Below are 57,671 nucleotides of genomic sequence, written 5' to 3'. Positions count from 1 at the left end.
TTTTGAATATACCTCCAGGCATATGCCGAAGTTCAACAGTATTTCGATCTCAGGCTATCACATGCAGGAAGCGGGGGCGCCAGCGGATATTGAACTTGCCTATACACTTGCAAATGGGCTGGAATATGTCAAAACCGGAATGGACGCAGGGATTGACATTGATACATTTGCACCCAGGCTTTCTTTCTTCTGGGCCATTGGCATGAACTATTTTATGGAGGTTGCCAAACTAAGGGCAGCGCGGTTTATCTGGTCTAAACTAATGAAACAATTTAAGCCGAAAAATCCTAAATCTCTGGCACTAAGAACTCATTGCCAGACCTCAGGGTGGAGCCTGGCAGAACAAGATCCTTTCAATAATGTAACTAGAACGTTAATCGAAGCACATGCGGCAGCGATGGGTCATACTCAATCTCTTCATACGAATGCACTCGATGAAGCTATCGCTCTACCAACTGAATTTTCAGCAAGAATAGCGAGAAATACCCAGCTCTATCTTCAGGAGGAAACAGGAATCACCTCTGTAATTGATCCATGGGGAGGATCCTTCTATGTTGAAGCATTAACAGACGGCCTAATCAAGCGGGCATGGTCGCATCTTGAGGAAATAGAAAGCTTAGGCGGCATGTCTAAGGCTAATGAGACAGGGCTTCCTAAGATGAGGATTGAAGAAGCTGCTGCCAAAAGGCAGGCTCATATTGATTCTGGAAAAGAAATGATTGTAGGTGTGAATGCCTTCCGCCTTGAAAAAGAAGATGAACTTGAAATATTGGAAGTAGATAATACGGCCGTTCGTCAAAGCCAGCTTGAAAAATTAAGAACTTTAAAAAAAGAAAGAAACGAAGAGAGGGTAAAGAAGGCTGTTCAGGCTATAACAGAAGCTGCCCGGACCCGCCACGGCAACCTTCTTGAACTTGCCGTAGAGGCTGCAAGAGAAAGAGCAACTGTTGGGGAAATCTCGGATGCTATTGAATCTGTTTCCGGCAGGCATAAAGCCATAATCCGATCAATAAGCGGTATTTACAGCCATTCGTATTCGAATGAAGACGAGATTAAGGAAGTGCAGAATCTCACCCAGGAATTCTCGCAAAATGAGGGGCGCCGGCCAAGAATTCTCGTAGCCAAAATGGGGCAGGATGGACATGACAGAGGTGCAAAAGTAGTAGCCACGGCCTTCGCTGACCTTGGGTTTGATGTAGATATCGGGCCTTTATTCCAGACTCCGGAAGAAACTGCACTTCAGGCAGTAGAGAATGATGTACATGTAATTGGAATGAGTTCTCTTGCCGGCGGGCATAAAACATTATTGCCAGAGTTGAAGAGAGAGCTTAAGAAGCTGGGGAGAGAGGATATTCTTATAATTGCCGGAGGAGTTATACCAGCTCAGGATTATCAATTTTTAAAGGACCATGGTGCATCGTTAATCTTTGGACCGGGAACTATTATCCCGAGGGCTGCCGCGCTGCTTATTAAAGAAATTTATACCTGCCTCGGCTATGAGGAAGTGTCTGAATAATGCCTTTGAATGATTTTCTAAACAATGACAGCAGGGCTGGGAATCCCGACAAAAGAAAAAGAGTATTTAAAAAGAATACAGGGTCGATTCCTGATATTGATGATTTATATAAAGGCATTATTGAGAGAGACCGGGCTAAGCTTGCAAGGGCCATTACTCTTATAGAGAGTAATGCAAGCCGTCACTTTGAGAGTGCTCAAATGCTCCTGGAAAAACTGCAGTCTATAAAAGCAGATTCCATTAGAATTGGAATCTCCGGAGTGCCGGGGGCAGGGAAGAGTACTTTTATAGAAGCGCTTGGCACCTATTTGTGCAGTAAGGGGCACAGAGTCGCTGTGCTCGCTGTAGATCCCAGCTCTTCTTTAAGCGGGGGCAGTATTCTCGGAGATAAAACCAGGATGGAAGCTCTAGCCAAAAATCCAAGGGCCTTTATCAGGCCGTCTCCCACAAGTGGAACGCTCGGCGGAGTACATCGAAAAACCAGGGAAAGCATTACCTTATGTGAAGCAGCTGGTTTTGACGTCATCCTAGTGGAAACAGTAGGAGTAGGACAAAGTGAAGCTATGGTAAGAGAAATGGTCGATTTCTTTTTACTTTTAGTATTAACAGGTGCTGGCGATGAACTCCAGGGGATGAAGAAAGGGATTATGGAGCTTGCAGACGCTATCATTGTGAATAAAGCAGACGGAAGCAACCTCCCTTATGCCCAAAAAACAAAAAACGAGTATAACGGGATCCTCCACTTTATTCAGCCGGCAACAGCGGGCTGGGAAACGAAAGCGTACACTTGCTCATCTCTTACCTTAGACGGAATAGAAGAATTCTGGCAGGTAATCGGGAAGTTCAGAGAAGTCTGCGGAAATTCGGGGGTGCTTCAGCAAAGGCGCAAGGATCAATTAAAAGATTGGATGAGTTCACTAATTACGGAACAGCTTACGAATCTATTTTATCAAAGTCATGTAGTTCAAAAATTTCTCCCTGAGGCCCAGAAAGAGGTAATGGCCGGTAATAAACCAGCGGTGAAAGCTGTTCAGGAATTATTCGATCATTTTCGGGATGCAATGAAAGAGTAAGGATAAAGAAAAATGGATAGCGCATCTGCGCTATCCAATCTAGGGAGTTTAGGGGTATGGTTCTAGATGTACTTATATCTTTCCCCTGCTGCGTAATATTAAACTGAAATAAAAAAATTTTATCAACATGCTGAGGGCGCCTTCATTGTGATTATCTATTTGAATTGATATATTATTAAGGACAGATTTTTTAAAGGAGGAAAACACATTGAATATGGATTTTAACTTATTCATGAATGATATAGTACGCCAGGCCAGACAGGAAATTACGGCTGCGGGTTATTCGGAGCTCAAAACCCCAGAAGAAGTGGAAGCGGCTTTTAATGAAAAAGGAACAACTCTTGTAATGGTTAACTCAGTATGCGGCTGTGCCGGTGGAATCGCCCGCCCGGCTGCTGCCCACTCCATTCATTTCGATAAGCGCCCGGACCATCTTGTCACCGTATTTGCAGGCCAGGATAAAGAAGCCACAGAAAAAGCGAGAAGCTTTTTTACAGGGTATCCTCCATCTTCACCATCGTTTGCTTTACTAAAGGATGGAAAATTATTAACGATGGTAGAACGCCATGAAATTGAAGGACATGAACCAATGTCTGTTGTAAACAAACTTCAGTCTTATTTTGAACAATATTGTGAAGAACTATAAGAAGTAAGTTAAAACCCGTCCTAGGACGGGTTTTTTTATGCTGATTTTCTATAAATGGCTTTTGATTTGAGAAAACTATCGTATAAAAATTTTTAACCCATTCAGTTTTATGTATAATTATGAATAACTATATTCTGGAATAATTAAGTAATGATGACTTTTAATCATAAAAAAGCTATTTTCAATTATAACAAACTGTGTTAAAATACAAATTGTCGTATATATATAACATTTGTTTTGGAACTTGAAAATTATGGTGATATAGTTCATAATGAATTAAACTGACTTATAATAATTTTCAGATTACTATTCTTTAGGGGGATATTTTACATGAAAAAGTGGCTATCAGTTGTTTTTGCAGCCGTTTTATTGATGGGATTGCTTTCAGCGTGCGGCACTTCCGAAAAAACTAACGGAGGCAAGGAAGAAGGAGAGGATACTAAAGTATTAAAGATGGGTACCTCGGCAGATTATCGTCCATTTGAGTATATAGACACAGCAAAAGGCGATGAAATCATCGGTTTTGATGTAGATATTGCTAAAGCTATTACAAAGAATCTGGGATACAAAATGGAAATTCAGGATATGGAGTTTAATGGATTGGTAACAGCCTTACAAAACAAACAGATCGATTTTGTATTAGCTGGCATGACGCCAAATGAAGAGCGCAAAAAGAGCGTTGATTTCAGTGATATCTACTATTCTGCGAAACATTTAATTGTAACAAAAAAAGACAGCGGCATTAAATCCAAGCAGGACCTTAATGGAAAAACTGTCGGAGTGCAGCTGGGATCTATCCAGGAAGGAATTGCAGCTGATCTAAAGAAAAAAGAGAAAATTGAACTGAAAGCTGATAGCAGAAACAAAATTCCTGAGCTGATTCAGGAGATTTCTGCAGGCCGCTTAGATGCAGCAATCATTGAAGATACAGTAGCAAAAGGCTACCTTGAGGATAACAAGGATCTTGTCAGCTACGAAATCCCAGTTGAAGGTGAAGCGGGTTCTGCTATTGCATTCCAAAAGGATAGCAAGCTTACAAAAGAGTTTAACGCTGAGCTGAATAAAATGAAAGAAAACGGCGAATTAGAAAAGCTGATTATTAAATGGTTTGGCAGTGACGCGAAATAAATCAGTTTGAATGACTAGAGAGATAGTTTATAAAAGGAATGACTTTTCTAATAGAGTCATTCCTTTTTACCGAAATCAATGAATGGGAAGGACGAAAAATATTGAACTTAGATTTCAGCCGGGTTACGCCTTCTCTTCCTTATATTCTAGAAGGCATATATATTACATTACAAGTAGTCGCTTTGGCCGCCCTTTTAGGATTTGCGCTTGGCATAATCCTATCACTATTCAAAATCAGCTCTATTAAGCCTCTTAACTGGCTGGCTGACTTTTATACGTCTATTTTTAGAGGAACGCCTCTGGTCCTGCAGCTCATGCTGATTTACTTCGGTTCTCCGCAAGTATTCGGAATTCAGATTGAACCGTTTACGGCAGCCTTTCTTTCATTTGGGCTGAATTCAGCTGCCTATATTTCTGAAATTATAAGAGCAGGAATTCTGGCTGTGGATAAGGGACAAAAGGAGGCGGCAGTTGCTCTGGGTGTACCTTATAGAAAGATGATGACAGATATCATTCTCCCACAGGCCATGAAAAATATTTTGCCTGCCTTGATGAACGAAATGATCACTTTAACAAAGGAATCTGCGGTTGTTACAATTATCGGCTTGAATGATATTATGAGAAGGGCATACATCGTTGGAGGACAAAGCTATCGATTCTTTGAGCCAATCCTGATTGCCGGTCTCGTTTATTATGTGCTTGTCATGATTTTGACTATTGCCGGAAAGCTGGTAGAAAGGAGAATGAGACGCAGTGATTAAAATAGATAATCTTCATAAGAATTTTGAGAAGCTTGAGGTCCTAAAAGGTATAAACACCGGTATTAAAGAAGGTGAAGTGGTCGCTATTATTGGCCCGTCGGGTTCCGGTAAATCCACTTTGCTGCGCTGCATCAATCTGCTTGAACAGCCGACAGAAGGAAGCATCTGGATCAATGGTGAAGAAATCACCAGCAAGAAAACTAATATTTTAAAAGTTCGGGCAAAGGTTGGAATGGTGTTTCAGCATTTTCATCTTTTTCCACATAAAACGGTTCTTCAAAACCTCACATATGCTCCTATTAAGGTAAAAGGACTTACGAAGAAGGAAGCAGAGGGAAAAGGCAGAGACCTTCTGCAAAGAGTAGGGCTGGCAGAAAAGGCTGATGAATATCCGAGCCGTTTATCCGGGGGGCAAAAGCAGCGGGTGGCGATCGCGAGAGCACTTGCTATGGACCCTGAAGTAATGCTTTTTGATGAGCCGACTTCAGCTCTTGATCCAGAGATGGTGAAAGAGGTGCTTGAAGTCATGAAATCACTGGCACATACAGGTATGACTATGGCCATTGTCACCCATGAAATGGGCTTTGCTAGAGAAGTAGCGGACCGCGTATTATTTTTAGATGGAGGACAGCTAGTGGAGGATGCGAAGCCTTCAGAATTCTTCAGCAGCCCCAAAACACAGCGTGCTAAGGATTTCTTGGAGAAAATTCTTTAATCCATATTCAGCAGTAAGTTTTCATCTCTATCAATTTGCTATACAGTAAGCGGGCCTGCCGGATTTGTCAGGTCCGCTTATTTTTGTATATAAAATCTCTTCAGCTGCTTTTGCAGTCTTCTAATTTTACGGATCATAAGATAACTGGTACAGTATTGCTAAATACTTAATCCTGCAAGGAATTTGTTGGAATTTGAGTAAACAAATATTAAACAATTAATTGGAGCTGGAGTATGTTTAGAATAGGATACCGGACTTTAAAGACAGCGATAGGTACTGCAATGGCCATATCATTGGCCCAGGTTGCCGGATTGAATAACTTTGCTTCTGCAGGAATCTTAACCATTCTGTGCATTCAAGTTACGAAAAAGCGGTCGCTTAGAACCTCTTGGGACAGGCTGCTGGCATGCTTGATTGCGATGGGATTTTCAGCATTCTTTTTCGAGATGCTGGGATATAATCCGCTTGTCATCGGCATCATGCTCCTCTTGTTTATCCCGGTTACCGTTGCACTCCATGTGCAGGGAGGGATCGTAACCAGCAGTGTTATCATTCTGCATTTCTATTCATCGGCACATGTTACATGGAGTCTCTTTTACAATGAAGTGTTATTGATAGTCATAGGGATAGGCGTTGCCTTAGTCATGAACTTATACATGCCGAGTGTAGACAATAAATTAATGAGCTATCAGGAACAAGTCGAAAACAACTTTCATGTAATTTTTAAAGAAATTGTTCACTATTTACGAACAAATGAAACCGTGTGGACAGGAAAAGAAATCACTGAGACCTCGAAACTGCTCAATGATGCTAAATCTCTGGCCTCTAAAGAAATTGAAAACCGAGTGCTCCGGAATGAAGATATTTTTTATGTTTATTTTAGTATGCGCCAAAAGCAATTTGAAATTATAGAACGGCTGCTGCCGCTGGTATCATCCATACCGGCAACGATTGAACAGGGGAAAAAAATAGCGATTTTTATTGAAGAGCTTAGTGAGCATATCCATCCTTATAATACCGCATATGTCTACCTTGATAAGCTTGCAGCTCTGCGAAGGGAGTTCAGGGATATGGAACTGCCGAAGACAAGAGAAGAATTCGAAATTAGAGCGTCTTTATTGCAGCTCATTAATGAACTTGAGCAATATTTAGTTATCAAGGATGCCTTTAGGGGCTTCCCAAAAAATAAAACAAGAATTAAACCGAAATTACAGGTAAAAACTAAGGAAAAAGCATAGGTGGCGATTATGTGAAGCTCCTTATTTTAACCTTTGCCTTCATGATGTCTTTTATTATGCCCGCTGCTCCTCCGGCTCCGGACCTGCCTTTTATCATTGTAAATAAAAAGGTTCATCAGCTTGCCCTTGTCCAAGACAATAAGATACAAAAAGTCTATAAAGCGGCAACAGGAAAAACCGAGGAACTGACACCAGAAGGGTTGTTTAAAGTCACAGTAAAAGCAAAAAATCCATATTACCGCAAAAAAAATATCCCTGGAGGCGATCCGAGAAATCCGCTTGGATCTAGATGGATCGGCTTTAATGCAAAAGGCACAGACGGCCGCATTTACGGAGTTCACGGCACCAACAGGCCAGGACTTATTGGCACTAGCGTTTCGCAGGGTTGCATCAGATTAACAAACAAAGATGTCGAACAATTATATGAGAAAGTCCCACTTGGAACACAGATTCTAGTTGTTAATTCAACCAAAAGTTTTCTGCAGATAGCCAAACAATACAAAGCCATAAAATAGTAAAAGGCCGGGTCAGAATTATCTGATCCGGCCTTTGTTATGTCGCTGAAGCATGTAAGAATGATTATTGCGTATTAATCATAAAACAAGCGTTATTCCTGCTAGCAATGTAGTAACAAGCATGGTTATAAGCATGAGATACACTACTAATTTCTGTAACTTCTTTCTTCGCATAAACCATCTCTCCCTAAGGAAATTCTCTCTCTATTTTATCGTGAATGATAGTATATGACAACCGTTTAATAATGCCTGAAGGATGCAGGAAATCGTAAATTAATATAGAATATTTAGTAAAGTTCGACAAAAAGCGTTTTCATTTTTAAAAATGAAAGTGCTGTCTTTAGTGGAGGTATATATGATTCAAGACATTAACCATATTGGTATAGCCGTAAAATCTATAAAAGAATCACTTCCTTTTTATCAACAGGTGCTTGGCCTAAAGCTTGAGGGAATAGAGGAAGTGGAAAGCCAGCAGGTGAAGGTTGCTTTCCTTCTTGCTGGAAATACCCGTCTGGAATTGCTTGAAGGGACTTCAGACACAAGTCCCATTTCACGATTTATCGACAAAAAAGGTGAAGGAATCCATCATATAGCTTTAAGTGTCCATAATATTGAAGATAGAATAGCAGAATTACATATAAAAGGAATTAATATGATTGACAATCAGCCAAGAATTGGTGCACACGGTGCAAGCATTGCTTTTATGCATCCCAAATCCACTGGGGGCGTCTTGTATGAGTTGTGTGAAAGAGATTTCGAGGGGGATAAGGGTTAATGGACATCTACGAAAAAATCAATGAATTATACGACCGCAGGCGGGAGATAGAATTAGGCGGCGGAGATGAGCGGACAGCTAAACAGCATGAGAAGGGAAAGCTGACTGCAAGGGAGAGAATCGATCTGCTTGTTGACTCAGGGTCATTTGTAGAGTTGAATCCCTTTATTCAGCATCGATCCAGGGATTTTGGGCTGGATAAGATGAAAGGGCCCGGAGACGGAGTGGTCACTGGATATGGAAAGGTTGATGGTCGGCCCATATATTTATTTTCGCAGGACTTTACCGTTTTTGGCGGTGCCCTTGGAGAAATGCACGCAAAAAAAATCGCCAATGTAATGGACCTGGCCGCAAAGAATGGAGCTCCTTTTATAGGATTGAACGATTCCGGCGGAGCCAGGATACAAGAAGGCGTAGTATCTTTGGATGGATATGTACAAATCTTTTATAGAAACGCTATTTATTCAGGAGTAATTCCTCAAATTTCTGTGATAATGGGACCTTGTGCGGGAGGAGCTGTTTATTCACCTGCCATCACTGATTTTGTTTTCATGGTTGAAAAAACAAGCCAGATGTTTATAACGGGTCCTAAAGTAATTGAAACAGTAACGGGTGAAAAGATAACCTCCGAAGATCTTGGAGGGGCAAAGGTACATAACAGCATCAGCGGCAATGCGCATTTTGGCGGTGAGACCGAGGAGGAAGTCCTCTTGATGGTACGAAAGCTTTTAGGGTATCTTCCGCTTAATAATCATGAACAGCCTCCTGCTCTCGAATCAGATGATCTAGATGATTACCGGCCGGATATTACGGATAAGATTCCTTTTGATGCAGTCAGGCCCTATGATGTTAGAACAATCATTGACGAACTTATGGATAAGGACTCTTTTATGGAAGTGCAAAAAGACTTTGCCAGAAATATTGTCATTGGGCTTGCCCGCATAAAGGGCCAGGCTGTTGGTCTTGTATGTAATCAGCCTAAATTTATGGCAGGAGGACTTGACATTGATTCTTCTGATAAGGCAGCAAGATTCATACGTTTTTGCGATTCATTTAATATTCCGATTATTACGTTTGAAGATGTGACAGGCTTCTTCCCGGGTATTAAGCAGGAGCATGGCGGAATTATTAGGCATGGTGCAAAAATTCTGTATGCCTATTCAGAAGCTACTGTTCCCAAGATTACAGTTATTTTAAGGAAAGCATATGGCGGGGCCTATGTGGCGCTGAACAGCAAATCAATAGGAGCAGATCTGGTATATGCCTGGCCAAATGCCGAAATAGCAGTCATGGGGCCGCAGGGTGCAGCCAATGTTATTTTTTCAAGGGAAATTCAAAACAGTCCAAATCCTGAAGAGACCAGGATGAAAAAGATAGAGGAATACAGAGAGAAATTTGCGAATCCTTATGTTGCGGCAAGCCAGGGCATGGTTGATGATGTGATTGATCCGAGAGACACTAGAATGGTGCTGATAAGATCCCTTGAGATGATGAAGAACAAGCAGGAAGACAGGCCAAAGAAAAAACATGGAAATATCCCTTTGTAGCCTGAATTAGGATATTTGCCCCTGAAATCCTTTTACAGGTATACTATACAATGAACTTACATATTGGAGGTTAGCCTAATGGTGAATCAGGAACGATTATTAAATGAATTTCTGGAGCTGGTCCAGGTTGATTCTGAAACAAAATTCGAGACCGAAATCGCTAAAGTATTAACAGAGAAATTCAGTGCATTAGGTGTAGAAGTTTTTGAAGATGATACAACAGCTCAGACAGGTCACGGGGCAGGAAACTTAATCTGCACTCTGGAGGGTACGAAAGAGGGAGTAGATCCCATTTATTTCACATCCCATATGGATACAGTTGTACCGGGCAGAGGGATTAAACCTTCAGTAAAAGACGGCTATGTAGTGACCGACGGAACTACGATTCTTGGAGCAGATGATAAAGCTGGTCTTGCTGCAATGTTTGAAGCTATCCGTGTACTAAAGGAAAATAATATCCCGCATGGCACTATTCAATTTATCATTACCGTTGGTGAAGAATCAGGGCTTCTTGGCGCGAAAGCTATGGATCCTTCCCTTGTTACCGCAAAGTACGGTTTTGCACTGGATAGTGACGGCAAGGTTGGTAACATAGTAGTAGCTGCCCCTACTCAAGCGAGAATTACAGCTGTTATCCACGGCAAAACGGCTCATGCTGGTGTTGCCCCGGAAAAAGGGGTTTCAGCGATAACAATTGCTTCAAAAGCCATTTCAAGAATGCCTTTAGGCAGAATTGATGAAGAAACAACGGCTAATATTGGAAGCTTTGCGGGAGGCACTCAGACAAATATTGTTGCCGACCGAGTTGATATCCTTGCAGAAGCAAGATCATTAATTCCAGAAAAAATGGAAGCACAGACTGCAAAAATGAAGTCTGCTTTTGAAGAGGCTGCTGCTGAAATGGGCGGAAGTGCTGATGTGAGTATAGAAGTGATGTATCCAGGCTTTAAGTTCGGCCATGGAGACCATGTGGTAGAAGTAGCCAAAAAGGCTGCCAGCAAAATTGGCCGTCCTTCCGAGCTGCAAAAAAGCGGAGGCGGAAGTGATGCGAACGTAATTGCGGGCTTCGGCATTCCTACTGTGAACCTCGCTGTCGGATATGAAGAGATTCATACAACAAATGAAAAAATTCCTGTAGAAGAGCTGAGCAAGCTGGCCGAAATGGTAGTGGCGATTGTTCAGGAAACAGCGGGCGAATAAGATCATTCAGAAGAGAGAAAGATCATTACTTTCTCTTTTCTTTTTCTTTTTTTAAAATACTTTCTAAGGAGAAAGCATATGATTATGAGCGATAAAGCGGTTGTTTTTTTAGCAGGGAAGGAAGAATATGCACTGCCGATTGAATATGTCCATTCTATAGAGAAGCCGGGCGGTATCACGTTAATTCCCCATATGCCTGCCTATGTGCTTGGGCTTTCTGATATTCGCGGCGAATTGATTCCTTTAATAGATTTAGAGAATGTCCTGTTTCAATCCGAAGCCTCCGGAAATCCGGCTGAAATGAAATGGATATTAGTTAAAATAGATGGGCTGACAGCAGGGCTCGCTGTAAGGGATGCGAAAGAAATAGTGGAAATTCCACAAGAGAGCATTAAACAAATCGGCCTCGCAGCCTACGAGAAAACTAGCTTTATAAGCGGTGTGGCAAGCTTGCCCGAGAGCCGCCTTATAGCTATTATTAATCCTGACCAATTAATGAACTCGTTAGAAGGTATAAGGGAATTAAAAGCATATATGGATGAAATGAAATAAACCGGACAGCTGTTTTGACCTTATCCCTAAAGAAATGGACATAATAAGGTCTATCATTCCGGAAAGCAGGTGGTTTTTTGCAGGAAATGTACCCCAAAAAGGGACGAGTCATATTACATGTAGATATGAATAGTTTTTATGCTTCAGTAGAGATGGCCTACGATTCCTCGTTAAAGGGAAAACCGCTTGCGATTGCCGGCAATGTAGAAGAACGGCGCGGAATCATCGTAACCTGCAGCTATGAGGCGAGGCGTTTCGGTGTGAAAACTACCATGCCGCTTTGGGAAGCTAAAAAGCTATGCCCGCAGCTGATTGTTAAAAGTCCTGACTTTGATAAATATAGAACAGCTTCAGTTGCTATGTTTGATCTGTTAAGACAGTATACCTCCCTGGTTGAGCCTGTTTCGATTGATGAAGGCTATATGGATATTACCGAGTGCCATGAAATGGGTTCTCCAATAGAAATTGCAAAGAGCATTCAGCAGAGAATTTTCCAGACGCTGGATCTTCCATGCAGTATAGGCATTGCCCCGAATAAATTTCTGGCAAAAACAGCATCTGATATGAAGAAACCGATGGGAATTACTATTTTACGCAAAAGAGATGTTCCAGACAAGCTATGGCCGCTCGGGGTCACTGAGATGCACGGAATTGGAGAAAAAACTGCGGAGAAATTGGAATCTATAGGTGTCAGGACAATAGGTGATCTGTCTCAGGCGAACGAGATGCAGTTAAGGCATGCTCTGGGAATCAACGGATTAAAACTTAAAAACAGGGCTAACGGAGAAGATAACAGAGGCGTGGACCCGGATTCAATTTATGAACATAAAAGTGTCGGGAACTCCACTACTCTTCCTTATGATTCAACTAACGAAAAAGAATTACTGACTGTTATTCATACATTATCTGAAAAAGTAGCTTTCAGGTTAAAAAGAAAAAATCTCGCGGGCCAAAAAATAGGTATAACTATAAGATTTAAAAATAGAAAGACCATCACAAGAAGCAAAACCCTTTTAAACCCGATAACGTCTCACAAAAACATTTCAGAAGAAGCAAAAGCTTTATTTAAAATTCATTGGAATGGAGATGCTGTCCGGCTTCTCGGTGTAACAGCCTTTGAGGTGATAGAGAAACAAGAAGCATTTAAGCAGCTTGACATCTTTTCATATCAGCAGGACGCAAAAAAAGAACCGCTGTTCTCGGCCATAGAAAAACTTCAAGCCAAATACGGGAAAAAGGCTTTGCAAAAAGGAACGGATTACACCGGTGGCACCAGTGCAAATATGGGAGCCGAAACCAGCTTCAGCAAAGATTTTTTAGACCGTCAGCGTTAAAAAAATTACCCAGGCGTTCTTAAACCGAATCGACGGGATAAATCCTTTTATTACATGAAACTCAGTTTGAATCTCTGATTTATGTGTAAAATAAAAGAGACTAACTGACGATTGCTAGAATCATTTATTGAATCTTGGATTTTGGCTGATTTAGATCCGGATGTAAACTCAAAAAAACATTATTATACGAAAAAAGACTTATACACAAGAAGGGATGTTATATGATGACAAAGCAGCAAATCGGAGTAATCGGCATGGCCGTTATGGGGAAAAACCTGGCTTTTAATATTGAGAGCAGAGGATATTCCGTTTCCATCTTCAATCGCTCTAGAGAAAAAACGGATGAAGTAATGAAGGAAGCAGAAGGTAAAAATTTAGTCCCTTCCTATAGTATTGAGGAATTTGTTGATTCATTGGAGTCGCCCCGGAAAATTTTATTAATGGTTAAAGCCGGAGCTGCAACCGATGCAACCATTGAACAGCTGAAGCCTCTTCTTAATAAAGGAGATATTGTGATTGATGGAGGAAATACCTTCTTTGTCGATACACAGCGCCGCAACAAGGAGCTGAGCGAGCTTGGCATCAACTTCATCGGAACCGGGGTTTCAGGCGGTGAAGAAGGAGCCCTAAAAGGACCTTCCATCATGCCGGGAGGACAAAGAGAAGCCTATGACCTTGTGGAACCTATCTTGAAAGAAATTTCCGCTAAGGTAAACGGTGAGCCATGCTGTACATATATTGGACCGAACGGAGCAGGGCATTATGTAAAAATGGTCCACAATGGGATTGAGTATGGCGATATGCAGCTGATTGCTGAATCATACTTCCTGCTGAAAAATATTCTTGGCTTATCAGCTGACGAACTTCATGAAGTATTTGCCGAATGGAATAAAGGCGAGCTGGACAGCTACCTGATTGAAATTACGGCAGATGTATTTAAGAAATATGATGATGAAACAGGCAAGCCGCTGGTAGATGTAATTCTCGACAAAGCAGGCCAGAAGGGTACTGGAAAATGGACCAGCCAGAGTGCCCTTGACCTGGGTGTTCCATTGCCAATCATTACGGAATCAGTATTCGCCCGTTTCATATCCGCCTTGAAAGATGAGCGCACAGCAGCCAGCAAGATATTAAGAGGACCGCAAAAGAAAGAGTTTACCGGTGATAAGCAAAGTTTTATTGAATCAATCCGTAAAGCCCTGTATATGAGCAAAATTGTTTCATATGCTCAGGGGTTTGCTCAAATGAAAGCTGCCTCTGAAGAGTATAACTGGGACCTTCGCTATGGCGAGATCGCGATGATTTTTAGAGGAGGATGTATCATCCGGGCACAATTCCTTCAGAAAATCAAAGAAGCATATGACCGTGAAGCGAACCTGAATAATCTTTTATTAGATCCATATTTCCAGGAAATTGCTGAAAGCTACCAAGATGCACTGCGTGATGTAATTGGAACAGCTGTAATGCAAGGTATTCCTGTACCTTGCTTCTCTGCTGCGCTGGCTTACTTTGACAGCTACCGCACAGAAACTCTTCCAGCGAACCTGATTCAGGCACAGCGTGACTATTTTGGAGCTCACACCTATGAGCGTGTAGACAAAGAAGGAATTTTCCATACTGAATGGATGGAGAAGTAAACAAAAGGGGACTGGAACTATAATGTTTCAGTCCTTTATATTTATGTGAAAATGATTTTTGGGGTTAAGTTTGAACATTTCAGAAAATACTTTTATTTTATAGATTTTTTAATTCTCTACTATAATAAAACTTAACAACCTAGTTTCGAAGTGGAGGATGAAATGTCTAGAATTTTTCTTATCATATTAGGATCTGTCATTATTGGATTTGCTTACAATTTATTTTTGATTCCACACGAAATTTTAAGCAGCGGGTTAGCTGGAGTTGCCATTATGCTTGGCATTATCACTCCGTTTGGTACAGGTATCATTAACTTTCTGTTGAATCTTCCGCTTTTAATATTGGGTGTAATGAAATTAGGAAAGAAGTTCATCAGCTATACGATTATATCCGTCATTGTGCTGACAGTTAGTCTATATATTATTCCTGTGAAACCTATCTCCTCCGAGCCTATTTTATCTTCCGTATTTGGGGGGGCATTAACGGGACTCGGAATCGGTATCATTTTCCGCGCCTCTGGTTCTTCTGGCGGCTTCGATATAATTGCCATGCTTCTCACGAGGAAGAAAGATTTTCCTCTGGGAGCCTTAATCTCAGCGATGAATGGCGTGGTTGTCATCGCATCCGGTTTTGTTTTCAACTGGGATGCTGCCCTTAATACACTGGTAGGAATCTTTGTAACCGGAAAAGTGATAGATGCCATTCATACCAATCATATTAAGCTGACCGTAACCATTGTTACCTCTCAAGGTATTGAGATGAAAGACAAGCTTCTAAAGAATCTTTACCGCGGCGTTACTCTTATGGATGGCCAAGGGGCCTACTCTGGTGAAGGTAAAAAGGTACTCATGACCGTTATCACCAGATATCAGCTTACAGATGTGAAGCAGATTATCAGCGAAACAGATCCACAGGCATTTGTGAATGTGACTGAAACAAAAGAAGTGATGGGCTCCTTTCACAGGGGCTGATAAGAAATATGTTTATTCAGGATCTTTGCTTCTATGGCAAAGGTCTTTTTCTTTATATTCAGAAGGTTATATCCATCGTTTCACGAATTAGTACAGAAGAAGGGGGAGAAGTATGGAAGCAGTCATTCAAAAACGCAAAAAGAGAGAAAAAAGATGGGGAAAACGGCTTGCCATATCGATGGCCGTTATTTTAGCGCTTTTGCTGATCGCATTAGCTTTCTTAAATTATTATGTCAGCCGCTCCCTGCCTCAGATCGAGGGAGAGTTACATGTAAAGGGTCTGAATAAATCTGTGACCGTTAGCCGAGATTCAGCAGGTGTCCCGCATGTGACAGCTGCTAATGAGCATGATCTGTACCTGGCTCAAGGCTTTGTACAAGCTCAGGACAGGCTTTTTCAAATGGATCTCAGCAGGAGGCAGGCTTCAGGTACTCTGAGTGAAGTGATAGGAAGCGCCACCCTCGACCGTGATAAATTTTTTCGTACCTTAGGGCTTAGACGTGCTGCCGAAAAATCCTGGGCAGCTTATTCTGATGACGCAAAACAAGTATTAACTTGGTATGCCGAAGGAGTAAATCAATATATTGGCAGCCTGAGGAAAAGTGGGAAATGGCCGGTAGAGTTTAAGCTGGCGGGGTATACACCCGAGGACTGGAGTCCGGCTGACTCACTGACAATAGGTAAATATATGGCCTTTGATCTTGGAGGACACTGGCAGGGACAGGCTTTCCGCCAGCATCTTCTCCAAACGTTTTCAAAAGAGAAAGCCTATGATTTGTTTCCTTCTTACCCAAAAGCCGCTCCATACATCATCTCAAAGAATGAAATGAATATTGAAAAGACACTGTCAGCTGCCGTCATTCCGCATGAACTGAACGGAAGCAATAACTGGGTAGCTGCCGGGAGTAAAACCAAATCCGGAAAGCCCATTTTGGCGGACGATCCGCATCTTTCTCTTGCTACGCCATCGATCTGGTACCAGATGCATTTAAAAACTAAAAATATAAATGTAAGCGGTGTTATTTTCGCCGGAATTCCTGGTATTATCCTGGGCCATAATGACCGGATTGCATGGGGTGTAACGAACACAGGGCCTGATGTTCAAGACTTGTATATAGAAAAGAGAAATCCGAAAGACAAACAAAAGTTTTTGTATAATGGCAAATGGGAACAGGCGGCTATAATCAACGAACCTATTAAAATTAAAGATGGCAAAACCATTCCTTATAAGGTCACAATCACAACGCACGGCCCCGTTATCTCCGAGTTTGCAGCAGAGTCAGGTGAAAACACACAATTATCTCTGAAATGGACTGCTTTAGAGCCTTCTGTAGAGCTTGAAGCTATATTGCAAATGAACAAAGCAGGGAATTGGGATGAGTTCGAAAAAGCATTGGAAAAATTTCAGGTGCCTGCCCAAAATTTCGTATTTGCCTCTGGAGATGGAACAATCGCCTATAAAGCAAATGGAAATATTCCCATCCGAAAGAAAGGGAATGCATTACTGCCTGTACCGGGCTGGACCGATGAATATGAATGGGAAGGATTTATTCCTTTTAATAAGCTTCCAAAAGTGATTAACCCGGCCGAAGGCTTTATATCCACGGCCAATAATAAAGTAACCAGTGATGACTATCCTTACCATATTTCAAATGTGTGGGCACAGCCATATAGACAAATGAGAATTCAGGAATTTCTAAAATCCAAAAACAACATGTCAATCAAAGATATGCAAAATCTGCAGATGGATCAGCTGAACCTGCAGGCGGAGGAGTTTGTCCCACAATTTTTAGAGCAGCTGAAGACAGAAAAATTGAGTAAGAAACAAAAAGACGCCATTACGATTCTTAAAAAATGGAATTTTAAAGATGATAAAGATTCGGCGGCTCCTCTTATCTTTAACCTCTGGATGGATAACATCAATAACAAGATGTTTGAAGGGCAGATTTCTGAAGAAATGATGGAACTTTTTGAGGGAAGAAAGTCAGTTGTGGATGCATTGCTGCGGAACGCACTTGGGGGCAAGGAGGGGGTATGGATAAAAGAACAAGGCGGCATATCCGAGTACTTAAAAACATGCCTGAAGCTTACTCTTTCTGAGATAGAAGAACTTCAAGGAATCCATCAAGAGGAATAGGCCTGGGGAGATTATCATAAAGTGAACTTTACCCATCCGCTCTCCAGTATTTCCATATTAAAATATGTATTTAACAGGGAGGGCTCGCTTCCTGTTGGAGGCAGCAGCGTTACGGTACAGGCCGCTGGAACAGACGAATCCGGTCTGGTCAACCACGGCGGCTCCTGGAGATTTGCCATAGATACGGCCGATCTGAACAAAGGGTACCACCTTGTAGGACCCGGACAATCCGGACATATTAAAAGCGAATGGTACCACGATCAGTTGGATGATTGGGCAAATGGGACATACCATGCCACAAGTCTAAACAAACAAACAGGAGACCGGATCCTACTAAAGCCATAAGTGTAAAAGTGCATTCATCTTTTCTAAGACGAATGCACTTTTTTGTTATAATTCCAGGTTTCTAAAATAGACTTACAGTGGTATTAGTAAGTAATACGGTTAATAGGGGTTGATAGAATGGTAAGCCTGCTTGTAACAGCTGTTGTATTGCTGGGTGTATTCATTATCCTTGAAACCGGTGTCTCCCGCTGGCTTAACAAAGAGGAAAAACCCCTTGAAAGCCGAGCTGCGGAGCCGGAAAGAAGATATAGAAGTGAAGTGCAGAGCAAGCATTGAATGGGGCTGCTCTGTTTTTTTGTGGGTGTGAAAGCATTTTAATGTTTCTATCGGGGAAATTGTTTAGCGAAGCCTTTAATTTTATTTGGATGTTAAAGATTCAGGGACGAAGCTAGGCCGAAATGTTAATAGCATCTGCTTTTCATGAAGGCTGTTATGGTGAAATTTGATAGGGCAACTCTGGGGATATTCTCCTAAATTTTAAACTCCTCTTAAAGTCTGAAAAACGCTCTTAAATTTGAAAACTCCACTTAAAAAACGCCCAAATTTTCATTTCACGACATAAAGATAATCCTATTTAATTAAAGGCTACGTTAAAGTGAAAAGGTTGGATTTATCATAAAATAATAAATGGGTTAGCTCAATTGGATACTTATGAATAAGCATGATATTGTGAAGGGCCCTATTTTAACTAACGCCGAAGTAGAGTTGGATATTACTTCCTGAAAATCACAAAATGAAATTATTAAATGTTAAGGTTAAATTAATTATATATGTCAAAAGCAGGACGACATGAAGACCTCGTGGTTAATACTTACTTTAATACCTGCTCCATTCTTGTTTCACTTTTTTGAATATGGACAACACATTAAGCGTGAAGAAGCATCTTTTCTATATTTAGGTTCTGTAATCTTTGTTATTATAATTGGCCTTTTATCTGGTCAAATTAGAATTCGTTACGTTATTTTGGTTAATGTTATAACGGGGTTATTATCAATGTTTTTGGCTATGTATTTAATTCCTAACGACGGTGGTTGGTTTAAGCCAGCAGGTAGAGATGTTGGCAGTAATCTTTGTTGCAGTTGTTTTTTTAGTGGGACAATTAATAGTAAGGTCTTTTTCAAGACCATTCTTTGTTAAGAAGGAAAGTTAAAACTATACTTCTTACTTCACTAATGGAAATATAGTAAAAAGCGGATAGGAAAATACAATGAGCTTGGAGATACATTTCCTAGCTCATTTTTATGTTCAAAATCAACCAATAACTTTAACATTGCCTAACTAAAAGACAGTTAACGAATCATTAATATTATTACGGCGGATAATATTTTCGAGTTTTTTATATAAAAAAGCTAATGCTGGTTTTACCTATTAGAGGTAGTTTTGATTTTTGATACCTAACTCGTTCTCAATTATTCTAAGAGGTCTGACAGGCAAAGCCAGCTTCCATCAAAAGGCAAGAGCGGCCTTTCGCTGCCGCTTTTCTTATGCCTTTCAGGTGTCTGCTTTTCATAAAATAGTGAAAAGACAAAAAAAGCTAGGCAATCAGCCTAGCTCTCTAACACAGTCTTATTTAGAAAAGCACCGTTCTCCGCTTTTCTTGTTGTCCAGCTGCAAGCTGCTGCCCTCGAGTCATAAGACATTCGCTATCAAAAGGCAAAAGCGGCCTTTCGCTACCGCCTGTCTTATGCTTGTCGCGGCACGCATTTCTTTTAACAATTATCAATTTCCAGGTTTTCTACTGGCCACCATTCGAAGCCGTCTTTTTCTAGGAGCTGGTCGGCTACTTGGGGGCCGTCGCTTCCCGCGGCATAGTTAGGGAAGGTGGTTTCTTTTGTGTTTTCCCAGACTGCCGAGATGGCGTCGACGAATTTCCAGGAAAGGGCTACTTCATCCCAGTGGGTGAAGTTGGTTGCATCGCCTCTCATGCTGTCATATAAAAGTTTTTCATATGCTTCAGGAGTGTTCATACGGTCAATGCTTTTGCTTGCCGTGCTGAGTCTTACTGGAGTTGTTTTCATTCCTGAGCCTGACTTCTTGGCGTTGAGGTGAAGGGTAACTCCTTCTTCCGGCTGTATATGGATAACCAGAAGATTTGGTGTCAGTTTTTCATCCGTATTGTAATACAGATTCATCGGGATGTCTTTAAATTGAACAACGATCTTCGTTGACTTGGAACCCAGTCTTTTTCCGGTTCTGATATAGAAGGGAACTCCGGCCCAGCGGAAGTTGTCTATTACAAGCTTCCCAGCGACATAGGTTTCTGTGTTTGATTCCGGATCTACCATTGGTTCGGTGCGGTATCCTGGAACGCTTTCGCCGTTAATTGTTCCTTCGTCGTATTGTCCACGGACGAAATATTGGTTCACTTCATCCTGGCTCATAGGGCGCAGAGATCTTAGTGCACGGACTTTTTCACTGCGGATTTCCTCTGTGTTTAGCTTAATTGGGGGTTCCATTGCAAGCAAGGCAACCATCTGGAGCATGTGATTTTGGACCATATCTCTTAGGGCGCCGCTTTTTTCGTAATAGCGTCCCCTTTCTTCCACTCCAAGTGTTTCACTTGAAGTAACCTGGATATTTGAAATGTATCTATTATTCCAAAGCGGTTCAAATAGGGCATTCGCAAAACGGATTACCTGGATATTCTGAACCATCGCTTTACCAAGGTAATGATCAATACGGTATATTTCTTCTTCAGAAAAAGCTTGTCTTAATCGGTTGTTTAGTTCCTGAGCTGATTCAAAATCATGCCCAAAAGGTTTTTCGATTACCAGTCTCTTGTATCCTGCAGTGTCAGTTAACCCGTCTAATTTTAAATGGTCTCCAATTGTTCCGAAAAATTCCGGGGCCATTGCAAGGTAAAACAAACGGTTGCCTTCAAGTCCGTAATGTTCATCGAGCTTGTTTGCTAGCTCTCTCAATTGTATGTATGAACTAGAATCAGTTACATCATGCGATTGGTAATAAAAATGGGATGCAAATTCGTCAAGTCCATCCTGTTCACCGGTGAATTCGACAATGGATTTCCTAACTGATTCCTGGAACTCTTCAAGAGTTAAAGATCTTCGCGCTACTCCTAAAACGGCAAAACGGTCAGTTAATCTTCCTTTTTTATATAAACGGTACAAGGAAGGGAAGAGCTTTCTATGTGCTAAGTCTCCGGTTGCGCCGAATATCATAATTAATGCTGTCGGTGTATTAGTTTCTGTCACAATGCGAACCTCACTTTTAATTAGACCTTTGGTTTAAAACTCCTATACAATTTTAATAATTGTGTTACCTTTAATCAAATATTATAACCTATCTTTTCTATTCTTTTTCCTGCCTGAACCGTTTATGCTTCTTTTATCGGCATTTTTAATCACATTTACATCTTGTGCTTTCCTATTGTGCCGAATTTTCATTGCAGCGAAATATAAAGTAAAATAGATAAAAAGTAAGACTTAGGGACTGAGGGGGACCAGATTTGGATTTTGTTTTTTTAGGCACTGGAGCAGGAGTTCCTGCAAAGGGAAGAAATGTAACAAGCATAGCTTTGCAGCTTTTAGAAGAAAGGGGTGCTGTCTGGCTGTTTGACTGCGGAGAAGCAACTCAGCACCAAATACTTAGCACACCTGTAAAACCTCGTAAAATAGAAAAAATATTTATTACTCATTTGCATGGTGACCATATTTTTGGTCTTCCTGGATTTCTAGGCAGCCGATCTTTCCAGGGCGGAACAAGCGAGCTTATCATCTATGGTCCTAAAGGTATTTCAGAATTTATCCATACTAGCCTTAGAATGAGCGAAACTCACCTGAAATATCCTTTAAAAGTGATTGAAATAGAGGAAGGCATTGTATTTGAAGATCATCAGTTTACGGTTGAAGCAAAACTGCTGGAGCATGCGCTGCCTACATATGGCTTTCGAATAACAGAACAAGACCGACCGGGTATGCTAAAAGCCGAAAAGCTGAGAGAAGATGGGATTTCACCTGGTCCCCTTTATCGAAAACTTAAACAGGGAGAGACCGTTCATTTGGAGGACGGCCGGATCCTAAACGGAGCTGATTATCTGGACGAGCCCCAAAAAGGCCGGATTATCACGATTCTTGGAGATACGAGATTATGTGAGAATGCAGCGATCCTGGCCAAAAATGCAGACTATCTCGTTCACGAGGCTACTTTTGCCGCTGAGGAAGAAAGGATGGCACATGATTACTGGCACTCCACAACGAGACAAGCGGCTTTTACAGCAAAAAAAGCAGGAGCTCAAAATCTCATTCTGACGCATATCAGTTCAAGATATACTAATGAGGCTGCTAAACAGCTTTTAATAGAAGCAAAAGAAATTTTTCCCCGTACAATGATAGCGGAGGATTTAATGATGGTGAAAATCCTGTTAAACCCGCAGGAGAGAAAGCAAAGTGAATAAAAGAATTTATCTTGTCCGCCATGCTAAGGCTCAGGGCCAGCCTTTTGAATCTCCTCTTACAGAACTCGGGAACCGGCAGGCGGAAAAACTGGTTCAATTTTTTGCCTCTAGATCTGTAGACCGTATTATCTCGAGTCCGTTTATTAGAGCGATTAACACGATAAAACCTTTATCACTGGAAAGAGGAATCCAGGTAGAAATCGACGAACGCCTATCAGAACGGGTTCTTAGCTCAGCTATGTTTGAAAATTGGCAGGAGCTTTTAAAGGCAAGCTTTTTAGATATGGAAAGTAAATTAGAAGGCGGTGAGTCGAACCGTTCCGGCTTAAACCGAATACAATCGCTGTTAGACGAAATATTGGTCTCCCAAGACGAATCCATTATTCTTGTGAGCCATGGTAATCTAAGCACGCTTCTGCTTCACCATTTCGATAAAAGATACGGCTTTGACGAGCTAATGAAAATGACCAATCCCGATATATTTGAAATTAGCATCAGTGGTGATTCGGCTGAAATCATAAGAATTTGGCGTGAATCAGCAGAGACCTAAATAACGAAGCAGGGAGCTTGGGGTAAGTTTTTACTTACCCTTTTTTTCTGCGGGCAATAACCATTCAATGGCCGAAATTAATCGAGCCTAGCGCTTTGTGAATGAATCTGTTCACTCAAATTTTCTCCCAATTCCTTTGACTGCCTGGATGCTTCCTTGATACATGAGATGACGGCATCATAAACTCCCAGCTGATCCAGCACTTTAATTCCAGCTTCAGTTGTTCCACCCGGACTTGTTACTTCCTTCCTCAAAAGCTGTGGAGACTTTGAGCTGGTTTGCAGCATTTCAGCAGCTCCGATCAGCGTTTGGATTGTCAGCTCTTTAGCGGTATGATCTTCCAGTCCAATCTCTTGTGCCGATTTCATCATGGCCTCTGCAAGATAATAGATATAAGCTGGTCCACTGCCTGAAAGGCCTGTTACTGCATCTAGCTGCTGTTCCTCCACAATAGCCACTAGGCCTATGGATTGAAATATATTCATCACAGCTGAGAGCTGCTGTTCGCTTACTAGTTCATTCACAGCTATCGCTGTAGCCGATTTTCCAATAGCCGCCGATGTATTTGGCATGGCCCTTATAATAGCCGTTTTTCTGCCTATAATTTTCTCGATACAGGCCATAGATACTCCGGCAGCGACTGAAATAATCAGCATGTTGTCCGTAATACAATCCTTCGCTGCTGACAAAGCCGATATTACATCCTTTGGTTTTACGGCAAGGACGGCTATGTCTGCCTGCGTCAGAAGCTCCTCCATCCGCCGGGCTGGGGTGATGCCAAATTCCTTCTGTAAAAATTCCAGTCGATCTCGATCACTTTTGTTAATCACATAAATGTGCGGAGGATTTAAAATGCCCTTCGCTGTTATTCCTGAAATAATTGCTTCAGCCATAGAACCCCCGCCAATAAATGCAAGCTTATTCATAATAAATCCTCCTTTTTTAGCAGAACGGACAGCCTCGCTTTAGACTTAATAACAAACACCCCTGACCTAATATCCCAGCAAAGGCACTCACCCGGCTGGCGTTCGCGGCACATGTTTTAAGGGTTTAGCCCTGGTCCTCGGTTCGGCCTCTTAGTTTTAATAAAAATAAAAAACCTTTCATCCTCTGGAAAAAGGACGAAAGGTTTGCTTCCGTGGTACCACCCTTGTTCATCTCGCCAGCTCTAAGCTGATTAGATGCACTCTTATCCGGTAACGTCGGATGTAACGATAGGTTTTCCTAAAGGCTCATAAGGTAGGTTCAATGAAAAAGGGGACCATGAAGCTTTTCAGCCGGTGAGCTTCACTCTCTTTTGCCGTATTTCATTTACTGGTCTTATTCATTGCCGATCAATGTGTAAGATTTAAATGTGATTATGCACGAGAGACAGGCTATATGTCAATGTAAAGTTTTTTAAATAGTTAAAAAATAAAATGTACGTTATAGGAATATAATGACAAGTCTGGTCCAAAACGTTAAACTGATGATATTAACTTTTTCTTTTACAAATGAAAATATACTTATATCTATATAAATATAACTTTAAGGGAGACCGTACTATGTCTCAATTCAGAAGTGACATCATTAAACTCACACTTCCTACTCCTTTCGCAGTTGGGGATGTGCATGCCTATCTGTTAAAAGGTGACGTCTTAACACTGGTGGATACCGGAACTAAAACGGAAAAATCCCGGCAGGCACTAGAATTAGGATTGAAAATGGAAGGCTATCAGCTTAGCGATATAGAACAAGTTTTAATCACACACCATCATCCGGATCATGCAGGAGGGGTTGATTTTCTCTCTCCTGATCTTCCTTTTATAGGGCATGCTAATAACCAGCGCTGGCTTACATTAAGTGAGGAATTCCTGCAGGAGCATGATGAGTTTTTTTATTCATTATCCAAAACGCTTGGAGTACCTTCAGAATTTATCGGGTTTATCAAGTATCTGCGCCATTCCTTAAAATACTCATCTGCCAGGGTACTTAGCAGCTGCTTGCAGGATGGCGAGGCGGTTCCGGGGCATCCGGGCTGGCGGGTCATTGAAACACTGGGCCATGCACAGAGCCATATTTCTCTATATAGAGAAAGCGATGGAAGGATGATTGGGGGGGACCACCTGCTTGCCAAAATTTCTCCTAACCCTTTGCTCGAACCGCCTTTAGTCAAAGGGGAAGAGAGGCCAAAATCTCTCCTTCAATATAACCAGTCTATAAAAGAACTGTATGACCTTCCGATATCTCTTGTATATCCAGGACACGGAGAGAACATAACCGATGTTCAGGAACTGATAAGCAGAAACCTGAACCGTCAGCATGAGAGAGCTATGAATGTAAAGGAAATGATAAAAACTAAACCGTCCACTGCCTTTGAAATCTGTACTAAATTGTTTCCAAAGGTATTCATGAAAGAACCGGGCCTTACTCTTTCTGAAACTATCGGCCAGCTTGATTATCTGCTCGATCGAGAAGAAATTCGATTGGAAGAAACGGATACGGGTATCATATACACATTGAATAATCGCGGCCAGGAGTGAAATAAATGTCGGACCATTTAAGAGATAAATATGTAGCGGTCACTGGAGCTTCCGGTGGAATAGGCCGGGAAATCGCATTAAAGGCTGCGGAAAGAGGGGCACACCTTATTTTGCTTGCCAGGAGCGAGGAAAGACTGAAACAGCTGAGACAGGAAATTATCACCCGATATCGTGTCGAGGCCTATGTGTACAAACTCGATGTTGGTGATCTCCCGCAGGTAGAAAAAGTTTTTACCAGGGTGCTCTCCGAGGTTGGACGAATTGATATACTTGTAAACAATGCTGGATTTGGAGTATTCAAGGACGCTCATGAAACGGATCTAGAGGAAGCAAGAACCATGTTTGATGTAAATGTTCTGGGGCTCGCTGCCTGTACGAAAATGGTACTTCCTCATATGAAAGTCCGGAAGTCAGGTCATATCATTAACATTGCCTCTCAGGCAGGAAAGATTGCCTCACCAAAATCGAGCATCTATTCAGCGACGAAACATGCGGTATTAGGCTACACGAACAGTCTTCGCCTGGAACTCGCTGATGATCGTATATTTGTTACCAGCGTTAATCCAGGGCCGATTGCTACCAATTTTTTCGCGATTGCCGATGAATCAGGAACCTATGTCAAAAACGTTCAACGTTTCATGCTCAAGCCTGATTTTGTCGCAGAAAAAGTGGTCAACTCCATGCTTACCAAAAAACGGGAAATTAATCTCCCAGGATGGATGAATCTGGGCAGCATCTTTTTTTCACTTTTTCCAAAAACTTTTGAACGAGTGGGAAAGAAGTTTATTTTTAAGAAATAATGTTTAGCAGAACGAATAAGAGTTTTAGTAGTTTCAAAAAGCCGAGCACAAGCCTCAAAGGTAAGCATAAACCCCTAGGGATAATCATTAATCTCTGCAAATAAGCATTGATAATCATAAAACTCTAAAAGATAAGCGTAAACTAGAAAAAGATAATCATAAAATCCAAAAACATAAGCATAAATTTGCTAAAGCCAAGCATAAATCTCCAAAATTCAGCTAGAAGGCTATATGTGGACAGTTATCTTGCAGACAAAAAATTGCTCGGTGCCTATTTCGCTAAAGAAATAGGCTTATTTTTATGGTTTTGAAAGATTTATACAGAATTTCACATAAAAATAAGGATGGCAAGGACTATTATAGTAATTAATATCACAGGCAATCCTACCAACGTTACAAATCTCCATTTCCCTTTTCCTGCAAGAGCAAATACAAGCGATATGCCTGAGAACATCAGAATCATATTCGTACCCTGTTGTCCATTAAGATGAAAAATCCGGCCCCCATAAAACCAAAACAACAGAGTTAAGGCGAAAAACATCACTGATAGGATACTGAAACTTTCTCTAATCATGACCTCCCCCTCTCACTTATTAAGGATTATTTTACCATATGAAGCACAACGGTTATGAAACAGTATGATTAAAAAAGAAAAATATACCATTTTTTCATGCTTTCGCTTATAATTTTAAAAATTAAAGAATTGAACTATACAAGCGTAACTTCTATATTCATCTGCTGCCAGCACATACATTCGGCTAGGGAAGTCGCTGGCTGTTGAATCAATCCGGCTTGGTATCCAGCTGCAAATAAGCCGTTCCTGCTTGGCCCCTGAATGTATGAGCGCACTCACTAAGGCCGAGGTGTATGGCAGACATAATTAGCTGTGTCTTGCTATAAGAAAGAGAAGGTGAAAATAATGCCAGATATCCAAATCAAAAGCTTCAGATGGGTTGGAAATGAGGCTCAGTTCCTCGACCAGCCTGATGTAATAGAGTACGAAGGAATTCTGATCGGACGCTATGGAGGCAATTCTGTAGCCGGCGGCAGAAAGAATGAGGATGGCTGTCTCGTCTGGTGCAGTGCAGAAGGAGATTGGGAGTTTTCAGCTATTCTGGATGGACATAATTCTGCTGAAAGTGTTCAGCTCGTTCTGAGGACCCTGTGGCAGAGAAAAGAGCTGATCTTTGATGCTCTCTCACAGCCTCTTAGCAAATGCTTCAACATACTCGAAACAACCATTCTAGAAATCTTCCAGAACCCTGAGCTCCTCCAGGCCTGCAGGGCAGTCCAGGGAGAGACAAACTGCCTCTTAACGGCGAGAAAAGGTAAATTTCTCTGGTGGTTCTCTATTGGTGATAATCTTCTCTATTTATTTCATGAAGAGCTGGCTGCCTTTGGCCAGTACGAGCTGATTCAGCGCAGTTTCTATGAGTGGGTTGGTTATGTGAACACGTTTGAACTAGAAGTACCATGCTATTCAACAGGAAGAAAAGAGCTGAGAAAGGGGGTAAACCAGATTCTATTAGCAACAGATGGGCTGGTTGAATGCCCGGGGAAACCTTATCAGAATCCTAAGTCTGTAAAAGCAGCCTTTTCCCGGCATTCTAGTCTAAAAGAAGGGATGCAGGAACTCCTGAATACGGTCCATCAAAACCAGGGCACTGATAGTTCCACGATTGTCTCCTGGATAGTAGACATCGATAAGGCGGCATCTTACGCCAGCGACCAGTTTAAGAAGAAGTCCGTTTCAAGTTGAAACGGACTTTTTTCGTCTAATTTCCCCCTTATCAGACAAAAATGGTCATGAATGTGCCCATTCAGCTTATATATGAGCCGCAGCCGCTGATCAGGAATTATAGATGGTATCAGCGGTCTTATCCCGATGATGACGAGCATAGGATTTATCTCCAGAGTAATTACTTTAAAAAGCCAAAAAAATTGTTTCTGCAATTCAATAAGGTTCGTGTTCTAAATAAAAACGGACTCAATGTTGTGTTCGACCCAAAAACGGGGAAATTAATAAAGGCACCTCGTGATGGCATAATTACTGGTGTTGAAACATCCGGAGAAGAATTTATTCTGAAACTTCATATGAAACATAGAGTCATCGGCACCACCACCGCGTCTGAACGCAGACGGTATGAATATGGCGAAGGAAGGAATCGGCATTGAGGGCCTTAGGGCGATGGGTTCATTGAGCCTTCCTATCCCTCTGACCCTGAAAAACTGGTCCCGGCTCTGTTACGATCCCATTGAAGGATTACCCCGCGTATCTCAAAGACTCTGTAAAAATTAGAATTAAATAATTAACGCCAGCCCTCCTGCCGCAGGAGGGTTTTCTAGTTCTAAAGAACTGGTTTTTTTAACCAGTTAGCCCTTATTGTTGAAAATTGCAAGTAAATTTCCATTGAATACGAACGTGTATTCGTTTAAGATTATGGGTATAATAACTTACGAACATATATTCTGGTATTTAGTGGAGGAAAAAGACATGGTCGATTACAGCACATTGCCTGAGCATTCTATATTGTGCGTAGATATGAAGAGCTTTTATGCGAGCTGCTCGGCCGTCATGCTCGGCCTTGATCCACTAACTTGCCATCTTGCGGTAGTGGGCGATGTTAATCGTACCGGGAGCGTAGTGCTCGCAGCGTCCCCCAGAATGAAGGAGGAATTTGGAATTAAAACAGGCTCCAGGATGTTTGAAATTCCGAATGATCCTCGCATACAAGTGGTTGAGCCGAAGATGGGTACCTACCTGCGGATTTCAACGGAAATTACCCGGCTGTTTCACCGGTATGTTCCGAAGGAAGCCATTCATACATACAGTGTCGATGAAAGTTTTTTAAAAGTGGATGGGGCTTTGCCGCTGTGGGGAGATGCTTATACAATTGCTAAAAAAATTAAGGATGAAATTGAACGGGAGTTTCAGCTGCCATGCGCGATAGGGATAGGGCCGAACCTGCTCCTTTCAAAGCTGTGCCTGGACATTGAAGCAAAGAAGAAAGGGATTGCCGAGTGGAAGTATGAAGATGTGCAGCAAAAGCTATGGCCGCTTTCCCCGCTAAGTGAAATGTGGGGAATCGGAAGGCGCATGCAGAAAAACTTGAATGCAATGGGCATTTTTACAATAGGCCAGCTGGCGAATTACAGTCTGGAAAAGCTGGAAGCGAAGTTCGGCATTATGGGAAATCAGCTTTACTATCACGCGTGGGGTATCGATTTATCCGACATTGGGGCCCCTATTATGGAAGGGCAGATCAGCTTCGGAAAAAGCCAGATTCTTCTTAGGGATTACAAGGAAGAGAAGGAAATCAAGCACGTGATTCTGGAAATGTGCGAGGAGGTTGCGAGACGGGCGAGGTCGCACAGGAAAGCAGGGAGAACGGTAAGCTTTGGGGTCGGCTACAGCCAGGACGAATTCGGCGGCGGATTTCACCGGTCCCGCACCGTTGAGGAGCCAACCAACATTACAATGGATTTATACCGAATCTGCCTTGAACTTTTTAAAGAAAATTATAGCGGCAAAACAGTGAGGCAGATATCGATTGCACTTTCCAACATTGTAGACGATAAGGAAATGCAGCTGACACTGTTTGATCCAAACCGCTGGAAAAAAAGGGAGCTTGGATATACGGTGGATTCTCTCCGGAGGAAGTTTGGGTCGAAATCACTCCTGCGTGCGGTTTCTTATACTGAAGCAGGTACAGCTGTGTATCGAAGTAAACTTCTCGGCGGACATAAGGCGTAAATGAAAATCAGGGAGGAAATACAATGATTCGCGATCGAGGAAGAATAAAATGGACGTCGATGATGCTGCCTGAACATGTTAAACTGCTCCGGGACTGGGCACATGAGGACACATATGAACATCAGATCGAGCCGGACGAACAGCAAATGGAACATATGAATGGTATTATCGGCGAAGCCATGGAGCAGGGGAAGGATGTAACCATTACCTACTATGCAAATCATCGCCACAACCTATTAATCGGCTCTATTCATTATTATAATGATTGGGAGAAAAAACTGCATGTGGTCGATCGGTTCAGCGATCCTCACTATCTGCGTCTGGCTGAAATTGTTGATGTCCAGTTTGCGGATGAATAAAAGACACTAATGGTCATCTCCTCAGGAGCCAGCCCGTACCCCGTTAGGGTGGCGGATAATTTTATCAGCATGGAGAAATTCCTGAATTGAAAAAGAAGGCTGCCCGCGGCTGGTCTTCTGCTGCAGAAGCCGGGAACTTTTCTTGAAAAGAGAAGTGCTGGCCATGCTTCCTAATATGGCCATTAAATCATTGGCATACAGCTTATGGAGGACTGTATAAATGAAAGGACTAAAAACTGCTTCGGCAAAAATAAACCTCTTTACTTCAGAACGAGTAAATGCATAAAAGACAATCTTCCTGGTTCTATAGTTCAATGTCAGACGCCCCCTTTGCCGGCAAAAGTTCATTTATTAACATATGCCTGCTTTCCTAACCAGATGATGCATTTACAAAAAAAGAAGCTGAGAGCTCAGCTTCTTTTTAAGACGCTATTTGTCCTCAGAGGGTTTTGGAGCGCGGACAACAGAATTAAATTTTCCTTTGTGGGAAGCATCGCAGTAAGGAAGATTACTTGACAGGCCGCAGCGGCACAAAGAGAAGGCCGGCTTCGCTGGAAACACATTCCCCTCCATATCGATTAACTCAACATCGCCAGTTACACGAAAACCGCCATTATCCATAACCTTAATTTGCACCTTTGACACAAACATCCACCCTTTCCAAAAATGTTAGTATAAATTCTATCCTATCTTAAGTCTTGTTCATTTGAAATCCTTTTCTCAGGTGTTACTATATACAATAGTAAAAAGTAATTAGACAGGGTCCTCTCTAAATAAACCCTGAATGAAGGAGTTTTTAATATGCAGATTGAGTGGACAATGGAAGCGGAAAAAAAGCTGGCCGAAAAAATCGGAGGCAAATCAGGATTCCTTAAATTAAAGTATGATACCGACGGATGCGGCTGTGTGGTAAGCGGAGTTACTGCCTTATGGCTTGAAACGGAAATTTCACCTGGTGAAGAGGAAGTCGAGACAAATGCAGGTCCGTTATATATAGAAAAATCAAAAGCTATTTTCCTGGATGACAGGATGCAGATAAGCTTTGTAGAAACTAGTAATTGTTTCAAGCTGACAAGTCCTAACCAAATTATAAATCCTCGATTAAGCTTTCTGGATTATACACGTTAACAAGGGAGGAGCCGGCTGTAAATTACAGCCGGCTCCTTACTCAATCCAGGACATATTCATGTAGAAAGTCGTCAATGGTTTGTTCATATTCTTTCTGATTTTCATTGTAGGATTGGGCATGAGCCCCATTCTCGGCAATGAAGAGCTTTTTCGGCCCTTTTTTAGCTTCATACAGTGCTGAGCTCATGTCCGGGAGAATGAAGGTATCTGCTGCACTGTGAATGAATAGAATCGGTTTTTTTATGTTTTCAATGTGTTTAATAGGAGAAACTTCTTTAATAGAATATCGATCACGCATCTTCAGAAATAACCTGCCAATAGGAAGGATCATCCACGACAGAAGTGGAACTTCTTTCTTCAAATTATGCTTTAGCTGTTCAGTAAAGTCGGAAAAAGGACAATCTGCAATATAAAAATCCGCCTTGTCCTCCATCATTCCTGCGTAAAGAAGGGCTGTAACAGCACCCATAGATTCCCCATGAACTCCAACGATAATATCTGGTCCTTCTCGTTCAAGCAATTCAGTAATAATAGTATCCAGGTCGAATTTTTCATAATGGCCGTAACTGCTTGTAACGCCGCCGGATTCACCATGTCTGCGATGATCATAAATCACGGCATTAAAGCCGCGGTTTAAAAACAAGTTCATATATTTAATCGAATTTATTTTGCTTTCTGTGACACCATGGCAAAAGACCATCCATTTGCTGCTTTTGTGAGGGTGGACAAAGACACAATGTAAGGAATACCCGAAAGAGGAAGGAATGGACACAGATGTTTTCGGGAGAGATTCATAATCCGCTGCGATGTACCTCTTTGCTCTGGCCTCCCTGTCGCGTATAAATGCATCGTCTTTCTTTTTCATATACATCACACGGCTGGAGAAATATAAACCAATTCCCATAATATAAGAAAGGGCACTGAATAAAGCAATCCACCATTTTTTCGTCTTTTTCATAAAGGCCTCCAACTGGAAATAATTACTAGTCTATTTTACCATATAAGAGCATGCCAAGAGCAAATGTTGATATAGAAATTCTCATGAGAATGCAGGCCAGGGAGGGCTGCCTCTCTAAGTAAGGTGAATAGGGCTTAGGGAAAAATCATGATATACTTAAGGAAGTAAGAGGGGGAATTTACATGAAGAAAAAATCAAAAAACCATAAATCAGACCAAACATATAAACGTAAAGAAACCGATGATACTAAGATGACGCTTGGCGATTTTATTAACCAGGATATGCTGTCAAAGCTTAAGGAAGCACAGAATGAGCTGACCCAAAAAGAGCTTTTGGCAAAAGAGCAGGAAGAGCTGCGTAAAAAAGAAGAAAGAAAACAACGTGAAAAAAATAAAAGCTTTGAAGATCTGCTTAATGAAAGCACAACCGATTGGCGCAAGTTTAAATAAGAGTTTGAAGGGATAAATGAAGCCACCCTTAACGGGTGGCTTGATTTTTTCTATTCACTTCTGTGTTCTGCATAAATGTCCGCTTTGCTGATGGCTTTAATCCCGCGCAATTCAGCTTCGTTTAAAGGCTTGCCATTAGCGGCCTTTACGTTTTCCTTAAGCTGGTCCACGGAACTTGCTCCAGGAATACATGAAGCTACCGAACTATGTGCCAGAATATATTGTAAGGCAACCTCGTTCAGCGAACGGTCCGGAAAGAGAGTATTCAATTCATTCAGCGTTCGCTGAAGCTCTTCAAAGCTATAGTAAAGATAGCCATTCTGCTTGATTTTCTCTGAAGCTTTGTCCAGCATTTTGTTCGTTAAAAGGCCTTTGGCAACCGGGCCGCGTGCTATTAAGCTTATTTGTTTTTGTTCGTATAAAGGCATTAACTCTTCAGGGCGCCTGTCCAAAATACTATATTGCATCATATTGGAGGTGAGGCCGGGCGCAATGTCTGCGAACCTGTGGATTACATTAGGCCTGATGGACGAAATGCCATAGTAACGAATATAGCCTTCTTTTTTCAGCTCCTCAAACGCCTCTATGGTTTCCTCGGCATCGTCTTCGATGGTTCCTCCATGCAGCTGATATAGATCAATATAATCGGTCTGAAGACGCTGCAGACTGTCTTTAACTGCACCCTTAATATAGGCCTTTGTAGGATCCCAGGTCCAGCCATCCCGCTCTTTATTCCATTTGTTGCCCACCTTAGTGGCAATAACCACTTGATCGCGGACAGGCTTTAAAGCTTTGCCGACTATCGTTTCATTTTCTCCTGCGTCATATAAATCTGCTGTATCAAAATAATTGATTCCTTCATCTAATGCGGTTTGAATAATTCTGCCTGCCTCATGATCATCAGTTCCCAGTGACATACAGCCAAGACCGATTTTGCTCACATATAAATCAGATGTGCCAATTCTGCGAGTTTCCACAATTCAACGCCCCTTTGCCAAAAAAATGAGTATATAATGTACAGCTCCATGCTGAGACCCTCGAGTCATAAGCCAATCAGTCTATGGAAAGAAAATCGTTTTCGACAGCCTGCTCGCCTTATGCTTGCCGGTGTCTGCTTTTCAACGAATTAACGGGTTACAATTAGTTTCTGCCTCATTCAGCTTAATAGTGATTATATTCGAAAAGCACCGTCCTTCGCTTTTCTAGTTGTCCAGCTCCAAGCTGAGACCCTCGAGTCATAAGCCAATCAGTCCATGAGAAGATAAAGCGCTTCTCATGGTCTGCACGTCTTATGCTGTTCGGGTCTCTGCCTTCCTTTTGAGTAAGTTTTCTAAATATACTTCCGTTGCCATTGAGCTTATAATATATTGTTCAGGAAGGCACCGCTTTCCGCTTATTCTAGTTGTCCAGCTCCGAACTGACACCTTCGGTCATAAGCCAATCGCCATCAAAAGGCAAGTGCGGCCTTTCGCTGCCGTTTTCTTACGCCTTTCAGGTGTCTGCCTTTCAACATAGTATTGTTTTCTGAAAGAGTTGGAAATACATTCTGCATCATATTTCTTCCCATTGAAAGGCACCGTTCTGTGCTTTTCGGTGTTGTCCAGCTCCGGACGGACACCCTCGAGTCATAAGTCAATCAGTCTATGGAAAGAAAAATCGTTTTCAACAGCCTGCTCGCCTTATGCTTGCCGGGTGTCTGCTTTTCAACGAATTAACGGATTACAATCAGTTTCTGCGTCAGCTTAAAAGTGATTATATTTGAAATGCACCGTCCTTCGCTTTTCTAGTTGTCGAGCTCCAAGCTGAGACCCTCGAGTATAAGCCAATCAGTCCATGAGAAGATAAAGCGCTTCTCATGGTCTGCTCGTCTTATGCTGTTCGGGTCTCTGCCTTCCTTTTGAGTAAGTTTTCTAAATATACTTCCGTTGCCATTGAGCTTATAATAATTTGTTCAGGAAGGCACCGCTTTCCGCTTTTCTATGTATACCCAATATTTTAGCTTACACGGTAAGAATCCTCAAATAATTGGGAAATATATCATGAGGGCCGTGTGTGTTGGAAACTACTATTTAATCCGTTTTATTGGCGGTTTACCATCAGGTGTATGAAGGGAGTTTATCCAATCTATCATTAAATGATGGGTTCGAGAATATTCAAGCAGTTTTCGTTTTATTTCCCAGGCTTTGCCGGTCAGGATAATGCTCTTATCAGCTACAAAAACCTTCATACAACGACCTCCAATCTAATTATGATAAAATGTATGAACAAGCAATAGGTTAATAGAACTTAGGAGTGTAAATGATAATGAAAAATTTAGAAGAGAAAACGCTGGCCACGAAACATATTTTTTCTGGAAGAATTGTGTCCCTTCAAGTGGACGAAGTACAATTGCCCGATGGGAAAAAAAGCACGAGAGAAATTGTGAAACATCCTGGTGCAGTAGCTATTATTGCCATTACACCAGAAAATAAAATCGTTCTCGTAGAACAATATCGCAAGCCTATGGAAAGAACTCTGGTAGAAATTCCGGCAGGGAAGCTGGAAAAAGGGGAAGATCCGCTATCCACCGCAATCAGGGAGCTGGAAGAGGAAACAGGCTATGAGTGTGAAAAGATGGAGTATTTAACCGGTTTTTATACTTCACCTGGCTTCGCTGATGAGCTTATTCATGTGTACCTTGCTACCGGATTAAAAAAGAAGGAAAACGCTGCTTCACTAGATGAAGACGAGTTTGTAGAACTCCTTGAAGTAACCTTAGAAGAAATGGTCAAGCTTATGAAAGAGCAAAAAATATATGATGCCAAGACGGTCTATGCCATTCAATATTTGCAGCTTGAGGCAGCCGCCCCAAAAAAATGAACACCTATTATGCAGACCTGCATATTCATATAGGCAGAACAAGAAGCGGAAAAGCAGTGAAAATAACGGGAGCTAAATCATTAACCCTGGCCAATGTTCTTGAGACGGCTAACTATCGAAAAGGACTGAATTTAATAGGCATAATAGATTCCCATTCTCCTGAAGTTATTGAGGAAATGGAAGAAATGGTGTGCACAGGCGAACTGACAGAACTTAATGGCGGCGGACTAAAGTACAGGGATTTAGTGCTGATTCCCGGCTCTGAGATCGAAATATATGATAAAAATTGTAAAGGGCCCATTCATGTGCTGGCTTATTTCCCAAATTTAAAGGCAATGAAACAGTTTTCAGGCTGGATGGGGCGCCATTTAAAAAATATCCGCTTAAGCTCTCAAAGAATATATGTGAATGCAGTCATACTTCAGCAAAAAGTGAAGGAGCTGCAAGGCCTTTTTATACCAGCGCATGTGTTTACCCCTTTTAAGAGTTTATTTGGAAGAGGAGTTTCAAAAAGCCTTCAGGAGGTTTTTGATCCAGACTTAATAGATGGAATCGAACTGGGACTTAGTTCGGATACATTTATGGCTGAAGGGCTGAAAGAGTTAAATCCTTATGTGTTTATAACAAATTCTGATGCCCATTCTTTAGGAAAGATTGCCAGAGAGTATCAGGCACTCGAATTAGCCCAGCCAACGTTTAAAGAGTTAGCTTGGGCGCTTCAGGAAAAAGAGGGACGCAGGATTAAATCAAACTATGGTTTAAACCCGCTGCTTGGCAAATATCATGAGACGGTCTGCTCGAAATGCCAGGAAAAGATAACAGGGCAAGAAGAGAGTTGCGGCAGCTGCGGAGGCGTAACGTTTATTAAAGGAGTATCCAAAAGGATCCAGGAGTTAAAGGGCTATTTCCCAAACCCTGTTCCGAGAAAAAGGCCAGCATACATTCATCAGGTGCCATTAGAATTTATCCCGGGACTGGGACCTAAGCTAATGGAACGTCTTCTGGATGCTTTTGGCACAGAGATGGGCATTATCCATAGAGCATCTGCGGCCGACCTGCAGAAAGTGGTGCCGGAAAAGATTGCAGAATATATAGACCTTGCCAGGAAAGGGCAGCTCGTTATTGAAGCTGGGGGAGGAGGCCGATATGGAAAGGTAAGAGTCTTACATAAAAATAGAAAGTAAATAAAAGGAACAGAAGAAAGCGCCGGCTTTTTTCTGTTCCTTTTGTTATTGGCTGGCTATTTTGGAAAATACACATGTATCTCTTGGGTGTTTACCATCTGCACTTAAAGAATCGTTCCGCAGGATACCTTCTAATGTGAAGCCCAGCTTTTCCGGTATTTTTCGGCTGTCTATATTATCAGGATCACATCGTATCTCCACTCGCTTTGCCCTGTAGAATTCAAATGAAAATCTGGTTAAAGCCGATGCAGCTTCCGTTATATACCCTTTTTTAGCATAGCGGGAATCGACCCAGTACCCAATTTCAAATTTGGGAATGTCCCAGTTCATCCTGTGCAGCCCCGTGCTGCCAATAAATTGGTCATCTTCTTTCCGAAAGATATGAAGGCGGATGTCTTCTCTGGTAATAAATTTAGAAAACGATTTTCTGACTCCTTCTTCTACCTCATCGAGAGACATGTGTTTCTGCGCAAAGGGAAGCCACTGGCTGAGCTCTTTCTTAGAGGCTTGAATAGCTTCGAAAACCTTTTGTCCATCACCAGGCTGGCAGGGGCGTATGTATAGTCGCTCTGATTCAATTTTCTCCGGAAAGTCCAGCAATATAGCATTCATACTGTTTTCGCCTCCATCTGTAAATTGTTAGAAATTATATCACGGGATCTGTTCAGTGGACAGATATTTTTGAACAACTGCAGTCATAATTCCAAACATATTTTACATATAATCTATTAAGCTAATCGGGGGGAAGAAAAATGAAGAAAAAATCCGCAGTCACTTTTGCAGCCATTAATCATATCAAAGAACATTCCTCACTATATCTTTTTATAACAATTTTATTTTTAATGGGAGTCATATTTGGGGCGATTGTTGTAAATAGTTTAAGTTTTAGCCAGAAGGAAGACCTCTTCTACTACTTATCACAATTTTTTGGACAAGTTAAGCAGGGCAGGGTTGATACAATCGACGGCATCTTTTGGCAGACGGTTAATCATAATGTTAAATATGTAGGTTTGATTTGGATTCTGGGGATTTCCATTATTGGTCTGCCTATCATATTAATTTTACTGTTTTTAAAAGGAATGGTAGTAGGGTTCACCGTTGGCTTTTTAGTTAATCAAATGGGCTTCAACGGGTTCCTGCTTGCTTTTGTTTCCATTTTTCCGCAGAACATCATTATTGTGCCGGTATTTATTCTCATTACTACTCTGGCTCTCTCTCTTTCTATCAAAATAATCCGCAGGTTATTTATGAAGCAGCTAAGGGATCCTCTGAAGCCTGTTATTGTAAAATATTTTCTATCGTTTGCCTGTGCCGTAGCCGTGCTTTTAGCGGCAGGGGCCGTAGAAACCTATTTATCGCCTCAGCTTATGAAACATGTGGTCAGTCTGGTAGGGAGTGAATAATAGTTATTAATTAATAATAATTACAATAGCTTGTTTATAATAATTATATTTTGACACTCCTTCCTCATTTGTTATAATAAGAAAGACAGCGGCGAGGGAGGGAGAAAGTTATGGAAAGCAGGATAGAAAGAATAAAAAAACTGTTGCACTCGTCCAGTTATAAATTAACTCCTCAACGAGAAGCTACCGTCCGGGTTTTGCTTGAAAACGAAGAGGATCATTTAAGTGCAGAAGATGTGTACCTCCTAGTAAAAGAGAAGTCGCCGGAAATTGGATTGGCAACTGTATATCGGACACTTGAATTATTAACTGAACTAAAGATCGTTGACAAAATCAACTTTGGTGACGGAGTATCCCGCTATGACTTGAGACAAGAAGGAGCGGCTCATTTCCACCATCATTTGGTATGTATAGAATGCGGCGCTGTAGACGAAATCCAGGAAGATTTACTGGGTGAAGTAGAAACAGTTGTTGAGCGTGACTGGAATTTTAAGATTAAGGATCACAGGCTGACATTTCACGGTATCTGCCACAGATGCCAGGCGAAAATGGAGAATGCTGAAGATTCCCAATCTCCTATAAACATAACCTTATAATTAGGATCAGCCTTTTCCTCTTTTTTGGAAAAGGTTTATTAGTATGAATTTTAATTAGGCTAAGGGCACCGTTCTCAGGTATAAATCTTGTCTGTCTGGGCATAGATTGAATTAGTATAAGAACGGAGGGCTGTCCTATGAAGTATTCTGCCAATTTAATTTTTCATACGGCGAAGGTATTTATATTATTTGTTAGTTTCACGATGCTCTTTTATTTCGGTATGATCTGGCTCAACCAGGAATATGAAGATTACCATCGGTATGATGAACCAAAAGGGACAGCAATAAAGGTATCAAACTCAGTTCAATCTTCTGAAGGAAATTGGTTTGACCGGCTGCTGCTGTTCTATAAGAATGGGGAGTAAAATGAATGCAGGACCAAGTACGAGACTTTCTTCATTTTCTTACAGTGGAAAAGGGGCTCTCACATAATACGATCATCTCCTATGAACGAGATTTAAAGTCTTATTTGAAATTCCTAGTAAATGTGGAACAGATACAAGATTGGAACAGCTGTCAGCGCGCTGGCATCATCCACTTTCTGTCACATTTAAAAGGGCAGGGGAAGTCATCCAAAACTCTTGCACGTCACATCGCCTCCATTCGTTCTTTTCACCAATTTTTGCTCAGGGAAAAAGCGGCAGACCACGATCCTTCTGTACATATTGAAAGTCCTCAAGCCGAAAGAAGTCTGCCAAAGGTGCTGAGTATGGAAGAAGTGGAGGCGCTGCTCGGTGCCCCAAAGACTAACAGTCCATTAGGCCTCCGGGACAAAGCCATGCTCGAAGTTCTATATGCGACTGGTATGCGTGTGAGCGAACTGATCTCACTAGAGCTGACGGATGTACATGCATCCATGGGGTTTGTGAGATGCATAGGAAAAGGAAATAAAGAAAGAATCATTCCAATCGGACAGGCTGCACTTCAAGCGATTGATGTTTATCTCAATAAGGGGCGCCCATTGCTCGTGAAAAAGAAAAACAAAAATGATTCGCTCTTTTTAAATCATCATGGCAGCAAGCTCACAAGGCAGGGTTATTGGAAAATACTAAAAAAACTAGCACAGGAAGCGAAGATTGAGAAAGAGCTTACACCTCATACTCTAAGGCATTCCTTTGCAACTCATCTGCTGATCAATGGGGCCGACCTCAGGGCGGTCCAGGAAATGCTCGGCCACGCTGACATTTCAACCACCCAGATTTATACGCATGTTACCAATGTCAGGCTGAAAGATGTATATACGAAATTTCATCCAAGGGCATAGTTTAATAGACTTTAAGAGCAAGCAGCCGATAATGTTCGGCTGCTTTTTTCTATACTAAATACTTTAAAGCCAGGGCTATGAACGATTGAGAGGAGTCATGAACCAGGAAGTTCTGGCTGGGAATGAAATAAAAGCGGACTATTTTATAAATTTTTGATTGTCCTATACACCTGCCTTCGTATAAAATGAGGTTGTCAGACTTCTGACTTTTTACATAATCTAATCGGTTAAATTACAATCCTGTGGGTAACATACAAGTAAAATACGAAAGATGTTTAACAGATTTGGAGGAGATTGTATGGAACAAAACAAAAAATTCAAACGGGTCTTTTTGGTTGTCATGGATTCGGTTGGTATTGGCGAGGCTCCGGACGCTAAAAGGTTCGGTGATGAAGGTGCTGATACACTGGGGCATATTGCTGAGCGGATGAATGGTCTAAACATGCCTGTCATGGCAGAGCTTGGACTTTCTAATATCAAAGCGATCCAGGGTATTCAAAAAGCGGAAAATCCAAAAGCCTACTTTACAAAGATGAAGGAAGCTTCTAATGGAAAAGATACTATGACCGGGCATTGGGAAATCATGGGCCTTCATATACAAACGCCGTTTCAAGTTTTTCCTGAAGGCTTTCCTGCAGAGCTTATTCAGGAGCTGGAAGCACGAACAGGAAGAAAAATCATTGGGAACAAGCCTGCAAGCGGCACGGAAATTCTAGATGAACTTGGGAAAGAGCATATGGAAACAGGAGCGTTAATCGTGTATACATCAGCGGACTCTGTATTGCAAATTGCAGCGCATGAAGACATTGTGTCCCTTGATGAATTGTATAAGATTTGTAAAATAGCACGTGAGATGACATTAAAAGAAGAATATATGGTGGGAAGGGTCATCGCAAGACCATTTGTCGGCGAGCCGGATCACTTTAAACGGACTCCAAATCGGCATGATTATGCACTTAAGCCGTTCGGCCGCACAGTGATGAATGAATTAAAGGATGCAGGGCTGGATGTACTTTCGATTGGGAAAATATCTGATATCTATGATGGGGAAGGAATTACAGACTCCTTTAGGACCACCTCTAACATGGATGGCATGGATAAATTAAATCATACACTTGATATGGATTTTACCGGTTTAAGCTTTTTGAATCTGGTTGATTTTGATGCCGCTTTCGGCCATAGGCGTGATCCAATTGGATACGGAAAAGCGCTTGAGGAATTCGATGCCAGGCTGCCAGAGGTATTAGGAAAAATGAAGGATGACGACCTGCTTATTATTACGGCAGACCATGGCAATGACCCAGTGCATCCTGGAACAGACCATACACGTGAGTATGTTCCTTTAATCGTTCATTATAAGGGGATACAGAAAGGGAAGGAGCTTTCAGTCAAAGAAACTTTTGCTGATATAGGGGCAACGATTGCGGATAATTTTAATGTGAATCTGCCCGAGCATGGCAAGAGTTTCTTAGCTGAAATCCAGGGAGAGGAGAAATAAACCATGTATGAAAAATTAAACGAGGCAGCCGATTATTTAAAACAAAAATTTCAGGATGCCCCTGTCATCGGTCTTATTTTAGGATCAGGACTTGGCGTTCTTGCTAATGAAATTGAAAATGAAGTGAAAATTCCATACGAAGAAATTCCTAATTTTCCGGTGTCTACTGTTGAGGGGCATGCAGGCCAGCTGGTTTATGGCGACTTGTCCGGAAAGAAAGTAATAGCCATGCAGGGCAGATTTCATTTTTATGAAGGATATACGATGGACCAGGTTACTTTTCCAGTCCGCGTTATGAAGCTATTGGGTGTAGAAAAGATCATTGTTACAAATGCTGCAGGAGGAGTCAACGAAAGCTTTGAAGCAGGAGATTTAATGATCATAACAGATCATATAAATTTCACAGGGACGAACCCTTTAATCGGTCCTAATGATAATAAATTCGGCGTTAGATTTCCGGATATGTCTGAAGCATATTCCAAAGAATATCAGCATATAGCTAAAAAGGCTGCTGCTAGCCTGGGTCTTTCTATAAAAGAAGGCATCTATGCGGGTCTGTCAGGACCAACATATGAAACTCCTGCTGAAGTGAGAATGGTCCGGGTTCTTGGAGGAGACGCTGTAGGAATGTCTACGGTGCCGGAGGTTATTGTGGCCCGTCATTCCGGCATTTCCGTGCTGGGTATTTCTTGTATAACCAATATGGCAGCGGGAATTCTAGATCAGCCTCTTTCACACGATGAAGTAATAGAAACTACTGAAAAAGTAAAATCTAGCTTCCTGAACCTGATTAAAGAAATTGTTAAAGAACTTCCTTAATTTTCAGCGGCTGTCATCTTTCAGCAATACTATTAATAGCAGTTTAAATAATTAAAAGTGGTGATTTTAGTGAGAATGGTCGATTTAATTGAAAAGAAACGAGATGGCGGAGAACTTTCTGCCGAAGAAATCCAATTTATCATTAACGGATATACAGATGGTTCTATTCCTGACTATCAAATGAGTGCCTTGTCCATGGCTATTTATTTTAAAGATATGACCCATCAGGAAAGAGCGGACCTCACTATGGCGATGGTTCAATCAGGTGACCAGATTGATTTGTCTCCAATTAAGGGAATAAAAGTGGATAAACACAGTACTGGCGGTGTAGGTGACACAACTACACTTGTGCTAGGACCTCTTGTAGCGGCACTGGGTGTTCCGGTGGCAAAAATGTCAGGACGCGGCCTAGGGCATACAGGGGGCACAATAGATAAATTAGAATCTGTTGCCGGCTTCCATGTTGAAATAGAAAATCAAGAATTTATTGATCTTGTTAATAAAAATCGAATTGCTGTGATCGGCCAAAGCGGAAATCTTACTCCTGCAGACAAGAAATTATACGCTTTACGTGATGTAACCGCTACGGTAGACAGCATTCCGCTGATTGCCGGCTCCATCATGTCAAAGAAAATTGCAGCAGGGGCTGACGCGATTGTTTTAGATGTTAAAACAGGTGCTGGAGCATTTATGAAAACGCTTGAAGATTCACGGGCCTTAGCAAGTGCTATGGTAAGCATCGGAAACAATGTAGGCAGAAAAACGATGGCTGTTATTTCGGACATGAGCCAGCCGCTGGGATATGCGATTGGAAATGCTTTAGAAGTGAAAGAAGCCATTGATACGCTGAAAGGCGAGGGTCCTGAAGACTTAACGGAACTCTGTCTGACATTAGGAAGCCATATGGTGGTTCTTGCGGAGAAGGCGGATTCCTTAGAAGAAGCAAGAGAAAAACTGGTCCAAACAATGAAGGATGGTTCAGGACTTCAAACATTCAAGACGTTTCTCGAATCACAGGGCGGCGATTCTTCTGTTGTCGACCAGCCTGAGAAACTTCCGCAGGCAAAATATATGATAGAAGTAGAGGCACAGGAAGATGGTTATGTCTCAGAAATGACAGCAGATGAAATCGGTACAGCCGCAATGCTTCTCGGAGCAGGAAGAGCTACTAAAGAATCTGAAATCGATTTGGCAGTAGGCCTTATGCTCAATAAGAAGATAGGTGATCGTGTTGAGAAAGGTGACTCTCTTGTTACCGTTCACAGTAACTTTGAAGACATCAGCAAGGTTAAAAGCCTGCTGCTTGAGAATATAAAACTAACAAAACATCCAGTACAAAAACCAGTGCTTGTTTATGAGGAAATTACAATTTAAATAGAAGGCTCCTTCACAGACTGCTGTGGAGGAGCCTTTTTAAACCTTGGAGACAATTTGTTTGGTCTTGAAATTCAGGGATGCCTTAAAAGCTTCCATTTACCCCTCGTAAATTTTTTTCCCCATAAAGCTGCAATTATCCCTCGTAAAGCTTATCAGCTCACCATGATAGCGAATACTAAAACCTTCCAATTCCATATTTAGCAATAAAACCTACATTAATAAGCTAAAAAGTCCCGCTGTTTAACGCTTTTTTCTAAAAGATCATTATTTTTCACGGCTAAAGTACTGATAAACAGTTTTTCCAAACCTCCGATGTGAGTATATCAACAGACCTTCCGGTAAAAGAAATAATTCTTCCGCTCCTGCCTGGTTTCTTGTATAAAACTGGATAATATGGAAAAAATGAAGGCTGTTAGTTAAAATTCATAGGTTCTCGAAAATTCCAATCGATAATAGGAGGGTATGGCATGAAACGCATGTTTGTTGTAGCAATCCTTTTCTTCGTTTCAATTGGGCTTGGTGTGCCAAAAAGTTTTGCTGAAGGTTCTTCAGAACAATTGGCTGACAAGGCTAAGTCCGCAATCTTAATAGAACGTGATACTGGCAAAATTTTATACGATAAGGAATCTCACGTAAAACTGCCTCCAGCCAGTATGACAAAAATTATGACTATGCTCCTAATCATGGAAGCGGTTGAAAAAGGAAAGCTTTCCATGAATGAAAAAATTCGTACAAGCGAATATGCGGCTTCTATGGGAGGCTCACAGATCTTTCTCGAACCAGGCGAAGAAATGACTGCTGAACAAATGCTTAAAGGGATAGCGATCGGATCAGGAAATGACGCTGCTGTAGCAATGGCTGAAAGAATTGCCGGATCTGTAGATGGCTTTGTTGATATGATGAACAATAGAGCTAAAGAACTTGGTCTAACTCATACAAAGTTTCAAAATCCTACGGGTCTTCCTGCCAAGGACCATTACAGCACCGCTTTTGACATGGCGATGATGGCCAAAGAGCTATTAAAATATGATGGAAAAATAACGAAATTCACCGGTACATATGAAGACTACCTCCGTGAAGACTCTGATAAAAAGTTCTGGCTGGTGAATACAAACAGACTGGTTAAATTTTATCCAGGTGTGGATGGACTCAAGACTGGATTTACCCAAGAAGCTAAATACTGCCTGACTGCAACTGCGAAGAAAAATAATATGCGTGTAATCGCGGTAATATTTGGAGCACCAACACCAAAAGACCGCAATGCTCAGATTACGGCTATGCTTGATTTTGCTTTCTCTCATTATCAAACTTATCCAGTTTACAAAAGAGGGGAAAAGCTTACAGATATATTCGTCAGTAAAGGCAGCAGGAATACGGTAGAAGGAGTAACGGGCGAACCTATCTCTGTACTTGCTAAAAAAGGAGAAACAAAAAAAGGGATCACCAAAAAATTAGTTCTTAATAAAAACCTGAAAGCACCTGTATATAAAGGAGAACGGATCGGAACGCTCCTCGTAATGAAAGATGGCAAAACAATATCTGAGTCAGCGATTGTGGCTAATGGAAATATTCAAAAGGCGGGCTGGTGGAAGAACTTCAAACAATCTTTCAGCATGTTTACCCAGAGTGAATAAAGAGGTATTTCCCGAAGTGTCTAATTATAGGTAATTCCCGCTAATATACGAGAATTCACACTAGTTTTGTCACTCTTGAAGGAATATGTAAAGACTATCTAGAATTGACTCACTATAAGACAGAGAAGGAGGCTGTAAATAGTGAGTCTTTTCATTAATCAGGAAATTAAGAATAACATCCTGTGCATTCGATTGAGTGGAGAGCTTGACCACCATTCTGCAGAGGAGTTAAAAGAAAAAGCATCTGCAGCCATTGAGAAGCACGGAATACAGCACATTATTTTAAATCTTGAAGAATTAAGTTTTATGGATAGTTCAGGTCTCGGTGTAGTTATGGGCAGATATAAACAAATCAAGCAAAAACATGGCGAAATGATCGTTTGTGCAATATCTCCACCAGTAAAGCGGCTTTTTGATATGTCCGGATTATTTAAAATTATTAAACTGGAATTATCAGAGGAAAATGCTTTACAAAGATTGGGGGCTGCTTAGATGAAAAATGAGATGAATTTACAATTTTCTGCTTTAAGCCAGAATGAATCCTTTGCCCGTGTTGCAGTGGCGGCGTTTATTGCCCAGCTGGATCCAACAATGGATGAATTAACAGAGATTAAAACGGTTGTATCAGAGGCTGTTACAAACTCCATCATCCACGGCTATGAAAGTGACCCAGCAGGTGTTGTTTATATTTCGGTAACCATTGAAGAAGAAAGCGTGGAATTGACCATACGCGATGAAGGCATAGGAATTGACGATGTAGAAGAAGCCAGGCAGCCATTATTCACAACGAAGCCGGATCTAGAACGTTCAGGAATGGGCTTTACCATTATGGAAAACTTCATGGATGACATAAAAGTTATTTCACACAAGGGTGAAGGAACAATTATCAGATTAAAAAAGCAATTAACGAAAAGTAATGCTTTTTGCAATTAAGGAGACTTGCATATGGATGTGGAGGTCAAAAACGAAAAAAGTAGGGTGCATTTAAAGGATGACGAAGTCCGGGATTTGATCAAGCGCAGCCAGAGTGGAGACCAGGGAGCAAGAGAATTAATTGTCCAAAGTAATTTAAGGCTGGTATGGTCTGTCGTCCAGAGATTCTTAAACAGAGGCTATGAACCAGATGATCTGTTTCAAATTGGATGCATCGGGCTGCTGAAATCAGTCGATAAATTTGATCTATCATTTGAAGTAAAATTTTCCACATATGCCGTACCGATGATCATCGGTGAAATCCAGCGGTTTATTCGCGACGATGGTACCGTAAAGGTGAGCCGTTCATTAAAAGAAATGGCCAATAAAATCCGCAGAGCTAAAGACGAACTATCCAAAAACATTGGAAGAGTGCCGTCAGTGAATGAGCTCGCTGAATATTTAGAGCTTACGCCTGAAGAAATTATTATGGCGCAGGAGGCAAGCAGGGCACCATCCTCCATACATGAAACAGTATTTGAAAATGATGGAGATCCCATTACCCTGCTCGACCAAATTGCAGATTCTAATGAATCTAAGTGGTTTGACAAAATAGCCTTGAAAGAAGCCATACTAGAATTGGATGAACGAGAACGGCTTATTGTATACCTGAGATACTATAAAGATCAGACGCAGTCAGAAGTAGCATCAAGGCTCGGCATATCCCAGGTTCAGGTATCCAGACTCGAAAAGAAAATTCTGAAACAAATGAAAACCCGTATGGATGAGTGATCATCTGCGGGTTTTTTATTTGAGGCGTTGTTTTCAGGGTGGGATTTTAGGCTTTGTTACAGTTCATTGTTGATTATGGCACTATGTTGATCTTCGCTGCAGGCGCGAGATCCTCGAAAATGCATTCACATTTCCTTCGTGCGGTGAGAATTCGAGGATGGTAATTCAATGTCCTGTGCGAGAATTGGGTGGGAGAACCCCGCAGGCATAAACGTGAGACGAGGCTCCCGAACCCATCGCAAAAAGCGAGTGCCTCTCGCTGCAATTCGTTTTTCCTGCCTGCTATCGGACAAGATAGAATTCGGGGATCCCTTCCAATTTTTGGTCTGCAAAGTTGTTTTGTATGTTCGCTTTAAAGCCAACCATACTAAATATATAAAGTATATAAAGTACAGGATGTGGCGGAAGTGGAAAATATCTTATACATCAAGATGCGCCATCGTGTTGAGGTTGAAAATAAAAAGGAAATAAAAGTGGAGGATATTGCCATACTGGTGGGCCCGGAACCTTTAATACGGGAAGTTGAATCTGTAGTTATCTATCACATAATTCCCGAAGATCAAAATCTGGTTATTCTAGATTCTGCAAAGCTGATAAAGGCCATCCTAAACTCAAAGCCTAATGTTGAAATTCAGTTAATTGGCCTGTCCCAAACCATAATAGAGGTTATTATAAAGCGAAGAACACATTCTTTAGGCTTATTTATAATAGTCTGGGTTTTATTATTTGTTGGAGCAGCTATGGCCATTATGAATTTTCACGAAGATGTCAGCATGCAGGAAGTGCACCAAAAGCTGTACAGGCTAATTACCGGAAAAAACATATCAAAACCGTTAATCATGCAGATTCCATATTCAATCGGACTGGGATTAGGTATGATTTTATTTTTCAATCACTTCTTTAAGAAAAAATTTAATGATGAACCAAGCCCGCTTGAAGTTGAAATTTTTAATTATCAGCAGGATCTTGACCAATATGTGATCATGCACGAAAACAAGGAGAATATTAAACATATTCATGATCATTAAAATTCTTTGTGTCATGGTGGCAGGGTTGGCGGGCGGTTTAGCAGTGGGTTCTGGATTTGTAGCATTTTTAACGGTTCTGGGGATTGTACCGCGATTAACGCAGCTGACCAAAACGATAAACAGAATCAGGCATTATGAATGGGCTGTTGTTCTCGGCGCTATTTTAGGCGGATGGGTCAGCCTCGCAGATACGATCTTTTATCTGCCATCCCTTATCTTAATTCCAATCGGCCTTGCCAGCGGGATATTCAACGGTATGCTCGCAGCGGCCCTGACTGAGGTCTTAAATGTGCTTCCCATTTTATCAAAACGAATTGGAGTCCAGGAAAAAATTGTAGTGCTGATGATGGCAATTGTACTTGGCAAAGTTATTGGTTCGTTATTTCAATGGATCTTTTTCGTTGATTTATAGTTATTAGGCATTCTCCCAAAACAGAAAGGAAACTTCCAATGTCAGAAAAACGTAAAATCATCATCATAACGGACGGAGATGAGTACGCAAAACGTGCTGTGGAACGAGTGGCAAGCGAGGTTGGCGGCAGATGCATCTCTTTGTCATATGGAAATCCAACGCTATTAACAGGACCGGATGTGCTCAATTTGATCAAAATGGCCCCGTATGATCCTGTTTTAGTTATGTTCGATGACAGCGGACTTATCGGTGAAGGCTCTGGGGAAACCGCGATGAAGTATATCGCTTCCCATAAAGACATCGAGGTACTGGGATTAATTGCTGTTGCATCGAATACAAGACAAAATGAATGGACAAGGGTGGATCTTTCCATTGATAGAGAAGGAAAGTTAACTCCTTATGGTGTAGACAAAAATGGGGTGCCGGAGTTAGAAATTGGAAGACTTCATGGAGATACTGTTTATTGTATTGATCAGCTTCATATTCCTCTCGTAGTGGGAGTTGGCGACATCGGGAAAATGGCTGGAAAAGATTCGGCAGATATTGGGGCGCCAATCACGCGAAAAGCAGTGGAGCTTATTCTTGAAAGAAGCGGATTTAATAATGAACAATATAACACACCATATATTGAAGAAAATATGGATGATTTCTCAGAGATATAGTTTTAAGGACTTTTTGTCTTGATGAAAGGGGAATATTGTGTTAATTTAGGTTTAATAATTTAGTGAATTAAAGCAAATGAAATATAGAGTACCATTGTTAAGAGTTCGTTTTTTTTTGGAACCTTATTTTTTGTACAAGGATATGATAAAGAAAAAGGGTCTGGCTCCCTTATATATAGAATGGGCCTGATCCTTTTTTAAATAGGGAGTAGTAAGCCTCGAAGAGCACAGAAGGGAAGAGAAAATAATGTATTACTACGGTACAAGCAGAGTAAATGAAAATAATTCATTAGAAATCGGCGGAGTGGACACATTACATTTAGTATCGAAATACGGTTCTCCTCTTTATGTATATGATGTAGCGCTTATCCGTGAAAGAGCAAGAGGCTTCAAAGAGACGTTTGATAAAATGGGGGTTTCTTCTCAGGTTGCCTATGCAAGTAAAGCATTCTCTTCAGTAGCTATTATTCAGCTGGTTGAAGAAGAAGGCCTTTCCTTGGATGTAGTTTCAGCAGGGGAACTGTATACAGCGATTGCAGCAGGTTTCCCGAGGGAACGCATCCATTTTCATGGGAATAATAAAAGTGAAGAAGAAATAAAAATGGCACTAAGAGAAGACATTGGCTGCATTGTCGTGGATAATTTCTCTGAGCTTTATCTGCTGGAAGAGATTTGTAGAGATCTGGACAAAAAAGCAAAGATTTTACTCAGAGTAACACCCGGAATTGAGGCCCACACTCATGACTATATTCTTACGGGACAGGAAGATTCAAAGTTTGGCTTTGACTTAATGAATGGACAGGCCGAAGAAGCTCTTATGCACAGCCTGCAGTCAGACCGTTATGATGTACTGGGCATACACTGCCATATAGGATCTCAAATCTTTGAAACTACAGGTTTTATTCTGGCAGCAAGAAAAATTATTGAGCAGATGAAAAAATGGCATAAAGAATTAAATTTCCAGCCTAAAGTGCTGAATTTAGGCGGCGGATTCGGGATCAGGTACACAGAGGAAGACGATCCGCTTCCAGCCTCTGTATATGTAGAGAAAATTGTGGCTGAAGTTAAGGAACAAATTGAGGGTTCAGAACTAAATATGCCTGAAATTTGGATTGAACCTGGACGCTCGCTTGTTGGCGATGCAGGTACTACTTTATATCAGCTTGGGTCGGTCAAAGAAGTACCGAATATCCGCAAATACCTGGCCATTGATGGAGGCATGAGCGACAATATCCGCCCGGCCCTATACGACGCAAAATATGAAGCGGTTATTGCCAACAGGCCGCTTGATAAACCGGAAGAAACGGTTTCCATTGCCGGCAAATGCTGTGAAAGCGGAGATATGCTGATTTGGGATCTGCCTCTTCCAAAAGCAGAGCGGGGAGAAATTCTAGCAGTCTTCTGTACAGGAGCTTATGGATATTCAATGGCCAATAATTATAACAGAATTCCAAGGCCTGCCGTTGTTTTTGTAGAAAATGGTGAAGAACAGCTTGTTATTGAGCGTGAATCTCTTGAAGATTTAATCAAGCATGACAAGCCTCTAAAGCAAAAAGTAGCGAAATAAGAATAGTCAAGAGCCAATCAGCTTCTGGAATGCCAGCGCGAACTGATTGGCTCTTTTTTTTTGAAGGCTAGAAATATATACCTCCTATTTTGGTAAAACCGCTTGTTGCGAAAGGGCTGTGTACTGTTAACACAGTGGCTAGCAAACAGAGCATAATAAAGCATGTTGTTAAAGTAAAAATAATAATTTAGCAGTGCTTTTATGCTCCATATTTAATGTTTTATATGATTCTGTCATTTCTTTTGGAGGTCCTCCCGTTTACGGGGGATATTTGATATTTTATGAGGGCATTTAGAAACTTACGAGGGGTAAATCAAAATTATGGGGACTTTCAAGAATTTACGGGGATTTCAGCTTTTTATAGGGATTTTCCATAAAAATATTTTTACCGGCTCGTTTCCTCTGCAGATTTCTAAAAGAACCTGCTGGGTAAAAACAACATATTGTTGTGGAAAGACCGAATGCCGTTCGAATCAAAGATAATAAAAGCGGCCAAAACGGCCGCTTTCTTAAGCAAATAGTGATTTAATAGCGTCTATTAAACTAATAAAAAACTGTTTGAGTTTTTCTAAGAAAGTCTGTCCTTCCTCAGATTGCAAGTAGTTAGAAACTGCTTCCTTTGCTTTTCCTAACTCCTCGCCGACGCCTTTCCAGTCAATGTTTAGATCCTTTAGTTTCTGGAAGAGATCTAATAAGCTTTGAATCTGCTGGTCAGTAAGATTTATGCTAAGATCCTGGGCAGCCTGTTCAATGATGGTCCGTATATCTTCTTCGTTTTGCGGCGGGTTTTTAGCCATTTCTTCTTTTATTTTGGTCATTAAGGCCGCTGCCTTATCCTTGCCGACCTGGTCGCCCAAGGTAGCGGTCTTTACCATTTCTTCGTTGGCAGCCTGCTTGATATCTTCAGGAATCGTTTTGTCTGCTGTTATTTCATAGGCTTTAATAAGACCTGTTAAAGCTGCTGTACCGGATACGGCAAATGGAGCACTTACCTGGATTTCTGCATCTTTAACACCTGCAGTTGCGAGAGCATTGATGTACATTTCTTTGGTAACCCAGGTAATGTTTTTCGTATCAACGGTCAAGCCTGATCCTTGTTTGCCCGATGTAATGGCAGAAGAAGACAGGGCCCGGGAGCCGATTAATCGAGGTGAGATATATTTTCCTAAATATTTATGTTCTTCTTGATTGGATACCGTGACGATTTCAACATCCTTTTGAGCATTGAATTCAGCAAGCAGCATATTTTTCTGCTCTTCAGTCAGGTTTTCACCAAGTGTAATAATCTTATCTCCAGGGGCAGCATCGGCATACGCTTTTAAGGGTAAAAGGGCAATCAGTGACAGAAAGATGACAGCCCACCATTTTAATTTTTTTATCTTCATAGTAAACCTCCTTATACTGTTAGACGGATCAATCCCTATAAATGATTCACCGAAAACATCTAAATCACATTTTATAGTAGACTATCACTTTTTTCAAAAAGCGGAAAGCAAAATATAAAAAATGCACTGCTCTTTGGTCAGTTTGTTCAAATAAGAAGTATAAGTAAAATTCTAAAAAACAAGAAAATGTTGAATAAGATTTTTAATTTTTGTATGATTATTACGAGTTGGGAAGAAATTAGATAATAATACAATACGGTCTTTACATTAACGAGGGAGTATTACATGCTTATTAAATACAAGAAAAATTTTGAAAAAATTGCCATGGGACTTCTTTCATTTATGCCTAATGAGAAGGATATTAAGAAACTTCAGGCTACCATGAAGATGTATGAAACAGATGAGAGCCACCAGCTTTTTCTTTGGAAAGAAGAAGATATTCAAGGACTTATTGGGATATCCGTATTAAATGCGGACGAAATAGAAATTTTACATGTTTCAGTAAATCCATCATTCAGGCATCAGGGAGTTGGTAAAAATATGGTATCCGCCATAAAAAACCAATTTCCGGATAAAAAGCTAGTCCCAAATGAGCTCACAGCAGCTTTTCTTGAAAAATGTGAAGCAGACCATCCAACGACATGATCGTTGTTCGTATGACCCTGAATTAAGTTGGCCTAAATAAAAGTATCCCTGTCTCATTTATAGGACAGGGATACTTTACTTATGAGCAGTTATTGTCCCTTCCTGCGTCTTTAGTTCTGTGCGCGCCTGTTCAGGAGCTGTTTAGCACGTTCCTCAATTACTTCAGACCGGTCGCGGGTTTTATGTCTATTAATTAAATGAAAATCGGTTAAATCACTAGAGCTTATCCAGCAGAGTTTTCTTTCTTTACTTTCACGCTGGCACCGATCTAACAGCGGATCTTTAAGGGGAAGAGATATGCTTTTATATTCTTTACCATTTTGCATATCATTTTCCACTTCGGAAATTAACTGCAGTAAAGCTTTAAAGTGAATGCCAAGTGCTTCCACTTGAACTCTTTCTTCCGTTAAGATTCTTCTAGCCTTGCTAAGAGATTTAGCAGCTCCATTCATATTTTTTCTTCGGTAATGGTAGAGTGAGACGGCAAGCTGGATAAATCCAACCCATACAGGATTTCGCCTGTTGGATGGCTCTTCTTTCCAATACTCCTCTAATATTTCATGGCATTCAAAATAGTCACGAGTACAGTGAAACTCCAGTAAATACGAAATAAAAGCGTTTGGACAGCTCATCACGATCCCCTTTTCAATAATGTTCATTTATTTTAGCATAAAATGGATGAACAGATGCTAAGGATAGATACTGCCGCTGAACTGGGAGTCCTTATGCATGTAAAAAGAACAAGATGACCGAACAGAGCGTTATTTTTTAGTTTTATATTGGACAATAGCATGTAATCCTCTATACTATGAATAGCCTCTAATAGATCTATGCATTTTAAAGAAATCTGGTGAAATATAATGATTTATAATGTGAAAACTGAAGCATTTGAAGGGCCTCTAGATTTGCTGCTGCATTTAATTAATAGACTTGAAATAGATATTTATGACATTCCGGTCGCGGATATTACCGATCAATATCTAAACTATATTCATGCTATGAAAGAGCTGGAGCTCGATGTGGCAAGTGAATATCTGGTGATGGCAGCGACACTTCTGGCTATTAAGAGCCAAATGCTCCTGCCTAAATATGAAGAACAAAATTTTGAAGCAGACGAGTCTTACGATATAGAAAGCGACCCGCGTGATGAGCTTGTTGAAAAATTGCTTGAGTACAGATCGTTTAAAAATGCTGCCGGCCAGTTTAAACAGCTGGAGCAGGACCGCGGGCTTGTGTTTACAAAACCGCCCAGTGATTTATCCGAATTCTCGGCAGGGGCCGAAATGGAGAAACAGGAGCTGGATGTGTCTCTTTATGATATGCTGGGAGCCCTTCAGAAACTTCTTAGAAGAAAAAAATTGCAGAAGCCTGTATATGCTAGAATTGAAAAACAAGAGATTTCAATCGAGTCCAGAATGAAAGATATAATGGGGTTCCTTCATAAAAGAAAGGGAAGAGTAAGCTTTTTTGATCTTTTTCCGATCCCTGAGAAACCACACATTGTAGTTACTTTTTTATCCCTGCTTGAATTAATGAAGCAGAAAAATATCCATGTGGAACAGGAAAATAATTTTTCTGAAATATTTGTAGCAGCTAAGGTAGGTGTAGATACACTTGGAAGTTAAACATAAAGGTGCGCTTGAGGCTCTTCTTTTTGCAGCGGGAGATGAGGGGCTTTCCTTGCTTCAAATTTCTAAAGTGATGGAAATTACTGAAGAAGAAGCCGCTAATATTATGGGCAGTCTAGATGAAGACTATAAGTCGGAGGAAAGAGGGCTGCATATTATTCAGCTTGCTGGAGTTTATCAGCTTGCTACCAAAAAGATTCATTCCGATTTATTAAAAAAACTTGTGGAATCCCCGGGCTCTCAAGGGTTATCTCAGGCAGCACTGGAAACATTGGCTATCATCGCTTATAAACAGCCGATTACAAGGGCTGAGATTGAAGATATAAGAGGTGTCAAAACAGAAAGGCCGCTGCACACTTTAGTAACTAAAGGGCTGATTAAAGACGTAGGCCGTGCTGAAGGAACGGGCAGGGCCTTCTTATACGGAACTTCAAAAGAATTCTTAGATTATTTTGGATTAAATACAATTGAGGAATTACCAGAGCTTCAAAACTCGGAAGAAAATTATGAGGAAGATGAAGCCGATTTATTTTTTGGAAGTGTGGAGTCAAAGGAAGTATAACAATACTTTCAGAATTGTGCTAAAATTACAATATCCCGGGACTCTCTCGTAAGAATATGGGAGGGTCCTTTTTTGCACCTATTTATCCTGCTAGCCGGAAGGAGTAAGGAAATGCTGATCAAAAGCTGTAAGGGGTATGAATTAGAGAAAGAATTGCCAAATACATCCGAAGATTTCTTCAACAAGTCGGAGGTTGTTTATCAGGAAGATGGAAAAGAAAAATCCCTTCAAATCCTTTATTTACGCTTTTTTGAAGAACGAATGAATAACATTTCCCCTTTTGCCAGGGATCCGATTTTTACTGCAGGGGGGCGGGAGATTTTTTTTCGGGATCTTGTAGGATTTGTTTCTCTTATTAAGAATCCTGAGTATCGTCAAAGAAAAAGGGTATATTTGAATAACGAAAAAGACTTTGCTTCTTTGTTCAAGGATGTGGACTTTGATAAATTCCCGGCCGTTTTTGAAGAAATAAACAATTACGGATATGAATTGCATTCCCCAAAGGAATTTATAGCGCAGAACTTTACAAAATAAATATACAGTTCCGTGATTGTTTCAGACCTCTAAAGCCGCGTTCTGCTGCCTTAAGAGAGGGTGTCATAAGGGCCTGTCCACCTGTATTCTAGCAGTCCGGAGGCAATAAACAGCTGGCTCCGTATAATTAGTGTCAATTTTTTGAGGAGGAAAACACGAATGGCAAATACAATTATTCAAAACCAGATGGAAGATGTTAAGAGGTTTCTAGAGTCGACGGTACATCATATCGAGGATTTTCTTAATTCTGTAACTCTTCGTACTCTTCAGGCGGAAAAAAGCGGAGATGAATTCTATTATAAGAGCTTGCTCTCGAATATTCGGAAATTAGCCGTATATAGTGAAGAAAATTTAGAAGCCTGTAAAATTGTACTTAATAATGATGTTTTCCATAAAGTTGCCGCTGAAAAGATTCTCTATAAAGTGTATCATCAGGTGATTGAAGAATTTTTTTCCCCAAAAACGGACTCATGGTATGAAGACAGCCGTTCGGCCTATACGGGTAGAAATTCAATAAAGTTAAGGGGAGAAGCACCAGGAAGCATAACGGCATTGATGAAAACCCTTGAATCAGGATTTCAGTCAGTCAGAGAAGAGCTGGAATTCTACGAAACTGATTACCGGACAAAAATGATTCAATCTAATTAAGCTTGAGCAGTTAATTTAAAATGACAGTTTTCGCCTGGATTACATATGCATTGTGAAATTTCGCTTCTGCCAGAATAACTAAACTTTAATTGCCTGAGAGGGCGTCTGTATAGTGTAAGAAAAAGGAAAATTTAAGTGTACAAAGAGCTTTCCTATCCATTTGGGAAGCTCTTTTTGTGTCTTTATCAGCATAACCCGGCACTTTCCTCTCATACGATTATTAATGGAGGTGTACGGAAATGTCTCATTTCTCACAATACGCTGCGGAAGTATCTCTGTGGATCAAAGCCATTTTTGACAGTGAAGCAGGCAGAGCAGTTATATCAGACCCGGCAGTTTATGACTTAGCCAATAACGTGAAAGAATTGGCAATAAGACTTGAATCGTCTGAACCTATTGAGGAAGAAATTCAAGAACTTCAACGAAGAGCGGATATGCTTTCTGTTAGATTAAAAGCGGCACAGACTCATAAAGGAAAAGAAGGATGGAGGGCTGTTTCTGTTCCAATCGGACAGCATAAGCTGCCTCCTCTGCCATATGCCTATAACTCACTTGAGCCCGTAATCAGCGAGGAAATTATGCGGCTGCATCATGACAAACATCACAAAGCATATGTGGATGGGTTGAATAAGGCAGAGCTGATGATGGAAAAGGCTAGGTCGTCGAATGATTTCTCCCTGCTTAAGCACTGGGAAAAAGAAGCTGCCTTTCACGGGTCAGGCCACTATCTTCATACAATTTTCTGGGGCATTATGAATCCTAAGGGCGGAGGCAAACCTACCGGAGCCCTGCTGCGTCAAATAGAAAAAGATTTTGGATCATATGACTCGTTTAAGAAGCATTTCAGCGAAGCGGCTAAACAAGTAGAGGGAGTCGGATGGGCACTGCTCGTCTGGTCGTCACGGTCTAGAAAGTTAGAAATCCTGCAATCTGAGTTTCATATGAATCTAACACAATGGGATACCATACCTCTCCTGGTTCTGGACGTGTGGGAGCATGCTTATTATCTTCAGTATAAAAATAACCGTGCAGACTATGTTGAAAACTGGTGGAAGGTCGTTTATTGGCCGAATGTAGAGTACCGCTGGGCCCGGGCGAAGCAGGTTCAGTGGACTCCCTTTTAATAAGCAGGAGCGGATCCGGTGAACTATAACCCGATTAATGGACACTAAATTAAAAGTGCCCCTTAATCGGGTTTTTCTATGTCATCAGGAAGAAAACCCGTTTATAATAAAAG

General features: G+C 41.2%; 62 protein-coding genes and 1 pseudogene (1 of these 63 running past the window's edge). 51 read left to right on the top strand and 12 right to left on the bottom strand.

The window, feature by feature from the left end; genetic code table 11:
* From scpA to JOC77_RS12770, 8 genes are all read left to right on the top strand, one after another.
* A protein-coding gene (gene scpA, locus JOC77_RS12805) for a methylmalonyl-CoA mutase (RefSeq protein WP_204543935.1) crosses the window boundary here: on the top strand, positions 1-1,516 show its 3' portion. 653 nt of this gene lie to the left of the window's left edge; the window shows 1,516 of its 2,169 coding nt (coding positions 654-2,169); its start codon lies beyond the left edge, outside the window; its stop codon occupies positions 1,514-1,516.
* Complete coding sequence (gene meaB / locus JOC77_RS12800) at positions 1,516-2,589, top strand: methylmalonyl Co-A mutase-associated GTPase MeaB (protein ID WP_204543934.1); 1,074 nt, start codon at positions 1,516-1,518, stop codon at positions 2,587-2,589. The genes scpA and meaB overlap by 1 nt, the downstream gene beginning before the upstream one ends.
* Before the next feature lie 208 nt (positions 2,590-2,797).
* On the top strand, positions 2,798-3,235 hold the full coding sequence (locus tag JOC77_RS12795; RefSeq protein ID WP_204543933.1) for a BrxA/BrxB family bacilliredoxin: 438 nt from the start codon (positions 2,798-2,800) through the stop codon (positions 3,233-3,235).
* 330 nt (positions 3,236-3,565) lie between these two features.
* Positions 3,566-4,363 (top strand): transporter substrate-binding domain-containing protein, encoded by a 798-nt coding sequence (locus JOC77_RS12790; RefSeq protein WP_204543932.1) that lies wholly within the window; start codon positions 3,566-3,568, stop codon positions 4,361-4,363.
* Positions 4,364-4,464: 101 nt separating this feature from the next.
* Positions 4,465-5,124: an amino acid ABC transporter permease gene (locus tag JOC77_RS12785; RefSeq protein ID WP_204543931.1), complete on the top strand. Its 660-nt coding sequence runs from the start codon at positions 4,465-4,467 to the stop codon at positions 5,122-5,124.
* Positions 5,117-5,839 (top strand): ATP-binding cassette domain-containing protein, encoded by a 723-nt coding sequence (locus JOC77_RS12780; RefSeq protein WP_204543930.1) that lies wholly within the window; start codon positions 5,117-5,119, stop codon positions 5,837-5,839. The genes JOC77_RS12785 and JOC77_RS12780 overlap by 8 nt, the downstream gene beginning before the upstream one ends.
* Positions 5,840-6,072: 233 nt before the next feature.
* Positions 6,073-7,077, top strand: a complete 1,005-nt coding sequence (locus tag JOC77_RS12775; protein ID WP_204543929.1) for an aromatic acid exporter family protein — start codon at positions 6,073-6,075, stop codon at positions 7,075-7,077.
* A 41-nt stretch (positions 7,078-7,118) separates the two neighbouring features.
* The gene (locus JOC77_RS12770; protein WP_204544023.1) at positions 7,119-7,592 is read left to right on the top strand and encodes a L,D-transpeptidase; all 474 of its coding nucleotides are present in this window, start codon (positions 7,119-7,121) and stop codon (positions 7,590-7,592) included.
* Between the two features lie 78 nt (positions 7,593-7,670).
* On the opposite strand, the gene prli42 is transcribed toward JOC77_RS12770, so the two are convergent.
* Complete coding sequence (gene prli42, locus JOC77_RS21620) at positions 7,671-7,766, bottom strand: stressosome-associated protein Prli42 (RefSeq protein ID WP_204543928.1); 96 nt, start codon at positions 7,764-7,766, stop codon at positions 7,671-7,673.
* 181 nt (positions 7,767-7,947) lie between these two features.
* On the opposite strand from prli42, the gene mce reads away from it, so the two are divergent.
* The 10 genes and pseudogenes from mce to JOC77_RS12715 all read left to right on the top strand — a co-directional run bounded on the left by mce (position 7,948) and on the right by JOC77_RS12715 (position 19,228).
* Positions 7,948-8,367, top strand: coding sequence for a methylmalonyl-CoA epimerase (mce, locus tag JOC77_RS12760; protein ID WP_204543927.1), 420 nt, complete (start codon positions 7,948-7,950; stop codon positions 8,365-8,367).
* On the top strand, positions 8,367-9,914 hold the full coding sequence (locus JOC77_RS12755; RefSeq protein WP_204543926.1) for an acyl-CoA carboxylase subunit beta: 1,548 nt from the start codon (positions 8,367-8,369) through the stop codon (positions 9,912-9,914). The genes mce and JOC77_RS12755 overlap by 1 nt, the downstream gene beginning before the upstream one ends.
* Before the next feature lie 78 nt (positions 9,915-9,992).
* Entirely contained in the window at positions 9,993-11,114 is a 1,122-nt protein-coding gene (locus tag JOC77_RS12750; protein WP_204543925.1) for a tripeptidase T, read from the top strand.
* 78 nt (positions 11,115-11,192) lie between these two features.
* Positions 11,193-11,666: a chemotaxis protein CheW gene (locus tag JOC77_RS12745; protein ID WP_204543924.1), complete on the top strand. Its 474-nt coding sequence runs from the start codon at positions 11,193-11,195 to the stop codon at positions 11,664-11,666.
* Between the two features lie 77 nt (positions 11,667-11,743).
* A complete protein-coding gene (locus tag JOC77_RS12740; RefSeq protein WP_204543923.1) occupies positions 11,744-13,000 on the top strand; it encodes a DNA polymerase IV in 1,257 nt (418 codons plus the stop codon).
* Positions 13,001-13,224: 224 nt separating this feature from the next.
* Positions 13,225-14,637: an NADP-dependent phosphogluconate dehydrogenase gene (gene gndA / locus JOC77_RS12735; RefSeq protein ID WP_204544022.1), complete on the top strand. Its 1,413-nt coding sequence runs from the start codon at positions 13,225-13,227 to the stop codon at positions 14,635-14,637.
* 162 nt (positions 14,638-14,799) lie between these two features.
* Complete coding sequence (locus JOC77_RS12730) at positions 14,800-15,609, top strand: YitT family protein (RefSeq protein ID WP_204543922.1); 810 nt, start codon at positions 14,800-14,802, stop codon at positions 15,607-15,609.
* Positions 15,610-15,721: 112 nt separating this feature from the next.
* Positions 15,722-18,091 (top strand): annotated as a pseudogene (locus JOC77_RS12725) (penicillin acylase family protein).
* A 117-nt stretch (positions 18,092-18,208) separates the two neighbouring features.
* Entirely contained in the window at positions 18,209-18,367 is a 159-nt protein-coding gene (locus JOC77_RS12720; protein ID WP_204543921.1) for a hypothetical protein, read from the top strand.
* A gap of 513 nt (positions 18,368-18,880) precedes the next feature.
* Entirely contained in the window at positions 18,881-19,228 is a 348-nt protein-coding gene (locus JOC77_RS12715) for a hypothetical protein (protein WP_204543920.1), read from the top strand.
* Between the two features lie 572 nt (positions 19,229-19,800).
* Here the strand turns inward: JOC77_RS12715 and zwf are convergent.
* Positions 19,801-21,270, bottom strand: coding sequence for a glucose-6-phosphate dehydrogenase (zwf, locus tag JOC77_RS12710; RefSeq protein WP_239558747.1), 1,470 nt, complete (start codon positions 21,268-21,270; stop codon positions 19,801-19,803).
* Positions 21,271-21,557: 287 nt separating this feature from the next.
* Between zwf and rnz the strand changes: the two genes are divergently transcribed.
* Both rnz and JOC77_RS12700 read left to right on the top strand, forming a co-directional pair.
* Positions 21,558-22,505, top strand: a complete 948-nt coding sequence (rnz, locus tag JOC77_RS12705) for a ribonuclease Z (RefSeq protein ID WP_204543918.1) — start codon at positions 21,558-21,560, stop codon at positions 22,503-22,505.
* Positions 22,498-23,055, top strand: coding sequence for a histidine phosphatase family protein (locus tag JOC77_RS12700; protein ID WP_204543917.1), 558 nt, complete (start codon positions 22,498-22,500; stop codon positions 23,053-23,055). Before rnz ends, JOC77_RS12700 begins: the two co-directional genes overlap by 8 nt.
* 77 nt (positions 23,056-23,132) lie before the next feature.
* Here JOC77_RS12700 and proC read toward each other — a convergent pair whose 3' ends face one another.
* Entirely contained in the window at positions 23,133-23,981 is an 849-nt protein-coding gene (gene proC, locus JOC77_RS12695; protein WP_204543916.1) for a pyrroline-5-carboxylate reductase, read from the bottom strand.
* Positions 23,982-24,599: 618 nt separating this feature from the next.
* Here proC and JOC77_RS12690 point away from each other — a divergent pair.
* Together JOC77_RS12690 and JOC77_RS12685 are read left to right on the top strand one after the other, a co-directional pair.
* Positions 24,600-25,577 carry an MBL fold metallo-hydrolase gene (locus tag JOC77_RS12690; protein WP_204543915.1) on the top strand — a complete coding sequence of 326 codons (978 nt, stop codon included), beginning with the start codon at positions 24,600-24,602 and terminating at the stop codon, positions 25,575-25,577.
* 5 nt (positions 25,578-25,582) lie between these two features.
* Positions 25,583-26,377 carry an SDR family NAD(P)-dependent oxidoreductase gene (locus JOC77_RS12685; protein ID WP_204543914.1) on the top strand — a complete coding sequence of 265 codons (795 nt, stop codon included), beginning with the start codon at positions 25,583-25,585 and terminating at the stop codon, positions 26,375-26,377.
* Between the two features lie 328 nt (positions 26,378-26,705).
* Here the strand turns inward: JOC77_RS12685 and JOC77_RS12680 are convergent, their stop codons facing one another.
* Positions 26,706-26,951 (bottom strand): hypothetical protein, encoded by a 246-nt coding sequence (locus JOC77_RS12680; RefSeq protein WP_204543913.1) that lies wholly within the window; start codon positions 26,949-26,951, stop codon positions 26,706-26,708.
* 345 nt (positions 26,952-27,296) lie between these two features.
* Here JOC77_RS12680 and JOC77_RS12675 point away from each other — a divergent pair, with 345 nt between their 5' ends.
* The 4 genes from JOC77_RS12675 to JOC77_RS12660 all read left to right on the top strand — a co-directional run bounded on the left by JOC77_RS12675 (position 27,297) and on the right by JOC77_RS12660 (position 30,490).
* On the top strand, positions 27,297-28,136 hold the full coding sequence (locus tag JOC77_RS12675) for a PP2C family serine/threonine-protein phosphatase (protein WP_204543912.1): 840 nt from the start codon (positions 27,297-27,299) through the stop codon (positions 28,134-28,136).
* A 53-nt stretch (positions 28,137-28,189) separates the two neighbouring features.
* The gene (locus tag JOC77_RS12670; protein WP_204543911.1) at positions 28,190-28,552 is read left to right on the top strand and encodes a hypothetical protein; all 363 of its coding nucleotides are present in this window, start codon (positions 28,190-28,192) and stop codon (positions 28,550-28,552) included.
* Between the two features lie 319 nt (positions 28,553-28,871).
* Positions 28,872-30,131, top strand: coding sequence for a Y-family DNA polymerase (locus JOC77_RS12665; RefSeq protein WP_204543910.1), 1,260 nt, complete (start codon positions 28,872-28,874; stop codon positions 30,129-30,131).
* A 23-nt stretch (positions 30,132-30,154) separates the two neighbouring features.
* Positions 30,155-30,490, top strand: coding sequence for a YolD-like family protein (locus JOC77_RS12660; protein WP_204543909.1), 336 nt, complete (start codon positions 30,155-30,157; stop codon positions 30,488-30,490).
* 21 nt (positions 30,491-30,511) lie between these two features.
* Here the strand turns inward: JOC77_RS12660 and JOC77_RS12655 are convergent, their stop codons facing one another.
* The gene (locus JOC77_RS12655; protein WP_204543908.1) at positions 30,512-30,805 is read right to left on the bottom strand and encodes a hypothetical protein; all 294 of its coding nucleotides are present in this window, start codon (positions 30,803-30,805) and stop codon (positions 30,512-30,514) included.
* A gap of 114 nt (positions 30,806-30,919) precedes the next feature.
* Positions 30,920-31,111, bottom strand: coding sequence for a CDGSH iron-sulfur domain-containing protein (locus JOC77_RS12650; RefSeq protein WP_377337293.1), 192 nt, complete (start codon positions 31,109-31,111; stop codon positions 30,920-30,922).
* A 180-nt stretch (positions 31,112-31,291) separates the two neighbouring features.
* On the opposite strand from JOC77_RS12650, the gene JOC77_RS12645 reads away from it, so the two are divergent.
* Positions 31,292-31,618 (top strand): iron-sulfur cluster biosynthesis family protein, encoded by a 327-nt coding sequence (locus JOC77_RS12645; RefSeq protein ID WP_204543906.1) that lies wholly within the window; start codon positions 31,292-31,294, stop codon positions 31,616-31,618.
* 40 nt (positions 31,619-31,658) lie between these two features.
* On the opposite strand, the gene JOC77_RS12640 is transcribed toward JOC77_RS12645, so the two are convergent.
* Positions 31,659-32,576: an alpha/beta hydrolase gene (locus tag JOC77_RS12640; protein WP_204543905.1), complete on the bottom strand. Its 918-nt coding sequence runs from the start codon at positions 32,574-32,576 to the stop codon at positions 31,659-31,661.
* A 182-nt stretch (positions 32,577-32,758) separates the two neighbouring features.
* On the opposite strand from JOC77_RS12640, the gene JOC77_RS12635 reads away from it, so the two are divergent.
* A complete protein-coding gene (locus JOC77_RS12635; protein WP_204543904.1) occupies positions 32,759-33,025 on the top strand; it encodes a YqkE family protein in 267 nt (88 codons plus the stop codon).
* Positions 33,026-33,075: 50 nt separating this feature from the next.
* On the opposite strand, the gene JOC77_RS12630 is transcribed toward JOC77_RS12635, so the two are convergent.
* Together JOC77_RS12630 and mciZ are read right to left on the bottom strand one after the other, a co-directional pair.
* Entirely contained in the window at positions 33,076-34,002 is a 927-nt protein-coding gene (locus tag JOC77_RS12630; protein WP_204543903.1) for an aldo/keto reductase, read from the bottom strand.
* 1,088 nt (positions 34,003-35,090) lie between these two features.
* Positions 35,091-35,252 (bottom strand): Z-ring formation inhibitor MciZ, encoded by a 162-nt coding sequence (gene mciZ / locus JOC77_RS12625; RefSeq protein ID WP_204543902.1) that lies wholly within the window; start codon positions 35,250-35,252, stop codon positions 35,091-35,093.
* Positions 35,253-35,329: 77 nt separating this feature from the next.
* Here mciZ and JOC77_RS12620 point away from each other — a divergent pair, with 77 nt between their 5' ends.
* Together JOC77_RS12620 and JOC77_RS12615 are read left to right on the top strand one after the other, a co-directional pair.
* Positions 35,330-35,884, top strand: a complete 555-nt coding sequence (locus tag JOC77_RS12620; RefSeq protein ID WP_204543894.1) for an NUDIX hydrolase — start codon at positions 35,330-35,332, stop codon at positions 35,882-35,884.
* On the top strand, positions 35,881-37,068 hold the full coding sequence (locus JOC77_RS12615) for an endonuclease Q family protein (protein ID WP_204543892.1): 1,188 nt from the start codon (positions 35,881-35,883) through the stop codon (positions 37,066-37,068). The genes JOC77_RS12620 and JOC77_RS12615 overlap by 4 nt, the downstream gene beginning before the upstream one ends.
* A 45-nt stretch (positions 37,069-37,113) precedes the next feature.
* Here the strand turns inward: JOC77_RS12615 and JOC77_RS12610 are convergent, their stop codons facing one another.
* Positions 37,114-37,680 (bottom strand): GNAT family N-acetyltransferase, encoded by a 567-nt coding sequence (locus JOC77_RS12610; protein ID WP_204543890.1) that lies wholly within the window; start codon positions 37,678-37,680, stop codon positions 37,114-37,116.
* Between the two features lie 140 nt (positions 37,681-37,820).
* Here JOC77_RS12610 and spoIIM point away from each other — a divergent pair, with 140 nt between their 5' ends.
* The 15 genes from spoIIM to lysA all read left to right on the top strand — a co-directional run bounded on the left by spoIIM (position 37,821) and on the right by lysA (position 51,032).
* Positions 37,821-38,471, top strand: a complete 651-nt coding sequence (gene spoIIM / locus JOC77_RS12605; RefSeq protein ID WP_204543887.1) for a stage II sporulation protein M — start codon at positions 37,821-37,823, stop codon at positions 38,469-38,471.
* 110 nt (positions 38,472-38,581) lie between these two features.
* A complete protein-coding gene (gene fur / locus JOC77_RS12600) occupies positions 38,582-39,067 on the top strand; it encodes a ferric iron uptake transcriptional regulator (protein ID WP_204543885.1) in 486 nt (161 codons plus the stop codon).
* Between the two features lie 137 nt (positions 39,068-39,204).
* Entirely contained in the window at positions 39,205-39,432 is a 228-nt protein-coding gene (locus tag JOC77_RS12595) for a YqzK family protein (protein ID WP_204543883.1), read from the top strand.
* A 5-nt stretch (positions 39,433-39,437) separates the two neighbouring features.
* Positions 39,438-40,331: a site-specific tyrosine recombinase XerD gene (gene xerD, locus JOC77_RS12590; protein WP_204543881.1), complete on the top strand. Its 894-nt coding sequence runs from the start codon at positions 39,438-39,440 to the stop codon at positions 40,329-40,331.
* A gap of 298 nt (positions 40,332-40,629) precedes the next feature.
* Positions 40,630-41,829, top strand: a complete 1,200-nt coding sequence (deoB, locus tag JOC77_RS12585) for a phosphopentomutase (RefSeq protein WP_204543879.1) — start codon at positions 40,630-40,632, stop codon at positions 41,827-41,829.
* A 3-nt stretch (positions 41,830-41,832) separates the two neighbouring features.
* Positions 41,833-42,648 carry a purine-nucleoside phosphorylase gene (locus JOC77_RS12580; RefSeq protein WP_204543877.1) on the top strand — a complete coding sequence of 272 codons (816 nt, stop codon included), beginning with the start codon at positions 41,833-41,835 and terminating at the stop codon, positions 42,646-42,648.
* Between the two features lie 69 nt (positions 42,649-42,717).
* Positions 42,718-44,022: a pyrimidine-nucleoside phosphorylase gene (locus JOC77_RS12575; protein WP_204543875.1), complete on the top strand. Its 1,305-nt coding sequence runs from the start codon at positions 42,718-42,720 to the stop codon at positions 44,020-44,022.
* Between the two features lie 470 nt (positions 44,023-44,492).
* Entirely contained in the window at positions 44,493-45,659 is a 1,167-nt protein-coding gene (locus JOC77_RS12570) for a D-alanyl-D-alanine carboxypeptidase family protein (RefSeq protein ID WP_204543873.1), read from the top strand.
* A gap of 141 nt (positions 45,660-45,800) precedes the next feature.
* On the top strand, positions 45,801-46,151 hold the full coding sequence (gene spoIIAA, locus JOC77_RS12565; protein ID WP_204543865.1) for an anti-sigma F factor antagonist: 351 nt from the start codon (positions 45,801-45,803) through the stop codon (positions 46,149-46,151).
* A complete protein-coding gene (spoIIAB, locus tag JOC77_RS12560; protein ID WP_204543863.1) occupies positions 46,152-46,592 on the top strand; it encodes an anti-sigma F factor in 441 nt (146 codons plus the stop codon).
* A 12-nt stretch (positions 46,593-46,604) separates the two neighbouring features.
* The gene (gene sigF, locus JOC77_RS12555; RefSeq protein WP_204543861.1) at positions 46,605-47,363 is read left to right on the top strand and encodes an RNA polymerase sporulation sigma factor SigF; all 759 of its coding nucleotides are present in this window, start codon (positions 46,605-46,607) and stop codon (positions 47,361-47,363) included.
* Between the two features lie 407 nt (positions 47,364-47,770).
* A complete protein-coding gene (locus JOC77_RS12550) occupies positions 47,771-48,391 on the top strand; it encodes a stage V sporulation protein AA (RefSeq protein WP_204543859.1) in 621 nt (206 codons plus the stop codon).
* Positions 48,381-48,803 carry a stage V sporulation protein AB gene (locus JOC77_RS12545; RefSeq protein WP_204543857.1) on the top strand — a complete coding sequence of 141 codons (423 nt, stop codon included), beginning with the start codon at positions 48,381-48,383 and terminating at the stop codon, positions 48,801-48,803. Before JOC77_RS12550 ends, JOC77_RS12545 begins: the two co-directional genes overlap by 11 nt.
* A gap of 38 nt (positions 48,804-48,841) precedes the next feature.
* The gene (gene spoVAEA / locus JOC77_RS12540) at positions 48,842-49,465 is read left to right on the top strand and encodes a stage V sporulation protein SpoVABEA (RefSeq protein WP_204543855.1); all 624 of its coding nucleotides are present in this window, start codon (positions 48,842-48,844) and stop codon (positions 49,463-49,465) included.
* A 247-nt stretch (positions 49,466-49,712) separates the two neighbouring features.
* On the top strand, positions 49,713-51,032 hold the full coding sequence (gene lysA, locus JOC77_RS12535) for a diaminopimelate decarboxylase (protein ID WP_204543853.1): 1,320 nt from the start codon (positions 49,713-49,715) through the stop codon (positions 51,030-51,032).
* 509 nt (positions 51,033-51,541) lie between these two features.
* Here lysA and JOC77_RS12530 read toward each other — a convergent pair.
* The gene (locus tag JOC77_RS12530) at positions 51,542-52,417 is read right to left on the bottom strand and encodes a DUF1002 domain-containing protein (RefSeq protein ID WP_204543851.1); all 876 of its coding nucleotides are present in this window, start codon (positions 52,415-52,417) and stop codon (positions 51,542-51,544) included.
* Positions 52,418-52,702: 285 nt separating this feature from the next.
* Here JOC77_RS12530 and JOC77_RS12525 point away from each other — a divergent pair, with 285 nt between their 5' ends.
* Positions 52,703-53,062, top strand: coding sequence for a GNAT family N-acetyltransferase (locus JOC77_RS12525; RefSeq protein WP_204543849.1), 360 nt, complete (start codon positions 52,703-52,705; stop codon positions 53,060-53,062).
* A gap of 110 nt (positions 53,063-53,172) precedes the next feature.
* Here JOC77_RS12525 and JOC77_RS12520 read toward each other — a convergent pair whose 3' ends face one another.
* Positions 53,173-53,694: a DUF309 domain-containing protein gene (locus JOC77_RS12520; protein WP_204543847.1), complete on the bottom strand. Its 522-nt coding sequence runs from the start codon at positions 53,692-53,694 to the stop codon at positions 53,173-53,175.
* A 228-nt stretch (positions 53,695-53,922) separates the two neighbouring features.
* On the opposite strand from JOC77_RS12520, the gene JOC77_RS12515 reads away from it, so the two are divergent.
* The 5 genes from JOC77_RS12515 (at position 53,923) to JOC77_RS12495 (ending at position 57,558) form a co-directional block, all read left to right on the top strand.
* On the top strand, positions 53,923-54,687 hold the full coding sequence (locus JOC77_RS12515; RefSeq protein WP_204543845.1) for a segregation/condensation protein A: 765 nt from the start codon (positions 53,923-53,925) through the stop codon (positions 54,685-54,687).
* Positions 54,677-55,252, top strand: a complete 576-nt coding sequence (gene scpB / locus JOC77_RS12510) for an SMC-Scp complex subunit ScpB (RefSeq protein ID WP_204543843.1) — start codon at positions 54,677-54,679, stop codon at positions 55,250-55,252. The genes JOC77_RS12515 and scpB overlap by 11 nt, the downstream gene beginning before the upstream one ends.
* Positions 55,253-55,324: 72 nt before the next feature.
* On the top strand, positions 55,325-55,786 hold the full coding sequence (locus tag JOC77_RS12505; protein ID WP_338047225.1) for a hypothetical protein: 462 nt from the start codon (positions 55,325-55,327) through the stop codon (positions 55,784-55,786).
* Positions 55,787-55,945: 159 nt separating this feature from the next.
* Complete coding sequence (locus JOC77_RS12500) at positions 55,946-56,434, top strand: DUF3907 family protein (RefSeq protein ID WP_204543834.1); 489 nt, start codon at positions 55,946-55,948, stop codon at positions 56,432-56,434.
* Between the two features lie 239 nt (positions 56,435-56,673).
* Positions 56,674-57,558, top strand: coding sequence for a superoxide dismutase (locus JOC77_RS12495; protein WP_204543832.1), 885 nt, complete (start codon positions 56,674-56,676; stop codon positions 57,556-57,558).
* Positions 57,559-57,671: the final 113 nt, after the last annotated feature.

Origin of the sequence: Peribacillus deserti, assembly GCF_016909175.1 — a bacterium.
Lineage (GTDB): Bacteria > Bacillota > Bacilli > Bacillales > DSM-1321 > Paraperibacillus > Paraperibacillus deserti.
The sequence above is the reverse complement of the archived record's forward strand: the minus strand, read 5'-3'. Positions and strand labels throughout refer to the sequence as shown.

Bases quoted from the DNA above. Each gene is read 5' to 3' on its own strand.
- meaB (WP_204543934.1), top strand. From the start codon at position 1,516: ATGCCTTTGAATGATTTTCTAAACAATGACAGCAGGGCTGGGAATCCC.
- JOC77_RS12790 (WP_204543932.1), top strand. From the start codon at position 3,566: ATGAAAAAGTGGCTATCAGTTGTTTTTGCAGCCGTTTTATTGATGGGA.
- JOC77_RS12775 (WP_204543929.1), top strand. From the start codon at position 6,073: ATGTTTAGAATAGGATACCGGACTTTAAAGACAGCGATAGGTACTGCA.
- JOC77_RS12770 (WP_204544023.1), top strand. From the start codon at position 7,119: ATGATGTCTTTTATTATGCCCGCTGCTCCTCCGGCTCCGGACCTGCCT.
- prli42 (WP_204543928.1), bottom strand. From the start codon at position 7,766: ATGCGAAGAAAGAAGTTACAGAAATTAGTAGTGTATCTCATGCTTATA.
- mce (WP_204543927.1), top strand. From the start codon at position 7,948: ATGATTCAAGACATTAACCATATTGGTATAGCCGTAAAATCTATAAAA.
- JOC77_RS12755 (WP_204543926.1), top strand. From the start codon at position 8,367: ATGGACATCTACGAAAAAATCAATGAATTATACGACCGCAGGCGGGAG.
- JOC77_RS12750 (WP_204543925.1), top strand. From the start codon at position 9,993: ATGGTGAATCAGGAACGATTATTAAATGAATTTCTGGAGCTGGTCCAG.
- JOC77_RS12745 (WP_204543924.1), top strand. From the start codon at position 11,193: ATGATTATGAGCGATAAAGCGGTTGTTTTTTTAGCAGGGAAGGAAGAA.
- gndA (WP_204544022.1), top strand. From the start codon at position 13,225: ATGACAAAGCAGCAAATCGGAGTAATCGGCATGGCCGTTATGGGGAAA.
- JOC77_RS12730 (WP_204543922.1), top strand. From the start codon at position 14,800: ATGTCTAGAATTTTTCTTATCATATTAGGATCTGTCATTATTGGATTT.
- JOC77_RS12720 (WP_204543921.1), top strand. From the start codon at position 18,209: ATGGTAAGCCTGCTTGTAACAGCTGTTGTATTGCTGGGTGTATTCATT.
- JOC77_RS12715 (WP_204543920.1), top strand. From the start codon at position 18,881: ATGAAGACCTCGTGGTTAATACTTACTTTAATACCTGCTCCATTCTTG.
- zwf (WP_239558747.1), bottom strand. From the start codon at position 21,270: ATGATATTCGGCGCAACCGGAGACTTAGCACATAGAAAGCTCTTCCCT.
- proC (WP_204543916.1), bottom strand. From the start codon at position 23,981: ATGAATAAGCTTGCATTTATTGGCGGGGGTTCTATGGCTGAAGCAATT.
- JOC77_RS12690 (WP_204543915.1), top strand. From the start codon at position 24,600: ATGTCTCAATTCAGAAGTGACATCATTAAACTCACACTTCCTACTCCT.
- JOC77_RS12685 (WP_204543914.1), top strand. From the start codon at position 25,583: ATGTCGGACCATTTAAGAGATAAATATGTAGCGGTCACTGGAGCTTCC.
- JOC77_RS12680 (WP_204543913.1), bottom strand. From the start codon at position 26,951: ATGATTAGAGAAAGTTTCAGTATCCTATCAGTGATGTTTTTCGCCTTA.
- JOC77_RS12675 (WP_204543912.1), top strand. From the start codon at position 27,297: ATGCCAGATATCCAAATCAAAAGCTTCAGATGGGTTGGAAATGAGGCT.
- JOC77_RS12665 (WP_204543910.1), top strand. From the start codon at position 28,872: ATGGTCGATTACAGCACATTGCCTGAGCATTCTATATTGTGCGTAGAT.
- JOC77_RS12660 (WP_204543909.1), top strand. From the start codon at position 30,155: ATGATTCGCGATCGAGGAAGAATAAAATGGACGTCGATGATGCTGCCT.
- JOC77_RS12650 (WP_377337293.1), bottom strand. From the start codon at position 31,111: ATGGATAATGGCGGTTTTCGTGTAACTGGCGATGTTGAGTTAATCGAT.
- JOC77_RS12645 (WP_204543906.1), top strand. From the start codon at position 31,292: ATGCAGATTGAGTGGACAATGGAAGCGGAAAAAAAGCTGGCCGAAAAA.
- JOC77_RS12640 (WP_204543905.1), bottom strand. From the start codon at position 32,576: ATGAAAAAGACGAAAAAATGGTGGATTGCTTTATTCAGTGCCCTTTCT.
- JOC77_RS12635 (WP_204543904.1), top strand. From the start codon at position 32,759: ATGAAGAAAAAATCAAAAAACCATAAATCAGACCAAACATATAAACGT.
- mciZ (WP_204543902.1), bottom strand. From the start codon at position 35,252: ATGAAGGTTTTTGTAGCTGATAAGAGCATTATCCTGACCGGCAAAGCC.
- JOC77_RS12620 (WP_204543894.1), top strand. From the start codon at position 35,330: ATGAAAAATTTAGAAGAGAAAACGCTGGCCACGAAACATATTTTTTCT.
- JOC77_RS12615 (WP_204543892.1), top strand. From the start codon at position 35,881: ATGAACACCTATTATGCAGACCTGCATATTCATATAGGCAGAACAAGA.
- JOC77_RS12610 (WP_204543890.1), bottom strand. From the start codon at position 37,680: ATGAATGCTATATTGCTGGACTTTCCGGAGAAAATTGAATCAGAGCGA.
- spoIIM (WP_204543887.1), top strand. From the start codon at position 37,821: ATGAAGAAAAAATCCGCAGTCACTTTTGCAGCCATTAATCATATCAAA.
- fur (WP_204543885.1), top strand. From the start codon at position 38,582: ATGGAAAGCAGGATAGAAAGAATAAAAAAACTGTTGCACTCGTCCAGT.
- JOC77_RS12595 (WP_204543883.1), top strand. From the start codon at position 39,205: ATGAAGTATTCTGCCAATTTAATTTTTCATACGGCGAAGGTATTTATA.
- xerD (WP_204543881.1), top strand. From the start codon at position 39,438: ATGCAGGACCAAGTACGAGACTTTCTTCATTTTCTTACAGTGGAAAAG.
- deoB (WP_204543879.1), top strand. From the start codon at position 40,630: ATGGAACAAAACAAAAAATTCAAACGGGTCTTTTTGGTTGTCATGGAT.
- JOC77_RS12580 (WP_204543877.1), top strand. From the start codon at position 41,833: ATGTATGAAAAATTAAACGAGGCAGCCGATTATTTAAAACAAAAATTT.
- JOC77_RS12570 (WP_204543873.1), top strand. From the start codon at position 44,493: ATGAAACGCATGTTTGTTGTAGCAATCCTTTTCTTCGTTTCAATTGGG.
- spoIIAB (WP_204543863.1), top strand. From the start codon at position 46,152: ATGAAAAATGAGATGAATTTACAATTTTCTGCTTTAAGCCAGAATGAA.
- sigF (WP_204543861.1), top strand. From the start codon at position 46,605: ATGGATGTGGAGGTCAAAAACGAAAAAAGTAGGGTGCATTTAAAGGAT.
- JOC77_RS12545 (WP_204543857.1), top strand. From the start codon at position 48,381: ATGATCATTAAAATTCTTTGTGTCATGGTGGCAGGGTTGGCGGGCGGT.
- spoVAEA (WP_204543855.1), top strand. From the start codon at position 48,842: ATGTCAGAAAAACGTAAAATCATCATCATAACGGACGGAGATGAGTAC.
- lysA (WP_204543853.1), top strand. From the start codon at position 49,713: ATGTATTACTACGGTACAAGCAGAGTAAATGAAAATAATTCATTAGAA.
- JOC77_RS12530 (WP_204543851.1), bottom strand. From the start codon at position 52,417: ATGAAGATAAAAAAATTAAAATGGTGGGCTGTCATCTTTCTGTCACTG.
- JOC77_RS12525 (WP_204543849.1), top strand. From the start codon at position 52,703: ATGCTTATTAAATACAAGAAAAATTTTGAAAAAATTGCCATGGGACTT.
- JOC77_RS12520 (WP_204543847.1), bottom strand. From the start codon at position 53,694: ATGAGCTGTCCAAACGCTTTTATTTCGTATTTACTGGAGTTTCACTGT.
- JOC77_RS12515 (WP_204543845.1), top strand. From the start codon at position 53,923: ATGATTTATAATGTGAAAACTGAAGCATTTGAAGGGCCTCTAGATTTG.
- JOC77_RS12500 (WP_204543834.1), top strand. From the start codon at position 55,946: ATGGCAAATACAATTATTCAAAACCAGATGGAAGATGTTAAGAGGTTT.
- JOC77_RS12495 (WP_204543832.1), top strand. From the start codon at position 56,674: ATGTCTCATTTCTCACAATACGCTGCGGAAGTATCTCTGTGGATCAAA.